Here is a 57,671-nt window from a genome sequence, read left to right as displayed (position 1 = left end):
TCCTTTTTATTCAATATATACTCTTAATCCTTATGAAACGGTTTATGATGCTGATGGAAGCTTTAATCCAACCAGTAATTCAATTAACCCAATAGACCTTAGAAGAAACGAACTTACAACAGACTGGAGAACAAGAATTAATGGCCAAATCTCTGGAACATATGAATTTTTTAAGGGATTGACCTTTAAGTCAACTTTTGGAAATATTTATGACCTTAGAAAAAATAAATATGTTGTAAAGAAAGGTTCTGAAATAGCTGCTGTTTATGGGTATCCTGATGGGAGTATTAGAGATACTAGATCAGACTTTTGGTCATATGTATTCAATAATAGATTAGATTTCAGTAAATCATTTGGCAAACATAAGCTTGGAGCAGTAGCTATGTTCGAATATACTCAAGAAGAGTTTGGTAGCTTATCAGCCACAAAGAGGGTAATGCTTAGTCCAGATGTTACAGATATTGGATCTGCAGCAACTCCATTTGCTATCACAGGAAACACAACCTCTACTAGATATGTAAGTTTATTAGGAATTGTAGATTATAACTATGACAATAGATATTTATTATCTGGGTCAATACGAAGAGATGGTAACTCAAGATTAGGGCGAGATAATAAGTATGGGAATTTTTGGTCCGCTTCAATTGCATGGAATTTGGCTAAGGAATCCTTCTTTGATATTCCATTTTTTAATGATGTTAAATTTAGGTATAGTGTTGGAACAACAGGAAACGTAGCAGCTTTGGCGGATTATCAAAATCTTATTTCAATAGTTTCTGGAGATTATGGTACAGATCCAACAGCAGGACCATCAAATGTTGTAGGAAATAAAGATTTGAAATGGGAATCTAAAACATCTCAAAACTTAGGAGTCGATTTAGTAATGTTTAAAAATAGAATTAAATTGAGTGCTGAAGTGTTTAAAGATGATAGAAAAGATTTCTTATATGCAATTCCTAGTACTCAGTATGAAGGTGGTGGATATCTTTTTTCTAGTATAACTAATGCTGGAAATATTCAAATAAAAGGTCTAGAATCAGAATTGAATATAGATATTATCAAAAATAACAACTTTGATTGGTCAGTAAGGGGAAATATTTCAATGTTGAAATATGCTGTAAAAAGTTTATATGGAAGTAATACTCAACTAAGTTTAGATGGCTACACATTTATGAGTGTTGATATGGAACCAACTATTTTTAAAATGGTAAAAAGCGCTGGTGTAGATTCCCAAACAGGAGAGGCATTATATTATAAACTAGATGGCTCCATCACAAATGTGTATAGCTCAAGTGATGCGCAGTTTTTACATGGAAAATCAACTTTGCCAAGTGCTTATGGGGGATTTGGTACAACATTTAGATATAAAGGATTTGATCTAAATGCAGATTTTTCTTTCCAGACAGGAGGTTACAGTTATAATATTATGGCTCAAAATTTAGTAGATTTTTCAGCGTATAACCAAAACCTAAGTACTGATGCTTTCAACTATTGGAGAAATCCTGGAGATTCTAATGTTTTGCCCGCTCCTACAGTCAATGGCATAGAGACTACCGACGCTTTCTTACAGAAAACTGATTTTGTAAGATTTAGATCTTTGGAGGTTGGCTACACTTTTGATAAAAAACTTCTTGGCAATATTCCGGTAAATAGTGTAAGAATTTATGGTTCTGGACAAAATTTAGCTCTTTGGACTAACTTTACTGGAGATCCTGAAGTTGCCGTTGCTTCTGAAACTCAAGTGAATAACGGAACTTTTGTTCCGGGAGCTATTAATCTTTATAATTATCCAACAACTAGAACATTCCTTTTAGGATTACAAGTTAATTTTTAATTTAAATTTATTATGAAACAAAATATAGTAAAAATAGTATTGTTTGCTTCATTAGCTTTTATAGCTTCTTCTTGTACTGAAGATCTATCAGTTTTACCTAATGATAGGTTAGTTGAAGATACATATTATATAACAGAAAATGACTTTAGAAAAGGCGTCGACTATGCCTATGATGCATTTAAAATGGCAGGATACTATTCTGGAGATAATGCACAAGTTATTATCCCTGATATACTTTCTGATAACTTGATTCAAAACCCACAAGGTAGAAGATCAAATAATTCAGCATATATATTTGATATTGCTGCCAATGTAGGTGCAGTTACTTCTGTATATGGAGGAGGATATGTTGTTGCTGCTAGAGCTAATGCTGTTTTAGATAATATAAATAATCTTCCGGCTGGGAGTTTTAGAAATAATATAGAAGCAGAAGCAAAAGCAATTCGTGCGATTGCACACTTTGATATCGTTAGGAGGTATTGTAAAATTCCTACACAATCTGCAGACGCTGCAGGATCTATGGGTATTGCATACGTTGAAAAGTTTGATCCTTTTTTAGTAACCACTAGAAATTTAAGTGTCTCTCAAGTTTACGATAAAATAATTGCAGATTTAGTATTCGCAGAACAAAACATTACTCAATCTGCTAACGTAGGTAAGCTTACAAAGGCAGCAGTACAAGGTATGCTTTCAAGGGTTTATTTGTATAAAGGCGATTATGATAATGTAATTCTATGGGGACAAAAATCTCTTGCATCAAATTCTAGTGTAGGGTCAATTGCTAACTTCAAAAATATTTGGGCAGATACATCAAATGATGGTGTACTATTTAAAGTTTTGAACTCTAGTATTGAAAACATAAAAACAGGATCTTGTTATAATCAAACTGTAAGTGGACAAATTAAATCTGAGTATGTTGTTGATTATGATTTCTTTACTAAGTTTGCATCTACAGATATTCGTAAAACATCTTATATCCAAACTTCCGTTTTTTCTGGAAAAAACTATAATAATGTAATTAAATATAAACAAGCTACAGGAAAGCCGATAGAAGCTGTGGATATAAAATATTTGAGAAGTGCAGAAGTATTATTAAATATTGCAGAAGCTATGTATAAAAAAGGTAATGAATCTGGTGCTCTTTCATTACTTAATACATTAAGAACTCAAAGATACAGTGGATATGTGCCAGGAACTGAAACTGGACAAAATCTTTGGAATGCAATAATGTTAGAAAGAAGACTAGAACTTGCGTTTGAAACAGATCGATTCTTTACATTAAAAAGATTAGGGCTGCCAATTCAGCGATCTAATTTTGGCCCTGAGGCAGACGGTGCTGGAAATCCAGCAACTGTACTAACTCTTCCTGTTGCATCTCACAAATGGCAATTACCAATTCCTCAAGCTGCAATTGATAATAACAATCAGATTCAACAAAACCCTGGTTACTAATTGAAAAAACAACCATATAACAACCCCGTCACCACGACGGGGTTTTTTATTCCCCATTATTTCTTATTTTTGCTTTTACAAAATTTGATAATGAAACCCTACAGGTTGCATGTGACGTTTTGATTAATATAAATTAACACATGAAGTATATACTTTCAATAATACTCTTTCTCAGCCTTACCGCCAAAGCCCAGGTTGTAAACAAAACAGACTCCAACAAGCTTCCGAAAAAAAAAGAAGACACGTTGGTAATCGATTCCGGGAAGAAAGATTCCTTAAAAATATTTAAGCCAACGATTAATGACTATTTGTATCAGACACAGTTTTCAGAAAAAAAGGTGTTTGATACGGTCATGACTTTTGATAAAACTTACATTTTTTCTCAGTACAATAACAAAGACAATTTTGGGAAAGTTCAGGTTGCTAATATTGGAGCGGGTTTCAATCCGTTATCTTTTGAGGTAAATGCAGAAGGAAATTTATCGTTATTACCCACTAATAAATCTTATGGCATTTTAGGCGTAGACGACATACATTATTATGATGTAAAAACTCCGACAGCGACTTTCGTTTATCATAATGCCATGAAAAATGGAGCGGCTTTGAAGTCCACCTATACCCAAAACATTGGTAAAAGATTCAATTTTGCGCTGGAATATATGGGATTACGTTCGCAGGGGTTGTACAGAAATTCTTTGGCGTCCAACAATAACACGCTATTTTCCGGACATTATGTTTCAAAAAGCGGCAATTATGAATTATTTGCCCATTATCTGCATCAGAACGTAAACAACCAGGAAAATGGAGGAATAGCGGTTGATAGCCTGTTCCAGAATGGGGACAGCAACTCAAGAAACAGGCAGAATATGCAGGTGAATCTCGCGGGATCAAGCTCCCAGTTTTCGTACAGAAGATATTATCTTACCCATCAGTTTGCACCCTTCAATTCAGAAAAAATTCCTTTTAAAATAAGACATACCATTTCTCACCAGGGAAACAAATATTATTATACCGAAAATGCTTTAGAACCTTATTGGTACGATAACCAGACAGAATTGATTAGTAATACACCAATCTCAACAAAAAAATATTCAGATAATTTCAGCAATACCGTAAGTCTGGTTTGGGATAATGAAAAATTTAAGCTTGATGCCGGAGTAAGATATCAGATTCTGAAATTTGGAACCACGGAGATCATCGTACCTAATCTTACCTATCCGGCAGAGATGAAGGAAAACAGAATCGGGGCTGTTGGAAACTTGCAAGTTAAACTTTTCGATAAAATTCAACTAAACTCATTCCTGGAATTTTCCAACGGAAGCCAGTTCGGGACATATTTAAAAACAACAAATAATCTGAAGTTCGAGCCGATAAAGGACTATTTTGTCAATGCAAAAGTAAACTTCCAAAGTGCTTATCCGTCTTTTAATTACCTTCTGAATACCTCTGTTTATAAAAATTTCAACTATTACCTGCAGAATGCACAAAACCAGGCGGTCACAGAAATTGGAGGAAGCATTAATTTAAAATGGTTTAAAACAGAATTATTTGCCAATTATTTCAGGATCGATAATTATACTTATTTTGATGCCACAGCAATGCCACGTCAGAGTGAAAGTTCGGTCAATGTTTCCCAAATTGGGGGTGATGCCACTTTCAGCTACGGAAATTTTCACCTGAATACGAGATTGCAGTTCCAAAATGTTCTTACCAATAAAGAATTGCTGCCTCTTCCAGGTTTTATAGGCCGTGCCAACCTTTTTTATCAGACAAAAGCATTTAAAAAAGCTGCAGAAATCCAGGCAGGAATCAAAGTATATTATTTCTCGAAATTTGCTTCAAGAGAATATTTCCCGATTCTTAACGAATATATATTACCGGGTTCCAATTCATTCTCAATTGGCGGACAGCCGATGGTCGACCTTTATTTTAATATGAAGGTTAAAAAAATGTTCTTCTTCATCGAGGGACAGCAGATCGGGACGGTTCTTTCACATAATAAGGCTTATGCATTTCCAAGTTATCCAACCTATGATTTCAGGCTGAATATCGGGATTGTTTGGTATTTGTTCAACTAAATATTAAACCAAAGCACACACTTTGTCAAAGTTTAAAATCTTTGACAAAGTTTATTCAAAGCAATACCATAAACAAAATAAAAGTTGAAAACAATTAATAAAATTTCATTTCAAGATATAGAAAGTATTCCCCAGTTGATAAAAGATTTTTTAAATCAAAAAATTGAGGGTTTTGAAGAAAATATTTTTTCTTTGGATAACTTTAAAAAGCAGATTCATCTCAAGCAAAATTCTTTTACTTTAAGTCAAAGGAATATTTTATCAGACAATTTAAAAAAGCAGCTTGGTAATCTTAAACTTTCAGGAAAACAGAAAGAAAATCTTGAAAATTTAAGGCTTCCGAATACTTTTACGATTACTACCGGGCACCAGCTGAATTTATTTTCAGGGCCTGTTTTTTTTGTATATAAAATTTTGCAGACGATTAAAACCTGTACTTATTTAAAGGAAAATTTCCCGGATTTTAATTTTGTCCCTGTATATTGGATGGCTTCTGAAGACCATGATTTTGCAGAAATCAACCATTTTAAAACGGAAAATAGTTATTATGAAATCAATGAAAAATCGGGTGGGGCTGTAGGAAGAATCGAGGTCAGCGATACATTTTTCATTTCGGAATTTGAAAATGAATTTAAAGATTTTGTTTTCGGAACCGAACTGATTTTAATGCTGAAAGAAGCTTACAAAATCGGAAATACTTTAACGGAAGCTATTAAAATTTTAGTCAACAGATTATTTTCAGAATTTGGCTTATTGATTTTGGATGGCGATGCTAAAGAGTTTAAAAATGTGATTAAGGAAACTTTCAAAGATGAGCTTCTTAATTTCAGCCTATACAAAAATTCAAAAGAAAAAGTAGATTTCTTAACCGGGAAATACGGAAAAGTTCAGGTTAATCCACGAGAAATCAATCTTTTTTATTTGTCTGAAACAAGAGATCGAATTGATTTTGATGGTCAGAAATATATCATTGTTGATAAAAGTATCCAGTTTACAGAAGAAGAAATTTTAAATGAACTTGAAAATTTTCCCGAAAAATTCAGCCCGAATGCTTTGATGAGGCCGGTTTATCAGGAAACCATTTTACCGAACCTGGCTTATATCGGTGGAAATGCCGAAATTATGTATTGGCTGGAGCTGAAAGACTATTTTACAAAGATCAATATCCCTTTTCCTATTCTTATTCCGAGAAATTCAATGTTATTTTTAAAGGAAAAAACCTTAAATAAAATTGAAAAGCTGAATTTGAACATTGAAGACTTTTTCCAGAATTTTACCACGATTATCAATGCAAAAGTATTGGATAATAACGAAATTCTGAATTTGCTTGAAGAAAAAGAAAATATTTTGATAAATCAGTTTTATGAATTAAAAATAATCGCTGAAACTACTGAAAAATCTTTCGAAAATATGGTGAAGGCAGAAGAAGTACGCCAGCTGAAATCTTTCAAAAGAATGAAAAAACGTCTTCTTCATGCAGAAAAAATAAAACAAAACGAATTACTAGAAAGACTGGAAAATCTGTTTTTAGATGTACATCCTTCTAAAAATTGGCAGGAAAGGATTTATAATTTTAGTGTATTTTTTGCAGATCATGGATATTCGTGGCTCGAAACTTGTTTAGAAGAAATGGAAATTGTGGAGTCAAAACTAATAATTCTTGCCATTTAATTTTAAAGAAGTATTTTTGTAAATATAATTATCGACTATGATAAAGAGGTTTTTTATTCTATCCAGTTTATGTATGGTTTTGGGTGTATCTGCTCAGAAATCACACACCGTTGTAAAAGGGGATAATCCCTATAATATTGCAAAAAAATACGGATTAACTGTTGATGAATTGCTGAAACTTAACCCAAGCGTAAAGGATGGCAAATTAGCAATCGGCGATGTTTTGACAATTAAAAATGACAAAAATTCCGCTGCAACTAAAACTGCTGTTTCTACGAAATCTGCTAATAATGTTCAGGTTGGAAAAATTATTCTTCAGCCGAAACAAACTATTTACGGAATTACTAAACAGTACAGAATTTCGGAATCAGATCTGCGAAAGCTTAATCCTGATCTGGATTCTCACATGAAAATCGGAGATGAGATTGCCTTGCCTCTTGAAAGTATAAAAAAATATGGCGGAGATCAGCAGACAGCTTCTGTATCAGCCCCTGTAACAAAGCCTGTTGAAACAGCAATGCAAACTCCGGCTGCTGTGGCATCGGAAGGTGAATATATTATTCAGCAGAAAGATAATTATTACAGAATTTCAAAACAGTTTGACGTTACCAAAGAAGAGCTTTTTGCCTTAAACCCGGGCTTGGAAGAAAGAGGACTGAAGCCGGGCGAAAAAATTAATGTTAAAAAATCAAATACAAATAAAGTTTCCGAGACTGTCATTACGAAAGAAAAAACGGATTCCGGAAACGAAAAAACTTCTGTACAGGCAAATACTACAGCAGCAGATGATTATGTAACCTACACCGTTCAGCAGGGAGATACAGTTTTCTCTATTGTTAATAAATTCGGGATTACCATTGACGAATTGATCGCATTAAACCCCGATTTATCCCAAGGATTAAAAACAGGAATGGTTTTAAAAATTAAAAAGCTTGATCCTGCCTACGTGAAAAAAAGCGGTGATGCGCTCAGCGTTGTAATAATGCTGCCTTTTGGCTACAATACGGGAGAAACTCAGTACAGAGCGATGGCTATGGATTTCCTCACAGGCGCTAAGCTTGCTATCGAAAGAAATAGCAGAAATGGACAAAAATTAGACGTAAAAATTGTGGATTCCGGGAATGAAGCTTCATTCAGGGGCTCAATGACACAAATAAATCCTGATAATACAGATTTAATTATCGGGCCATTCTTTAAGTCGAATGTGGTTGATATACTTGAGTTTACAAAAAATCAAAAAATTCCTGTTGTGGCGCCTTTCGCAAATTCTCCAGAATTATATAACTACAGCAACCTGGTTATTGTGGAAACAAATGACCAGACGTATGCTGATAAAATTGTTGAAGAGGTAAAAACCGCATTCTCTGATCAGAAGATCTACATTGTGGCAGATTCTAAAAGGGAAAACGCCAATTACATTAAGGCCGGTCTTGAAAAAGAGCTTAAAAGTCCTAATATAACCATCGTAAATTCAGCTACTGATATTCAGCTTGATAAGAATATGATGACAGGGCAGTCTGCTCCGGTGATTGCCATATTGGCCAGCGACAATGATGCAATAGGTGAGGCTTTCGCCAATAGAATAATCGCATTATCTAAGGAAGTTCAGGGAATAAAGTCATTCAGTATGCATTATGTACCTGTTTTTGAAAAAAAAGTGGACGATCTTAGCCAGGCGAATCTTGTTTATTTAATGGACAGAAAAATCAATGCCGAAGGGAGCTTCGAAAAAGAAATCCTTGCGGCTTATAAAAGTAAATACTGTAAAACACCTCCAAAATATGCTATCGTAGGCTTTGATGTTGTAAACGATATGCTAACCAGAGAAAACAAAAAAGGGGAAATCTTTAAGCAAATGAATAAAACTCAGACTCAGCTGGCTACAAAATTTGAGTTTGTGAAATCAAAAGCAAACGGTGCATACGTTAATACAGGTTACCGGGTGATTAGATTAGTTCCCTAAAGATGATTAAATATTGTTAACATTATATTTATATTTACAAAATATTTTAAATTAATACATGAAAGCACTTGTATTTCCAGGGCAGGGTTCTCAATTCGTAGGTATGGGAAAAGAATTGTATGATTCTAGAAAAGACATTAAGGACCTGATGGAATCTGCCAACGAAATTTTAGGGTTCGATATCCTTTCTATTATGTTTAACGGGACGGATGAAGATCTTAAGAAAACAGAAGTTACCCAACCTTCCATTTTTATACATTCAGTGGCTGCTTTAAAAGCAGTGAACGGCCTTGGAGCCGAAATGGTGGCGGGGCACTCTTTGGGAGAATTTTCAGCATTGGTAGCCAATGGGGTTTTGTCTTTTGATGACGGTCTGAAATTAGTTTCCGAAAGAGCAAAAGCAATGCAGGCAGCTTGTGATGCCAATCCAAGTTCTATGGCGGCAATTTTAGGACTGGAAGATGCTAAAGTTGAAGAAATCTGTTCACAAATCAGCGGAATTGTAGTTCCTGCAAATTATAACTGTCCGGGACAATTGGTCATTTCCGGTGAAACGGCGGCTGTTGAGGAAGCTTGCGTAAAATTAAAGGAAGAGGGCGCAAAAAGAGCGTTGTTACTACCTGTAAACGGAGCGTTTCACTCTCCATTGATGCAGCCTGCACAAGAAAGATTGGCAGCAGCTATTGAGCAGACAAAATTCAGAAAGGCAACGATTCCGGTGTATCAGAACATTACTACAACAGCAGTTTCTGATCCTGATCAAATTAAGAAAAACCTGATTGCACAGCTTACAGGCCCTGTAAAATGGACGCAGTCGGTTCAAAATATGATTAAAGACGGTGCAACCAACTTTGTAGAGGTTGGGCCTGGGAAAACGCTACAAGGATTAATCAAAAAAATTGAAAATTCCGTAGAAGTTGCTTCTGCAATTTAAACAATAAAAATTATGGGCGAGATATTTTCACCGGGAAAGCTGATGCTTACTTCAGAATATTTCGCGATAGACGGTGCTCTTGTCTTAGCGGTGCCTACCAGGCTGGGACAAGAATTTTCTTTTGAAGAAAAAGAAGATGAAAAATATCTTATTTTCTGGGAGGCTTATCATCAAAACGAATTATGGTTGAAAGTTGTCATTGATTACAAAAATTGGCAGATTTTAGAAACCAATATTCCAACAAGTGCTGGATTTATTTTAAAAACTTTAAAAAATGTTCAGTCACTTTCTATAATTAAATTCAAAAGCAACCTTACTTATAATTTAAAAACTAACCTTCAGTTTCCTGCAGATTACGGTTTGGGAAGTAGCTCTACATTAATGAATAATCTTGCGGAATGGGCAGAGATTGATGCTTTCTATTTAAATAAGATAAGCCTGGGCGGAAGCGGATACGATATCGCAGTTGCAAAAGAGAAATCTGCCGTGCTTTATCAAAGTGTTCCTGAGATTAAATATGAAAAGGCAGACTTCAGCCCTTCTTTCAAAAATGAACTGATTTTTATTCATTTAAATCAGAAGCAGGATAGCCGGGAAGGAATCAATTTTTACAAGTCAAAAAATAAGTCTCAAAAGCTCGTTGATGAATTTTCGGATCTTACAAGAAATATTTTTTTATGCGATGAATTGGAAAATTTTTCAGACCTAATGTTAATTCATGAGCAAAAAATCTCTGATTTTCTTGAAATTCCTACAGTTAAGACCCGTTTTTTTGCAGATTGCCCTGTTTTTGTTAAAAGCTTGGGTGCCTGGGGTGGAGATTTTGTCATGAGCTCAAAATTTGAAGGCTTTAAGGACTATTTTTGGGGAAAAGGTTTTCACACAATTTTTGATTATTCTGATTTAATTTACTGATAAACAAATTTTTACAAACTTGTTTTTTTATTTGTCATTCTGACTTATATCATTATATTTAAACCACCTTTAACAAATAATTAATATTAATTTTGTTGAACTCAATACAGAAATAGAAAATATAAGTAAAATGAAAAACGCTAAAATCATCCAGGATTTAAAAAAAATGGGGATTAACGGAGACTATGAAGTAATCTACAATCCTTCGTACGAGGAGTTGTATCAGGCTGAAATTTCTCCTGAAAATCAAGGTTTTGAGAAAGCTGAGCTTACAGAATCTGGCGCAGTATCGGTAAAAACGGGAATTTTCACAGGTCGTTCACCTAAAGATAGATACATTGTTCAGGATGATGTTACAAGAGACACAATTTTCTGGGATGGGAAGGTAAATCTGCCTACAAGTCCGGAAATATTTCATTCTTGTAAAAAATTAGTGTTGAACCAGCTTTCAACTTCTAAAAAAATCTATGTTGTTGATGCTTTCTGTGGAACAAATACAGATACGAGATTGAAAGTAAGATTCATTATGGAAGTGGCTTGGCAGGCGCATTTCGTGACGAATATGTTTATCCGTCCTTCACATTATGAATTAGAAAACTTCGGAACACCGGATTTTACGGTGATTAATGGTTCTAAAACAACAAATCCGAACTGGGAAGCTCAGGGATTGAATTCAGAAAATTTCGTCATGTTCAACCTTACTGAAAAACTTCAGATCATCGGAGGAACATGGTACGGTGGAGAAATGAAAAAAGGAATGTTCGCAATGATGAACTATTATCTTCCATTGAAAGGCATGGCTTCTATGCACTGTTCTGCAAACGTAGGTGAGGAAGGAGATGTTGCTCTTTTCTTTGGACTTTCAGGAACGGGGAAGACAACTTTATCCGCAGATCCAAAAAGATATCTTATCGGTGATGACGAGCATGGTTGGGATAGCAATGGGGTTTTCAACTATGAAGGAGGTTGTTATGCAAAAGTAATCGACCTTTCTGAAGAAAAAGAACCAGATATTTTCAGAGCAATTAAAAGAGATGCACTTCTTGAAAATGTGGTCGTAAACAACGGAATTTCTGATTATACAGACGGATCTATCACGGAAAACACGAGAGTTTCTTATCCAATTTATCATATTAACAAAATTGTTTTGCCTTCAAAGGCAGGACACGCGAAGAAAATTGTTTATCTTTCTGCAGACGCTTTCGGTGTATTACCTCCAGTTTCTGTTTTGGATGAAGATCAGGCACAATATCACTTCCTCTGCGGTTATACTTCTAAACTAGCAGGTACTGAAAGAGGAATTACTGAGCCTCAGCCATCTTTCTCTCCCGCATTTGGTGAAGCGTTTCTTACTTTACATCCAACAATGTATTCAAAGACACTGATTGGAAAAATGAAAGAACATGGTGCAAAAGCGTATTTGGTTAACACAGGTTGGAACGGCACAGGAAAAAGAATTTCTTTGAAAGATACAAGAGCAATTATCGATGCGATCATTGACGGTTCTATCGAAGAGGCTCCAAAAACAAGAATTCCAATTATGAATCTGGAAGTTCCTACACTACTGCCAAACGTTTCAGAGGGAATTTTAGATCCAAGAGATACCTACAGCGATGTTGCTGAATGGGAAGAAAAAGCGAAAGATCTTGCCGCAAAATATATCAAAAACTTTGAACAATATTGTAACACGGAAGAAGGTAAAAAGCTGGTAGCTTCAGGACCTCAATTACATGAGCAAATAACAAATTAAAATAGTGGAGGCTGTCTCAAAAGAGGTAGTCTTTTTTTGTACTTTAACCCGTTGTGCTTTTTGAATTTTAATTAAAGGATATTACATCTTCAATTGTTTCACTTAATTCCGAAATACAAAGATTCAAAATGCACAATGGGTTACTTTATTATTTATTTCGATTTTACATTTTTGAAAATCTCGTAAAAAGAACCAAAAATTTCAAAAAATAGCTGAAACAATAGCTTTTTAATTGTTTTCGTTTTTTAGAAATGGAGGCCCATCACTACATTAAAAAGGTGCCAAATACCCTGCTACTTTTATTATCACAGGTGGTATGAATGATCAAAGAGCTATAGTTTGGGAATCTGTAAAATTTGCAGCTAAGTTATACCTAATAATGTTTCTAATAATCCAATACTATGCTAATGTCGGAGAGATGTTCACCTTCGCTCTCTGGCAGCTCGGATTATCAACCAAGAAAACAAAAATAATAAATAAAAAAACGCTACATACCTGCAGCGTTTTTTGTTGATATAAATGTGAAGTTGAGTTCTTTAATTAAGGCATTTTGAAACCTCTCGTATAAATCTGTCCATAACCATCCACAAACTTCACTGATACATTTCCTGAATATTTATCAAGAATTTTCTCGACATCTTTTTGTGAATTTACCGGCTTACCGTTTACTTCTATAACAATGTAATTATCTACAATCCCGATTTTAGCAATTTCGCTTCCTTCAGTTACATTTTTGGCAACGACACCGCTGTTTAATCCGTAATCTGTTTTAAATCTGTCGCTTAAAGGTTCAAATTCCGCTCCGATTTTTTCTGTTATTGAAAGATCTGCTTTTGTTCTTGTAGAAGTTCCTCCTTTTTGGTCTTTTAATGTAACCGTTGTTATAGATTCCTTACCGTTTCTGGAATAGGTTACCTGAACTTTATCACCAGGACGTTTGCTTCCAACTGCCATTGAAAGATCCGCAAAATCTGTAATTGCAACATTATCAATCTGAGTAATGATATCACCTGTCTTTAATCCTGCATCCTGTGCTCCGCTGTTATCTCCAAACCCTGTTATCAATATTCCTGAACCTGCTTTATAGCTGGTCTTTTTCTCTTTGTTGTAATCAGCTACCATTTGATCATTTGATAGATCCAATGATGTTACTCCCAAGAAACCTCGCTGTACAATACCAAACTTCTTAATATCCTCAACAATCTTTCTCGCTAAGTTAGACGGCACAGCAAATCCATATCCCTGATAATATCCTGTTGTAGACTGAATTGCAGAGTTAATACCAATCAAGTCTCCATTCGTATTTACCAATGCGCCTCCCGAATTTCCAGGATTGATGGCTGCATCTGTCTGAATAAAGCTTTCAATCGGGTTGGCTGCTTTCCCTTGAGACTGTAAAATCCCGATTCCTCTTCCTTTTGCAGAAATAATACCAGCCGTTACCGTAGAATTCAATCCAAGTGGATTTCCTACAGCAAGAACCCATTGTCCAACATCAATATTGTCAGAATTAGCAAAATTTAAATAAGGTAATCCCTTTTCTTCAATTTTTAATAATGAAATATCCGTATTCGGGTCTGTTCCTACTAATGTTGCAATATAAGATTTTTTATTGCTTAAAACTACTTCAAGTTTGCTGGCTCCAGCCACCACGTGATTGTTAGAAATAATATAGCCGTCTGGCGAAATAATTACTCCGGAACCCATTCCTGAAGGCATATTATCCGGAGCCTGTTGTCTTTGAGGCTGTTGCCTTTGCCCTCTTCCTCCAAACGGATCGCCGAAGAAGAAATCAAACAAATCCTGTTCAGAAGCTCTGCTTGTAGATCTGCTCTGGTAATTTTTAATGGTAACTACTGCCGGAACCGTAGTTTTGGCTGCTTTTACGAAATCATCACCTACCGCCGCAGTATTCATGCCTGCGAAAGAGACGTTTGATGCTTTTGTAAAGTATGATTGGTCTTCGTTGTTGGAATCATGATTGAAATATTGTAATGCTCCAACGGTAGTAGCTCCTGAAATAACGCCTACTACTGCAAATGGTAATAGTTTTTTTAAAGTACTCTTCATTGTATATCTTCTTTGTTATTTATTATATTAATTTTCGTTTTACAGTGAACAAATTTAATGCTAAATAGGTAGGTGTTTAGTATGTAATGTTTCAACTTTAACTAAAATTTAACAGGAATAACAATAATTTATATATTAAGTCGTAATTTTTAAAAGCTCATTTAACGAATCTTAAAAAATTATTAAATGACAATATGACATATAGTTGGATATGTTGTCATAATAGTTAAAATCCATGATTAAACAATTACTCTTCATAATTATTTTATAATACTTACCTTTGCAAAAATTTTTCTCACTTAAAACGTTTATAGCATGCAACTGTACAACACCTTAAGCGCAGAAGAAAGAGCTCAACTTATTGATGAAGCTGGTAAGGAGCGCCTTACATTGTCTTTCTATGCGTACGCCAAAATTGAAGATCCCAAAAAATTTCGTGATGATTTATTTATAGCCTGGAATGCCCTTGATGCGCTTGGCCGTATTTATGTTGCCCATGAAGGAATTAATGCTCAGATGAGCGTTCCTGCAGATCAGTTTGATGCTTTTCGTGATACGCTGGAGGTATATGATTTTATGAAAGGTATCCGTTTGAATGTAGCGGTAGAACAAGACAATCATTCATTTTTAAAATTAACAATAAAGGTTAGAAACAAAATTGTCGCTGATGGCTTGAATGACGAAACTTTTGATGTTACGAATAAGGGAATTCATTTAAGAGCAAAAGAGTTTAACGAAATGCTTGAGGACCCGAATACGATTGTTGTAGATTTCAGAAACCATTACGAAAGTGAAGTAGGGCACTTTGAGGGAGCAATTACTCCAGATGTTGAAAATTTCAGGGAAAGTTTACCGATTATCAACGAGCAGCTGCAGGGTTTTAAAGAAGATAAAAACCTTTTAATGTACTGTACAGGAGGGATTCGTTGCGAGAAGGCGAGTGCCTATTTTAAGCATCAGGGCTTTAAAAATGTTTTCCAGCTGGAAGGCGGAATCATTGAATATACCCGTCAAATCAAAGAAGAAAATATCGAAAGTAAATTCATCGGTAAAAACTTCGTATTCGACTACCGTTTGGGTGAAAGGATTACAGATGATATTATCGCGCAGTGCCACCAGTGCGGGAAGCCTTGTGATAATCATACCAATTGTGCCAATGACGCGTGCCATTTGCTATTTATCCAATGTGATGAATGTAAGGCCGCGATGGAAAATACCTGTTCTACAGAATGCCAGGAAACCATTCATCTGCCTTGGGAGGAACAGGTGAAATTAAGAAAAGGTCTTCAGGTAGGAAATAAAGTGTTCAGAAAAGGAAAATCTGAAGCTTTGAAATTCAAAAAATCCGGTGACTTACCAAATAAACCTTTGGCAAAGGCAGAAACAAAAGATATCCGCCAGAAAATTAAAGTTAAAAAGACGTTGATTGGAAAAGCGGAACATTACTTTACAAAATCAAAAATTGCTCAGTTTTTAATTGAAAAGAATGGGCTGTCAGCAGGAGATAAAGTTTTGATTTCAGGCCCTACAACCGGTGATCAGGAAGTGACGGTTAACCAGATCTTTGTGAATGGAGGTTTTAGTGATTCAGCAAAAATTGGAGATCAGATCACTTTTGAATTACCTTTCAGAGTTCGTTTGTCGGATAAATTATATAAGATAGAAGCTTAAAAATATAATATTATAATGTTAAAAGCCGAACTTAGAAAAAAATATATGCAAAAAAGAAAAGCCTTGTCAACTGATGAGGCTTTCTTGTTATCTGAAAAAATTTTTGAAAATTTTATCAATTATTTTAAACCTAAAGAAGGAGAAAAAGTACATATTTTCATTCCTATTTTAGAAAGAAAAGAAATCACTACACAGATTTTTATTAATTACTTCTTAGAGCAGAATATTCGTGTTTTTGTACCTAAAATTGTTGCTGATAAGTTGATCAATATTGAAATTTTCAAAAATACAGTTTTCGAGACCAGCAGTTGGGGGATTTCCGAACCTATTTCTAATGAAGATTCCGGGGAAACTATTTTTCATTATGTTATAACTCCACTTTTATATTGTGATCATAAAGGCAACAGAGTGGGTTATGGGAAAGGTTTTTATGATGCCTTCTTTGAAAGTATTTCTAAAGAGGTACAAAAAATAGGAGTTAATTATTTTAACCCCGAAGAAAATATCGATGATGTCTGGGAAAATGATATTCCGCTGGACTATTTGGTAACTCCAGCTGATGTACTGTCTTTTTTTACTAAAGGTTTCGAATAGAAATTAAGGAAGAAAAATTTAAACTCTTTTTTCGTATTTGGAGTAGAAACAAGTATGTATTGCACGTTTTTCTCAAAATTACCCAATGATTTATTCTTACTGTCAAAATATTCGACATTAAATTTCGCGAAATCCAGTGTGTCCTTTTTATGAAAATCTTTATAAACCTCCAGATTATTCACCTTTACACTTTTTACTTTTAAACTATCTAGTTCATGGAATAATTTTTTAAAAGTCAGGCTGTCTGGTTTATGAAAATAACTTTGCATCTGAGAATAGATAACGGTATCAATCTCCGTATTTCTGTGCCCGGAAAGATAGAGTGTGGAGAGATCAAGTAACTCCTGTACCTTTTGTTTTGTAATGAAATTGATCGCCTGTGCGCTATCCATCTGTACAGCTGGGTAGGTTTTGGTATTGCTGCTGTTTCTAAGTTTGTCCAGATCGCTGATTTCCATTTTTTTATTATTACAGGAAATAAATGCAAGAAGTAATATTGCAAAAGCTAAAAAATTATTTATTCTTTTCATCTGTGGTTGCAATTTTAAATTTAATGGAGATAATTTTTCCCTTATTGTCTTTTTTCATTTCAATTACACTTAAATTTTTTAATGATGTTGTTGGAGTGGTTACCAGTGTAATGTATTTTTGTTTGTCGAGTCTTTCAATACCATAGATGTTGTTGTCATAAATCTGGTAAATAATTGCACTGTTGCTTATCAGGCTTTCTAACTGACTTCTTTTTCTCTTAAGCTCTTCAGGGTCACCATTGGCATCTTTTATCGAAAAATAATAAGCAGCCATTTTATAATCATCGGGCTTAAGTTCTATTGTTTCTTCATCAGGAGCGTTTTCCAGGCTTCTATTTACTTCAAGATACTCATAAAAAGGTGCGCTTATCTGCATTTTCAGATTCTTATCTTTAGTGGAATAGTAGAAACATTTTCCCGGTTTTATCTTATAAAGAATAGGAGATTCATTTTCCTTAATTACTTTTATTTCTAAAGTATTGATGACTCCAACACCTCTGTCGGCATCAGTAAAACAATATTTATATGTTTTTGAAAAAATTTCATCCTTAAATCCTAAAAGACCAGTAATGATTACTAGAATAGAAGTAATAATTACCCACGCGTTCTTTTTTAAGATGTTTTTCTGTGATTTTTGAACATCAGAATCTAATGTTTTTAAAGCACTATTATTTTGATTAAGTTCTTGATTTTCATTAATTGATTTTTGTAAATCAGAATTTTCTTCGGGTTTAACCTCAATTTTTTCCTTCGGAATTTCAGTTTTTGGAAGATCAGGCGATGTCTCAACTGTTTTTTCTAGTTCTTTTATATCATCTTCTGTTATTTTTTCATCTTCCGACAATAGTTCTCCTGCAAAAAGGTGTTGCTTCTTGAATTCGTACCATGAGTCGTAACCTGTATAAATACTTAATAAATTAAGCATATCTATTCTGGGTAATTTGGTAACCGGAGAGTTTTTGAAATAAGTGTAAAAAGATTTTTCGCTAATGTTTCCCTTAGCTTTTTTTCGAAGATCTTCCTGGAAATATATAATATCAATACCCTTCCATTTAGAAATATCATCATAGGAAGGGGTGTATTCTTTCAGATATTGAGCCTGTACATCCTTTTTTAGCTGCTCAAAATGTAATAAATCTAAATCTGTCAAATTTTGTAAAAATGATTAGTTTATTGATTTTCAGTATCGTTTAATTGTAAAATTATTTTACAAAGGTATTACAATTATTTTTCCTAAACAAATTTTCTATCTGCTATACCTTTGTCTTGTTCAAATAATAGAACAGAAAAGATTTTATAAAACAATATTAACAAAATTAAATTTAATTTATTATGAAAAAGTCATTATTCGTAGCTGCTATCGCTGCAATCTCTTTAGTTGCTTGTAAAAAAACTGAAGCTACTGCTACTGAAGGAGCTGATTCTGCTGCTGCTACTACTGCTGATTCTGCTGCTGTTGTAGTTGATTCTGCTGCTAAAGTTGTTGATTCTGCTGCTACTACTGCTGTAGATGCAACTAAAGATGCTGCTGCTGCTGCTACTGCTGCTGGAGCTGATGCTGCTAAGGCTGCTACTAAAGGTGCTGCTGACGCTGCTAAAGGTGCTGCTGACGCTGCTAAAGGTGCTGCTGATGCTGCTAAAGATGCAACTAAAGAAGCTGCTAAGAAATAATTTTAGCTTACGCTTAAAAAATAAAAGAACCGCTCACCCAGTGACGCGGTTTTTTTATGCGCTATTACTATTTTTGAGTAATAGATAATGAGTAAAATTACGTCTAAAAACAAACAATGGTCAACCCAGGGACTAACAATGAAATATTATTCTTTTTTCTGTCTCAAAGTTTCATAGCAGGTAATAGCTACTGCATTACTCAAATTCAGGGAATCGATGCTTCCAAACATGGGAATTAATGTATTCTTTCCTTTACCGATCCAGAAATCACTTAATCCCGAATGCTCGGTGCCGAATAAAATTGCAGATTTTTGTTTAAAATTCCTTACATAAAGATCTTCCGCTGTTTCATCCATAATGGTTGTATATATATTGAAATTTTTTTTCTGCAAAAATTCCAACGTTTCTTGATTATCTGCCTGAAATACATTCATTCCGAAAAGACATCCCACACTTGATCTGATGACATTCGGGTTATAAAAATCTGTTTTCCCGTCAGAAACAATCAAAGCATCAATTCCAAAAGCTTCACAACTGCGTAAAATTGCACCTAGATTTCCGGGTTTTTCTACGCCTTCCACAATAATTATAGTAGAATCTTCTTTTGGCTTGAATGAAGACAATTTAGTCTCTTTTGTTTTATAAATTCCGATAATTCCCTCAGAACTTCCTCTGTAAGCTATTTTTTCATAGACTTTATCGCTCACCAGATGAACTTTTCCTTTGGGTAATTCTTTCTGAAAAATATTTTCACAAATATAAAATTCTACAGTCTCAAAACCGTATTCCTGAGCACGGTCATTTTCCTGCCGACCTTCCACCACAAATACATTCGATTTTTTTCTAAATCTATTGTCTGTAAGAAGTTTAGTGATATATTTTATTTTTTCGTTTTGGAAACTTTCTATTAACATTCCGCAAAATTATGTAAAATTTATCTTTAAATCCATTAAATAAAAAACCTCAAATATGATCCGAGGTTCTAAATTTTATTCTTCTGGTGTTTCCAGTGTGATTTGTGAATTATCAATCAGGCTTTGCGGAAGATCTTTTTTATTTTTGATTCCTAATGATTTCAACTTTTGCGTTTGAGTCACTAGATTGTCGTTTCCTGTCGAAAGCTGTTTATAAGCATCGTTATAAACATTTTTTGCCTGATCTAAGTTTTTGCCAACTTTCTCCAGATTTTCTACAAAACCTACGAATTTATCATACAATTTAGCGCCGCGGTCTGCAATTTCCATGGAGTTCCTGTTTTGATATTCTCGTTTCCAGAGATCAGCGATCAATTTTAAGGAGGTAATTAAATTGCTAGGGTTAAGCAATAAAATTCTCCTTTCATATGCAAAGTTCCAGAGATTCTGATCAGCTTGCATGGCGGCGATATAAGCCGGTTCGCTTGGGATAAACATCATTACAAAATCCAGAGATTTTCCGTAATCGTCGTATGCTTTCTGGCTTAGCTGGGTGATGTGGTTTTTAATTGAGCTCAAATGCTGGTTCAGTTTCATCAGATAAACATCCTGCTTCGTCTCATCAACCAGTTCTGTAAATGCTGTAAGAGAAACCTTAGAATCAATGATTACATTTCTTTCGTCAGGATATTTTACTACTGCATCGGGGCGCATTTTTTTTCCGGAAAATTCTGAGAAAAGAGCTTTGTTGTCTTCATCTTTCAGCTCATGTTCAAGGAAATATTCCCTTCCTTTTACCAATCCGGATTTTTCAAGAATGCTTTCAAGGATCATTTCGCCCCAGTTTCCTTGTGTTTTGCTTTCTCCTTTCAGAGCTCGGGTTAATTTTTTTGCGTCTTCCGAAATCTGCTGGTTCAGTTCTGCCAGTTCTTTTACCTTTTCCGCCAGAGAAAAACGTTCTTTATTTTCCTTTTCATAAGCTTCATTCACACGGTTTTTTAATTCAACAATTCTTTCCTGGAAGGGCTCAAGGATTGTTTTTAAATTATTTTGATTAAGCGTGGTGAATTTCTCTGTTTTTTCTTCTAAAATTTTATTGGCCAGATTCTCAAATTGAAGCTTAGACTCTTCCTGTATTTTTACAATTTCTTCTTTCTGCGTTTCCAAAGACTTTTGTAAGCTTTCGTTGATGGCAGAAAGTTCAGAGTTTTTTGCGAAAAAGTTCTGTTTTTCTAGTAAAAGACTCTCAATTTGAGATGTTTGCTTTGCATTGATTTCTTTTTGCTCTAAAAACTGGGCGTTTAAAGAAGAATGTACTGCAGAAATTTTCGCAAACTCGTTTTTCAGATCGTTTAAAAGATCAGTCTGCTGCAGGCTGGCTTGTTTTTCTTTGCTAATGATTTGTGTGAGCTCTTGAATTTTAAGATTAGAATTTTCTAAATCAGAATTGTTTTTAATGTGTAAATTGTTCAGTTTATCATAAGAATTTCTTGAAACCATTGCTGATTTCAGTACTAAATACAAAATAACCGCTCCAAGAATTCCCCCGGCAATAAATCCGATAATTAAATATGTCATCTCCATGTTTCAAAATTACAAAAAGGAAAGTGGATTTCTTTTATGGTAAACTGTAAAATTTTATTGTTTTTGAGATGCTTCGACAAGCTCCTTTAGATTTGCAAAAAGAGGAAATAATAACTTTAAAAAAAGAAAAAAAGCATTTAATTGAACTAAGACTCGCTCGGAATAAAATTCATATGTTGATAAAGAATTAAATGTCCTTTCTTTCATTAAAATTCAAATAGAAATACGGGCTTTAAAAGCTCATTAGTAAGGGGTTGATCCAGAATGAAAGTTCTCTTTTCCTGTTAATTTGCAAATCTAAAGGAGCTTGTCGAAGCATTTTTAAACAAGATTTATTTTAAGCTCAAAACAGCCAATCGATATCCTTCCATCCCAAATCCAGACAAAACCGCATCAGTATTCGCAGCCGTCACAGACTTCTGGCGAAATTCCTCTCTCTTGTAAACATTACTAATATGAATTTCTACTTTTTGCTTCTGAATATTTTTTAAACAATCCGCGATTGCATAAGAGTAATGAGTAAAGGCTCCAGGATTAATTACCAGTGCATCAAAATCATCTGCCTGAAGCCTGTTAATAATCTCACCTTCAATATTTGATTGATAATATTGTATTTCATGAGAAGGAAATTCGAATTTCAAATTCTCCAAATAATCTTCCATTGAAGTTGTTCCGTAAATTTCCGGCTCCCTTGTTCCTAATAGGTTTAGATTAGGTCCATTAATGATTAAAACTTTCATTCTATAAAATTAAATAGTTTTTTGAATTAAGGCTTATAAATTTAGTTTAAACTTAAAATATACCATTACATTTTTATTAATAATATTTCTCATTTTTCTTTAACCTTTTTGTTATCCGATATCATCAAAACGTGGGAAATACAAAAATTCAAAATACATAACGGGTACAGTAAATATTTGATTTAGATTAAATGAAAATCTAACCATTTGATTTGTACTTGAAAAATATTTTCTTTTTTAAATATCAATTGTGTATTCTAAGCAAATGTTCTTTTCGATTAAATCAATACAAAATTGTAAATTAGTAGTCAAATTAATGCAAATATTTCTATCGGGTCATGAAAAAAGACATCGAAAGTAAATTAATGGACAAAAACACCAAGCCTACCAGCATGAGGATTTTGGTGTATGATTTTCTGAGCTCTCAGGAGACAGCATTGTCTTTGTCTGAAATTGAGAATCATTTTGATAATGCTGATAGAACGACCATTTACAGGACTTTAAAAACCTTTGAAGAAAAAGGTATCGTTCACAGCATCCAGGAAAATGCGACGACAAAATATATGCTTTGCTACGATGGTTGCAATGAGCACACACATAAAGACTGGCATCTTCATTTCTACTGCAAAATCTGCAAGCAGACGACCTGCAGAGAAGATATTTCGTTTCCGGAAAATATTCAGACCAATTTCAGGATAGATGAAATAAGGCTATTTGCAAAGGGAATATGCGAAAACTGCCTGGAAGGTTTGCAATAGTGTTGCATTTCGTTTAGACTTAATTTTGATAAAAAAATTAAGTTATGGAAGGATGCTGTAGTACAAAAGAAAAAAAAGAACATAATCACGGCCATGAAGGTCATAACCACGACCATTCTCATGATATAGGATACAAATCTGCATTTAAAATGTTCGTTCCTGCCATTATTTCTTTTGCTTTACTTTTAATAGGGATTGCTTTAGATAAGTTTATAAAAGCTGAGTGGTTTTCCGGCTGGATCCGCCTTACCTGGTATCTGATTGCATATATTCCGGTGGGGTTACCCGTTTTGAAAGAAGCTTTTGAAAGCATCAGAAACGGAGACATATTTTCAGAATTTTTCCTGATGGGGATAGCCACAATCGGTGCTTTGGCTATCGGCGAATTTCCGGAAGGAGTTGCGGTAATGCTTTTCTATTCCGTCGGGGAAGTTTTTCAGGCCTTGGCTGTCACACGGGCAAAAACCAATATCAAATCTCTCCTTGACCAGCGCCCCGATGTGGTTACCATTCTAAAATATGGAAAACCGCAGACTGTAAAGGCCCAAAGCGTAAGCATCGGGGAAATCGTTCAGTTAAAATCCGGTGAAAGGCTTGGCTTAGACGGAGAATTACTCTCTGAAACGGCTTCATTTAATACGTCAGCACTGACGGGCGAAAGTAAGCCCGATACTAAGTCAAAAGGAGAAAAAGTTTTGGCGGGAATGATTAATCTGAATACAGTCAGCCAGATAAAAGTTACCACTGCTTATAAAGACAGCAAGCTGAGTAAAATTTTAGAACTGGTTCAGAATGCAACGGCTCAAAAGGCGCCGACAGAATTATTCATCAGGAAATTCGCAAAAGTGTATACGCCCATTGTTGTATTTTTAGCTATTGGAATTGCCCTTTTACCTTATTTTTTCGTTGAAGATTATATGTTTAAAAGCTGGTTATACAGAGCGCTGATTTTTCTTGTGATTTCATGCCCGTGCGCATTAGTGATTTCCATTCCGCTGGGATATTTTGGAGGGATCGGTGCCGGAAGCCGGAACGGAATTTTATTTAAAGGAAGTAATTTTCTGGATGTTTTGGCCAATGTTCAGGATGTGGTGATGGATAAAACCGGAACCATGACGGAAGGGATATTTAAAGTACAGGAAGTAGTTTTTAATAATGAATTTAACAAAGAAGATATTTTAAAGCTCATTAATGCCTTAGAAAGTAAAAGCTCACATCCGGTCGCAACCGCCATTCATGAATATGCCGGAGAAATTGATCATTCCATTGAGTTGAAAAATATGGAAGAAATTGCCGGCCATGGCCTAAAAGCAGTTGTTAACAGAAAAGAACTCTTGGTTGGGAATTTTAAATTAATGGATAGGTTCGATATCAATTATGATTTTAACCCCGATAATATTGTTTATACTATAATTGCAGTTGCTTATGATAAAAAATTTGCCGGTTATCTTACGATTGCGGATTCTGTAAAAGCCGATGCACAATTAACCATCAAGAAATTAAAATTATTAAACGTAAAAACCACCATGCTTAGCGGCGATAAAACGGCTGTTGTAAAGTATGTCGCTAATATATTAGGAATTCAGAATGCTTATGGTGACCTTCTTCCCGAAGATAAAGTAAACAAGGTAAAAGAAATTAAAGCAAAAAATCAGACTGTAGCTTTTGTAGGTGATGGTGTAAATGATGCACCCGTTGTGGCTTTAAGCGATGTCGGAATTGCAATGGGGGGGCTTGGAAGCGATGCTACAATTGAAACTGCTGATGTTGTTATTCAGGATGATAAACCAAGTAAAATACCAATGGCAATCAATATTGGAAAGCAAACTAAAAAAATAGTATGGCAAAACATTATCCTAGCTTTTGCTGTAAAAGGAGTTGTTTTAATTCTCGGTACCAGCGGTATTGCAACCATGTGGGAAGCTGTTTTTGCAGATGTTGGTGTAGCTTTGTTAGCAATTTTAAATGCCGTGAGAATTCAAAGGATGAAGTTTTGATTACTTTTCCTAAAGATTCATTATCTATTTATGAGATATAAAGTCTGCCTAAAATTACTTTCGTCATAAATGAAATACGATTGAATAGTATATTTGTACTACAAGATTAAAAGTTGAGGTTTTTTTTCCATATTATTATTTTCACGATTGCGATACGTTCGGTTTTGTCATTGGTAAATTATGTACTCAATTATGATTATATTGTAAAAGCCTTTGTGAAAACAGAAACATTTCTCAATCTACTTGTAATGGAAAATCTATATTGAAAAAAAATTTGATAAAACTGAAAAGCAGACCAGTAATAATCAAAATATTAAAATTAGAAGATTGGATGTATTTTCTCTCATAATGGCATTTTCACTTTTTCGGAGAACAATTAATCTGAAGACCAGTTCAATAAAATGAATCAAAAGGTGATAAACTTCCGTACTTCAGAATATATCTCCAGGATTTTTCATCCACCTTTAGCTTAATTCAAGTTAAACTAAATTTTTAATTGAATTTAATATTTTTTCAAAAGCTTAATATCTCAATCCTGAGCCTCAATGTATGCTAACTTTTATAGTTTAGATTTTTGTGAGCTTTGTAAGAAAATTAATATTAAATTTAAATCATTGAATACATCCACCACTATTAATTTTAATTTAAAATGAAATCAAAAATAATTTTAGCGGCATCATTGTCAGTTTCATTATTGGCCTGTGCACAAGGGACGCCAAAAGTAAACCATAAAAAACATACAGTACCTTCAAATTCTAGAGCAAAACCGAAATTTGTGAATGCGGAAGACCCAATCTGCAATATGCCGACAGAACCTTATATGAAGGATACAGCAATTTATAAAAATAAAATGTACGGCTTTTGCAGTACATATTGTAGAGATGTATTCAAAAAAAATCCTGAGAAGTATGCCCAAAAATAAAAAACAGAACAGTAGCAAAACCAAAATTATTATCCCGATTGTGATTTTTGCTTTACTTTTTCTGGGTATAGGTGTAGGGATGGGCTATTTTAAAAAGAATCTGTACACCGTGATGAAAGTTCCGGATTTTCAGCTAATCGATCAAAACAATAAAAAGATCACCAATAAAGATATGTTAGGTAAAGTATATTTGGTAGAATTTTTTTTCAGCCGATGTCCCACAATATGCCCTGTGATGAACTCCAACATGAAGGCCATTGAAGATAAAATCAATAATCCGGATTTTGGAATAATTTCCATAAGCATTGACCCAGAAAACGATACCCCGGAACGATTAAAAGAACATGCAAAAAGAATAGGCGTAAAATCTCCTAATTGGCATTTTCTGACGGGTGATAGAGATTATATTGGAAGTGTGGCTGATCAGTTTAATATTTATATAGGCGACAATGAAGATGACGGCGAAAATCTCAGCCATAGTGGTATGATTGCTCTTGTGGATAAGGATGGAAATATCCGGTGTCGTTATAATAAAGATAATACGCCGATCCTTTATTATTCTGGATTAAACTACGAAGATCAAGAAGGAAAAACACCACTGCTAACAGGAGAGTACCATCCGGACAGAGAAATTTTAATAGAAGATATAGAAAAGTTGTTGAAATAAAATATAAATCATACAAAAACAAAATATTATAAAGGTTTTGAAAATAGCAGTTTTGGGAACAATATTTATGCATGGTTTACCACTGCGCAATTTAAGCAAACCTCTTACTATACGCTTACAATTAATTGGAAAGCCATATTGATGTGCAAGACTATGGAAGTAAATAAAAGATTAACATAAATTTATTAGAGGAGCAAAGTTTGACATTAAACTGTTTGATGAAGTAATCTGGAAAAGCCGACTTCTTAAAATTAATTGTTAACTTGCTTCCTTAATTTTTTAATTAAAATTCTCTTCAAGTAATTCTCTAATTAGAGAATTAAAAAAAAGAGATCCAAAAACTGAATCTCTTTTTAAGTAGCCCGTAGGGGAATCGAACCCCTCTTACCAGAATGAAAATCTGAGGTCCTAACCGATAGACGAACGGGCCTTCTATCTTCCACTAGTTAAAGCGTGCTAATTTTTGTTTTATTATATTAAGTTTACAACTCTTAATAAAATCACTAGGTTAGTTAGTGATTATTTGTAGCCCGTAGGGGAATCGAACCCCTCTTACCAGAATGAAAATCTGAGGTCCTAACCGATAGACGAACGGGCCAACTATACTTATTTAAACTAGTTTATTAACGTGCTTAGTTAATTTGCTTTTTAAGTTAGCTGCTTTGTTTTTATGGATGATATTTTTCTTAGCTAATCTATCCAACAAAGAGATAACTTTTGGCAATTGCTCTGCAGCAGAAGCCTTATCTTCTTCATTTCTTAACACTTTCATTGCTGTTCTAGCAGTCTTGTGGTAGTATCTGTTACGAAGTCTTCTTACCTCGTTTTGTCTGATTCTTTTTAATGCTGATTTATGATTTGCCATATCGTTCAAATGTGAGTGCAAAAGTAAAAACTTTTTTTATATTTACCAAATTTATCTTTAATAAATTTTCAATTTTCTTCGTCTAATAAATATTTTCTCAGTTTATCTATTGCTTGTTCTATTTTAAAGTTCTCTTCTTCTCTTTCTATTTTTTTGATCGTACTTGTAAGCATGATCATTGCGTTGTTCCATTCTCCAGTAGTATTGGTGAAAATAAGTCCGTCAATCGTTACTTCAAAAGCTACCCTTTCTCCTGTCCTGTAAAGTCTGAAACTTATTTTATCATCCCTGCCTGCAATCCCATCTTCATTGATCTCTAAATCGTAACTTTTCGGATTAGAGTGGATTTTCTTAAAAAGCAATTTCGCTTCTTGTATTTTTAAATCCGGCATGATTATAAAATTTTAACCTTTTCCAGAAAATTTATTCCCGGTTAAGGAGGTGCAAAGATAATATTTTTTTCTTTTAAACAAAATAGATAACCTGAATTGCGGATAAGAATAGCAATAAAATTTGTAAAAAATAGCAACAATTTAAGTATTTAAATTTCTGATAATCAAATGTTTAATTGTATTATTGTTGTGGGTTTGAAAGGCCAAATTACAAATATTTTGTAAAGAGTTTGATGATCAAATTAAAAAACTAAAACTAAAACATTAGACCATAACAAGAAAAGAAGAAACAGTACCTCAAAAATATCTGATTCTGAAATCAGAAAACTAAATTCATTGCAAAATCCTATTTAAAAAAAGCAAAAAAGGAAAAACAATCTGTAAATTGCAGAGGGTTATATTTTGATACACTATAATGAAAGCTTTAAAATATATTGACACCCTTGAAATAATTACTAAAAAGACTATATCGACCATCTCCATTTCCTCCTCATCAAGAGGTGTAGCCGCTCCGTTCACGATAACACTGAAATTTCTTCCATCGTTTAAGGAAGAATTATTTATAGCAAACTAGAAAAAGAATAAGCAGAGGAAATAAAACAGGGTAATTTTTCCGAGTGAGCTAATCATAGAGTTCATATCAACTTTATAAGAAAAACGCCGCCGATTGAAATTTGACAGCGTTATATTTATTTTAGGATTTATTCATCTTTTCAGCAATTCTTCTTTTCTTTTTCCGTTCATAAATCACAGCTACAATTTTACCACCAATCCAGGAAAACGGAAAGAAAGTAAGGAAAATTGAAATCTTATAGAAAGTAGGATGATACGGAAAAATAATCACATCCAGCATTGCTATAAAAAGCATGATAAAACCAATAAGAATAGCATAAGCTACTTTAGCATACTTTACAATTATTGCCGTGGCAACTCCGCCTATGGTAGTTCCCAAACCGGAAATAAATAAAAGAAATCCAAAGAATGCATCATCATGCTGCATACCCTGAAGAAATCTTTGCCAGTGCTCAAATGGAGCAAAAGCTTCAAAAGTAATCCATTGCGGAAACGCCCTTATACCAAGAGTAATGATAAGCCCCGCAATACTAAGGCCTACAATAACCGCAATTGTATTTCTTATAAAACTCATTAATCCTAATGTGCAATCATAGAAATTTCGATATCTACATTCTTCGGAAGGCATGAAACCTGTACCGTTTCACGCGCAGGATAGCTTTCTGCATCTAAATAAGAAGCATAAATATCATTCATTACCGCGAAATCATCCATACTCTTCAGAAAAATTGTCGCTTTTACAACATTTTTAAAAGTCATTCCGGCTTCTGTAAGAATTGCTTCTAGGTTTTTCATTACCTGATGAGTTTCCTTTTCAATTCCTTCTACCAATTTACCCGTTGCAGGATCTACAGGAATCTGACCAGAGATATACAAGACACCATTGGCCATGTTTGCCTGTGAATAAGGCCCGATTGCTGCAGGAGCGTTAACAGTGTTGATGATTTTTTTCATTAAAATTTATTTTGGGTGCAAATATAAAATTTATATTCCATTTATGTTATCAAATATCAATTCTGAAATTAGAATGGTGCATTGGGCTGCGTAAAGCTTCTATCTTTATACTTCAGGGCATCACTTAAAATGTTGGCCTTGATACCGATAAAGAAATCATACACCTTATACTGCCCGAAAGGGACCCAGTTGAAATTAATAGTAAAGCTTCGCTGGTCTCTGGCAAAACCAATCCTCGTATATGCCAGTTGCTTTGTCACGAGATCGTAATGGGTACTTCCGTTGATATTCCAGTAAGGGGTCAGCTTCAGGCTGCCATCCAGTCCGATAGAAGCCAGTCTAGTGGGAGTTCTCGAAGCCGAGCTTTTTGTATAGGCATAGTTTGCATTTACATTCAGAGTCCAGGCCTGGTCGAAGTGCGCATAATTATCGTCATCAAAATAATAGTTTTCATTCCTTACCTCTCCTTTCGTCTTATATTTTTTAGCATAATCTGTTTTTTCTCCAAATAATTCGCTGCTTAAAGGATAAGATAACTGAAGGTTGAACCCCTGTACACTGAAATGCCCGAAATCTTCCGTTCTGATCCCACTGTCCTGTCCCGGGAGATAAATAATTTTATACGGATCTAATGATAAACTTGTATTTACACTTAATTTATTATTAAAGAACGAAGACTGGCCGTTTAATGTAATGATAGACCATGGATGGTCTTTCGCAGCAAAATTGTAGCTACCGGAAAGGTTTAAAGATTCAAAGATCTTGATCTTTTTCACACCGGTAGAATCGCTTTTAGATTTCACTTTCATCTCAATATTGTTTCCAATATTGAACCCTAAAGCCCCCACCATTCCGCTGGAAGGGCTACCGATGATTCCACCCTCAAAGATGGAATAAGGCGTCAGCGCTCCATTGGCATCATAATAATTTTTGTAATATCCAAAACCAGAACCTCCAAAATCAGGAGAATAGGTAAACCCGATACTCGGGGTCATCATATGTCTTATGGCTTCAATGGTAGAGCCTTTTTTGAAATTCAGCATTCCGTATAAAGTAGTCTGGATACTTGCAGTGGTGGAGAAAGTAGAATATCCCGTTACGCCTTTATCAGTTTCCGTGACAACTTTATTTTGGATAGGATCATAAAACTTATTGACCGTTTTTGTCGTTAAAGCATTATCAATATTAGCACCTAAACTGAATGTAAAGTATTTTGCAACCGTTGTATTGGTTCCCAAAGCGATATTATTTTTCAGGCCGGTCTGCATTTTGTCCCACATCGCTGCCTTGAAAAGTTCGCCTTCCTTGGTTTGAACGAAATTCGTTATATTAATCCCCGTATTTACCGTAAGATTTTCCAATAAGCCCTGTCTTACCCCTGTTTTGGACTTAAATAAATAAAACTGGTTGATAGCAATGTTCATCTGAGGCAGACGCAGATCAGAAAATCCTGTTGCAAAGTTCTGGGAATAAGATGCAGTTCCGGTAATGGTCACCGGTAATTTCAAAAATCTTTTGGTAACGGTTACTGTAGAGTTTTGCTGGGTATTTAATACATTTTGATTTAAAATATAATTATTGTTCAGTGTATTATTATAAAACTTCGTGCTTACAATATCCACCGATGCAGAGAATGTCAGGAACGGATTAGATTTTGTATCCTGCGTATGTCTCCATGCAATTCTGTAGGTTCCGGTCTTGCTATAGTCGTCCAAACCTTTGATACCACGAACCATCGTTCCGAAATCTGCAGAAAAGTTCCCTGAGTATAGGTATTTTTTCACATAATTCATTTCCGGCCTTAAATTCCAGCTTCCTTTTGTATAGATATCGGAAAGGATTTTAAGGTCAAAATGCTCCCCAATCGGTTGATAATACCCCAATCCGTTCAGGAAAAAACCTACATCCTGCCTTTCCCCGAAGCTCGGGATCAGAATTCCTGCTGCCCTTTTGTCTGAAAAGGGCAAGATGGCAAACGGCATGATCAAAGGGGTCGGAACCTGCTCAATGTACATCTGTATAGGCCCGGAGATAATTGATGATTTATTTTTCGTCTTAATTAATTTAATATGGGAAGCTCTTAAAAAGTAATCGGAAGCCGTATCTTTTTTCTTAATAAAATAATCATCGGTGGTATAGTCTGCCCTCCTCATGGCAAAGACAGAGTCGTTATATTTCTTTGTTTTGTTGGCTACGATTACCCCTCCGTTTTCTTCAGTTCTTGCATTGAAGGCAATTGCCTGCTTGGTTTTTGTATTATACTGAAACTGGTCTGTTTCATACTTCTTTCCGCCCTGGGTAATTATTGCAGGTTCAATGAATTTACCTAAAGAATCCTGTTTTCCGCGTGCAAACATGAGGCTTTTTTCTTCATCGATAGAGATATAATCTGCATCGATCTGTACGTCCTGATACTTTACCTGAGCATTTTTGTTCAAGTAAATCATTTTTTTCTGAAAATCCCTTCTGTTATAATCTGCCTTTGTCTGAAGAATATCCTCAAGAGTTTCCTTTTTTAAAACAATGGTATCATTCTTGGAAATAGTATCATTAACCACATTTTTAGGTAATTTTTCAGGCGTTTCCTGTGCTAAAAAATTGTTAAAAATTAGGATAATTAAAATTTGTAATATATTTTTGAAGACGGTTTTGACCAATTTTTTGTTATATTTATTGTATACAATTAAGGCTCAAAATTAATATAATTTTTAAAACTGTAAGATGCACAAAGTAAATTTTAAAATAATTTTATCATTTCTCTTCATACTCCTTACCAACTTTATTTTTTCACAAAAGAAATTTACCATCGTTTTAGATGCAGGACACGGAGGAAGTGATCACGGAGCCAACAGGACATATTCCGACATCGGAAGAGTTGCTGAAAAAGATGTCACCCTTTCCATTACTTTGAAGGTGGGAGCAATGCTGGAAAAGAACAAAGATTTTAAAGTAATCTATACCAGGAAAGTTGATGAATATCCTTCACTTTCAGACAGGACAAATCTTGCCAATAGAAGTAAGGCAGATCTTTTCATTTCGATCCACTGTAATTCTTCTGTAAGACCATCCGCTTATGGAACAGAAACCTATGTGCAGGGGCCGGATCAGAATGACACCAACCTTGAAGTCGCAAAAAGAGAGAATGATGTGATCTTTTTAGATGAAAAAGATAAGCAGACCTTTGGCTCTTATGATCCCAGCTCTCCGGAATCTTTAATCGCGCTGAAGCTACAACAAAGCAAATATCTTGAGTCAAGCCTTCTTCTGGGGGGATTGGTTGAAGATAATTTTGTAAATAAGGATAAAAGATTTTCAAGAGGTGTCTTTCAGAAAAATTTACACGTTCTGCGTATGAATGCAATGCCTTCAGTACTTATTGAAACAGGATTTATCAATCATCCCGAAGAAAGCCATTATTTAGCTTCGGATAAAGGACAGACTGAAATTGCTGAAAGTATTTATAATGCTGTGATTGATTATAAAAAAGCAATTGACAGAAAGTCCGGGGGTCCGGTAGTAAACAAGAAGCCAGAACCAGATAAGCTGGCGGAAGTAGCCTTGAAAAACGATTTCAGAATCTTATTATTAAGCTCTCCTACAAAATATAATGATGGCGATCCTGCTTTAAAAGGATTAAACTACATTCTGCCTATTAAAGAAAACGGTCAATATAAATATTATTATGGAGTAACAAATCTGGCTTCCGTAAGGGATATTAATATTAAAACCGCTAAAGATGCAGGATTCAGAAATGCGTATGCTGTAGGTTTCATGCCTAACCAAAAGCTGAACACCGGTTACTATACCATAGAACTATATGTAGGTGATAAGCTGAACGGCAATTCGTATATTCTTCAAACCTTAAAGGATGTTGAAAGAAATAAAGAAAATGGAGTCTTTTATTACACCTACGGAAAAGCTTACACCCTCGAGGATGCAGTTAAGCTTCAAAAAGATATTGAGGCTAAAGGAATTAAGAATACCATTATCCAAAAAGTATTTAAATAGCATAAAATAATTTTGAAGTTAGGAAGTTAATTACTACTTTTGCAGCCTCAAAATTTGGCCTATTCGTCTAGTGGTCAGGACTCAAGATTTTCATTCTTGCAACAGGGGTTCGATTCCCCTATAGGCTACTAAATTACGCCACTCAATCCCTGATCAATACAAGGTTCAGGGGTTTTTTGTTCCAAAAGTCAACGAAATCTCTACGAATTTTAAAAGAACTCTCGTACACGCTTTGTACAGGGCAAATTTCCAAAATCTTTTATTTGCTAAAATTTTTCTTCCTTTCTTCAACTTTACATTTCATCCAAGAAAAAATAATAAATGTGAAGGTCTGTTTAGCCAATTTTTCTTTCTACAAGGTGGTTATCAAAAAGTTGACACAAATTCGACTTATTTCAAGACGGGACAAAATAATGTAAAAAGGCTGTCTCAATTGAAACAACTTTTTATTTTTATCAAGGATTTTCCTTAGCAATTTCAGCGTGGTACTTCAAATACATCGGCAAGGCAGCAGAGCCATACCACGGCAAAATTTCATAATTGAAAACGCCAGTTTGTACCGCTGGGTCTGTTTTTACCCATTGCTCGGCTTCTTCTTTTGATTTTGTATTGAAAATAAACATGCCACGATAGTTTTCTTTATTTTTTTCCAAAAATGGCCCTGCGACAACAACTTTTCCTTCGTCTGCTAGTTTACTTATGTTAGCGAGATGCCCTTTCATTAAATCGGCCATCTTTGTTTTATCTTCGATTTTTGCTGTACCCGTTGTAAGCATGACGATAACATAAGGCTTCATGCCATACTTATCCGCACCGAGCTCTGTGGCAAGCTGCGGATTAAATTTCAGTTTTTCTTTTTTCTTTTGGGCGGATGAAAATGCTGCTGCAAAAAGGAATAAGGATAAAATAAATTTTGTTTTCATCTTGTTTAATTTTTTATTCTTAAAAATTCTTTAGCTAGTTCGATCATTTTAGAATCTCCGGTATATTTTCCGTGTTCATCAGAAAGTTTTACGGTAGGGATCCATTCCTGGTTAGGAGCCTGAACGCCGATTAATTTCATGACGATATTCATTGGTTTTAAGCCTACATCATTGGTAAGATTCGTTCCGATACCGAAAGATATTCCTATTTTTCCGTTGCAGTAATTGGTAATTTCCTCTACTTTTTCCAAATTTAAAGCATCGGAAAATATGATGTATTTAAATAATGGATTGATTCCGTGCTTTTGATAATGGGCAATTGTTTTATCTGCAAAATCTAAAGGATCTCCGCTATCGTGACGGACACCGTCAAAAAGCTTGGCGAATTTTTTATCAAATTGCTGAAAGAAGACATCAGTCGTATAAGTATCTGAAAGGGCAACTCCCAAGTCGCCTCTGTACACATCCACCCAATGCTCCAAAGCCAGTTCGTTGGCCATTTTGAACCCGTATTCCGCGGCGTGGAACATGAACCACTCATGGGCGTGGGTTCCAATAGGCTTAACGCTATATTTCATGGCAAAATGTACATTTGAGCTTCCGATAAATGTGGAATCTTTTTTCTGTGTCAAAGCTTCCATTACCAAGTTTTGCACTTTGTAGGAATGTCTTCTCCTGGTCCCGAATTCTGCAAAATTTACACCCAGTTTTGCCAAAGCATTGGCTTTTTCAAGGGTTTTATTCATGACAACTTTATTAGAATCTCTTTCCATATGGTTCATTTCGTAATGTAGCTCACTAATTAATGCCAGCAAAGGTACTTCCCAAAGGATCGTCCTGTACCAGAGCCCTTCCACTGCTACAGAAAGCTCGGTCCCTTCTTGATGGATTTTTACTTCTGACGGATCATAGTGGTAACCTTCAAGGAAATCTAGGTAAGGGAGATCAATATATGGGCATGTTCTGGCCATGAATTTTTTTTCTTCTTTAGTAAGCTTAAGTTCTGCCATTTTGTTTACTGCTTCTCTTAAAGCCACATCAAAACCTTCCGGGAACTGGTGTTTTCCTCTGTTGATAAATTCATACTTTACTATTGAACTTGGGAACAATTTTACCACCGCGTTCTGCATGGTAATTTTATAGAAATCGTTATCTAAGATAGAATTTAGTCGTATGTCATGCATTATTGTGTAGTTTGTACGCAAATATAATTAATAAAAATAAAATCGCCTAAATGTAAGACGATTTTTTAATATTTTCAGATGAAATTTTGTTAGAAGCTGGAGGAGGGGAGGGTAAAGTTTGTTAAAGCCATAAAATTGATCTTTTCTCTTTTAATGAAGATTTAATCTGACATCCTGAAAAAGAATACTTTGTAATAATACCCTGCTTCCAACTTCTATCTTCCAGGCTATTTTTGAATTACTTACCCAGGTAAGAGTTGTACATCCAGACTTCTTTTTCCTGTTCTGTGATGTAGTCGCTCATTTGTGAGTTTGTACCTTCATCTCCGGCCTGGTCTGTAATCTCAAGAATTTCTCTTTGTAAGTCAATCACCACTTTAAAGGAATTCAGGATGTTTTCAACACTTTTTGTTGCGTCGGTTACTTCCTGGCTTTCTTTGATGGTTGCGGCCTTCAGGTAATCAGAATAATTATGTACAGGTGTTGCACCTAATGTCAGGATTCGCTCGGCAATTTCATCGATTTTTAAAACAAGGCTGTTGTACAATTCTTCAAATTTTGGATGAAGCGTAAAGAACTGATTTCCCTTGATATTCCAGTGGAAGCCTCTTGTGTTTTGGTAAAACACAGAATAATTGGCGAGAAGAATATTAAGCTTTTCTGCAATCTTTTTGCAATCAGCTTCCTTTAAGCCAATGATGTTTGCATTTTTCATATTATATAGCAGTTTATTTTATATAGCAAATTTAGTAAATATTGTGTATGGAAATATGGTTTCGTGATTGATGATACTTATCTTTGACATTTTTATAATATATGTAAAATATGAGCTCTACTTTCAATCTTAATATAAAGAGTTTTTGGATATCGTTTTTAATATTCTCTACGGTATGTGTTGGATATTATATTAATGCGCTTCAAAAAACCGATGGACATTATATTTATCTTATTGATGATGCTTATATACATTTGGCAATGGCAAAGAACTTTGCTTTATATAATGTATGGGGAATTACAAAATATAAATTCTCTTCCACATCTTCTTCACCCTTCTTTACTTATTTTTTAAGTGTTTTAATTAAAATTTTTGGGAATAATGATCAGCTGCCGCTTTATTTTAATATGATTTCCGGGCTGGGTTTAATTTATTTCTTAAATAAATATTTTTCTAAAATTTTTAATTCAGTTAAAAGTATTGTGTATTCTGTTATTTTTACTTTATTTTTTTCCATTTTGCATTTGCAGTTATTGTCAGGGATGGAGCACGTACTCCATGTGTTTTTATTTGTAGTAAATATTTTCTGCTTTTCTAATTTTAAAAATAAACTTTCCGTTTTCGGATTTTACTTTTCTTTATTATTAATGGGACTCGTGCGCTTTGAAAGCATGTTTTATTTTGTAATCATGGCTTTCATTTTTACAATAATTAAGAAATGGAAAGAAGCGGTTTTAGTTTTATTAATTGGCTTTCTACCGATTGTGGTCTTTTGTTATTTTAATTATCTGCATGAGGGTTACTTTTTTCCAAACTCTGTGGTGGTAAAAGGAACAAAATTTACTTTAAACTCAAACTTTCCCCAACAGCTTAAATTAATTTTTTTAGATAATTTTTTATTGAACATAAGCTTCTATAAGATTGGGCTTTTTCCTGCCATTATGGGTTTGGTTTTTATTATAAGAGACTTTAAAAGAAAAAATCTTAATCAAATCATTAAAGATAATTTTCTTTTAATTGTCATTTCATTATTAATGATCTGTCATTCCATGTTTGCGGATTTGAAAGGTAATTTTAGATATGAAGCTTATATTCTGGTGGGGTTTTCTATGGTTTTGATTCCAAGGCTAAAAGAGGTTTTTGAAAATTTTAAGACAAATATTAAAAAAGAAAAATTGATTTTTGTTCTTATCGGAATGAATGTATTTTTGTTGATCTATAAGCTTTCATTTGCCCACAAAATGCTAGATAATGGAGGAAAGAATGTTTACGAACAACAAATCCAGTCAGCAAAATTTCTGCATACTTATTATAATGATGCGAGGGTTGTTGCCAATGATATAGGCGCGATTACCTATTTCACAGATATTCATTTATTAGATATTGTCGGTTTAGGTTCTAAAGAAATGATTCCGTTTAATGAAAATAAAAAACCGGTTGATATTCATTTTGAAAATTTTCTTACCCAATATGCTATTACTAATAAATATGATGTCGCAGTCATTTATGATGAATGGTTTCATGGGCATGTTCCAAAAACATGGAAAAAGGCAGCGGTTTTAAAAATAAATGATGTAATTACAGTTTCAAAAGGTGAAGTTTCCATCTATTCAATTCGTCTCAATGGTCTTGAATCGTTAAAAAAGAATATTAAAGGATTTAGCTGGAATAAAAATGTACAAGTCACAATTATTAACTAAACGTAAGTGTCTGTTAATTTAATTTTTAAATAAAGATATTAATTATACCTAACTGCTTGTTATTTTAAAAAAAATTACTAAATTTGCACCCTAAAATAAAAAGCAATTAAATGCCTACTATTCAACAATTAGTAAGAAAAGGAAGAGCCACGCTTGCCAAGAAGAGCAAATCGGCTGCCCTAGATTCTTGTCCACAAAGACGTGGTGTATGTACGAGAGTATATACTACTACACCTAAGAAACCTAACTCTGCACTTAGAAAAGTAGCAAGGGTAAGGCTTTCTAACGGTAAAGAAGTTAATGCCTATATCCCGGGCGAAGGACACAATCTACAGGAGCACTCGATAGTATTGGTTAGAGGCGGAAGGGTGAAAGACCTACCGGGAGTACGTTACCACATCGTAAGAGGTGCATTAGACACCGCAGGTGTAAATGGAAGAACACAGAGAAGATCGAAGTATGGAGCTAAGAGACCAAAACCAGGTCAGGCACCAGCTGCACCAGCAAAAGGTAAGAAAAAATAATCATTAAATAAGGTACAAAAGCAATGAGAAAGACGAAAGCGAAAAAAAGACCGTTGTTACCAGATCCAAAGTTTAATGATCAATTGGTAACGAGATTCGTAAACAATTTAATGCTTGACGGTAAGAAGTCAATCGCATTCAAAATTTTCTATGATGCATTAGATATTGTAGAAACTAAAAAAGGAGAAACTGAAAAAACTGCACTAGAAATCTGGAAAGATGCATTAACAAACGTTATGCCTCACGTAGAAGTACGTTCTAGAAGAGTAGGTGGGGCTAACTTTCAGATTCCTATGCCAATCAGAGCCGACAGAAAAATTTCTATGGCAATGAAATGGTTAATCAAATATTCTAAAGCCAGAAATGATAAGTCTATGGCTTTGAAATTAGCTAACGAAGTTGTAGCTGCTTCTAGAGAAGAAGGTGCAGCTTTCAAAAAGAAAACTGATACTCACAAAATGGCGGAAGCTAACAAAGCTTTCTCACACTTCAAATTCTAATCTGAAATGGGAAGAGATCTTAAATTTACAAGAAATATTGGTATCGCTGCTCACATCGATGCAGGCAAGACTACCACTACAGAAAGGATTTTATTCTATACAGGTGTAAACCACAAAATTGGTGAGGTGCACGATGGTGCTTCTACAATGGACTGGATGGAACAAGAAGCAGAAAGAGGTATTACTATTACTTCTGCTGCAACTACTTGTAACTGGAATTTCCCAACAGATCAAGGTAAGAAATTACCTGAAACAAAACCTTACCACTTCAACATTATCGATACACCGGGACACGTTGACTTTACAGTGGAAGTTAACAGATCTTTGAGAGTATTGGACGGTTTGGTATTCCTTTTCTCTGCAGTAGATGGAGTAGAGCCTCAGTCTGAAACAAACTGGAGACTTGCTGACAACTACAAAGTTGCTAGAATGGGATTCGTAAACAAAATGGACAGACAAGGTGCTGATTTCTTGAACGTTGTAAAACAAGTGAAAGAAATGTTAGGATCTAATGCAGTTCCAATCGTTTTACCAATCGGTGCTGAAGAAGATTTCAAAGGGGTTGTAGACTTGATTAAAAACAGAGCAATCATCTGGGATGAAGCAGGACAAGGTGCTACTTTCGAGGTAGTTCCAATTCCTGAAGACATGAAAGATGAAGTTCTTGAATATAGAGAGAAATTAGTAGAAGCTGTAGCTGATTATGATGAGACTTTGATGGAGAAATTCTTCGAAGATCCGGATTCAATTTCTGAAGAAGAAATCAACGAAGCTCTAAGAAAAGCTACTATTGATCTTTCTATCATTCCTATGACTTGTGGTTCTTCTTTCAAAAACAAAGGTGTACAGTTCATGCTTGACGCTGTTTGTAAATATCTTCCTTCTCCACTAGATAAAGATAATATCAAAGGAACAGACCCGAGAACTGATGCTGATATAGAAAGAAAACCATCTGTTGAAGAGCCTTTCTCTGCATTAGCTTTCAAAATTGCTACTGACCCGTTCGTAGGTAGATTAGCATTCTTCAGAGCTTACTCAGGAAGACTTGATGCCGGTTCTTATGTTCTTAACACAAGATCAGGAAACAAAGAAAGAATTTCTAGAATCTATCAGATGCACGCTAACAAGCAAAATCCAGTTGAGTTTATCGAAGCTGGAGATATCGGTGCAGCTGTAGGATTTAAAGATATTAAAACTGGTGATACTTTATCTGATGAAAAGAACCCTATCGTTCTTGAATCTATGATCTTCCCAGATCCGGTAATTGGTATCGCTGTTGAGCCTAAAACTAAAGCTGATCAGGATAAAATGGGTAACGCTCTAGCTAAATTAGCTGAAGAAGATCCAACTTTCCAAGTTAAAACTGATGAAGCTTCAGGACAAACTATCATCTCTGGTATGGGTGAGCTTCACTTGGATATCATCGTAGACCGTATGAGAAGAGAGTTCAAAGTAGAGGTTAACCAAGGTCAACCGCAAGTAGAATACAAAGAAGCTCTTACACAAAAAGCTAACCACAGAGAGGTTTACAAAAAGCAATCTGGAGGTAGAGGTAAGTTCGCCGACATCGTATTCGAAATTGGTCCTGCAGACGAGGGTAAAACTGGTCTTGAATTCGTAAATGAAATTAAAGGAGGTAACATTCCTAAAGAATTTATCCCTTCAGTTGAAAAAGGATTCAAAGAAGCTATGAAGAACGGTCCTTTAGCTGGATTCGAGGTTGAAGCGATGAAAATTACATTGAAAGATGGATCTTATCACCAAGTTGACTCAGATCAGTTATCTTTCGAACTTGCTGCAAAGTTAGGTTTCAAAGAATCTGGTAGAGCTGCTAAAGCAGTTATCATGGAACCAATCATGAAACTGGAAGTAGTAACTCCTGAAGAATACATGGGTGATATCGTAGGTGATCTTAACAGAAGAAGAGGTACAGTAAACGGTATGGACGACAGAAATAATGCTAAAGTTATCAAAGCTTTCGTTCCGCTTTCTGAAATGTTTGGTTATGTAACTTCTCTTAGAACGTTATCTTCAGGTAGAGCAACATCTTCTATGGAATTCGAGAAATACGAAGCTGCTCCTACAAACGTTGCTGAAGAAGTAATCGCTAAGGCTAAAGGTTAATATTAAATTAGATTAAAATGTCACAAAGAATCAGAATAAAACTTAAATCTTACGATTACAACTTGGTAGATAAGTCTGCTGAAAAAATCGTAAAAACGGTAAAGGCTACTGGTGCTGTAGTAAACGGGCCAATTCCATTACCAACAAATAAGAGAATCTTCACTGTGTTGAGATCTCCGCACGTAAACAAGAAAGCAAGAGAGCAGTTTCAGTTATCAGCTCACAAGAGACTGATGGATATCTACTCTTCTTCTTCTAAAACTGTGGATGCTCTAATGAAGCTAGAACTTCCTTCAGGTGTAGATGTAGAAATTAAAGTGTGATAATTGTATACTTTGCAATGATTATAAAGAAATCCGTTCCTTTTGGAACGGATTTTATTTTTTATGTGTGAATAAACTATTTACTTACATACTCTCCTTCTACATAACCGCCGTTTACATAGCGGGTTGTGTCGGCGGTATGCCATTTATATACTCCTGCTATCATTATTCCCAGATCCTGAACGTAATCTGATACAAGATTCTGGAAATCACCAAAAAAAGGGAGGTTCTTTTGCAGAATTAAAAACTCATCCAGATATTGATCATGAAGTTCAATAGACTTCATATAAGCATCTCGCAGAGATAGTTTATAGTCATGCTGCATGACTTTTACAATATTCATTGTATCACCTTCTCGGTGAAGTTCCTTAGGCAGAGAGATGATATCATTATGTATCCCGATCATGATGGCACATAACGTCTGAATCCTTAGAATATGGGGATGATCGAAAAATTCATCTGGAATCTTACGATATTCCTTTTGCACAGCAGCATAAATACAATAGGGAAGAACACCACTTGTATCGGTACGGATTATTGTATAAACAGGCAGCGGTGCAGTAGTATTGGCCCTGTAGTAAGTCTTTTCTTCGGCATAAGCATCAAATACGGCATGCATAGATTTTACAAACCTCTTATATAATGTTTCTGGAATCTCAGATTCCAAAGCATACTGACGCAGTTGCCAGTAGAAATGGAAAATACCTTTTTCCTTTGGTACTTCAGGCCTTCTACCGGTTAAAATGTCATCTATTTGGGCGCTTATTTTATACATTTCTTCCAGTGTACACCGGTCAAAATAATCATCCATCATAGCTCCGTTTGCAGTATATACAGATAGAGGACGAATTTCTTCGATCGATTTTAAAAAAGGCATTCCACGGGTTACAATATCTACAAAGTGATGCTTTTTATGTTTTTCGCGAGCTTCCAGGCTATGAAAACTGTATTCATCATCAATCCAGGCGTAATATTCTTCACGAGCCTTTTGATAGTCAGGATGAATTTTGTCTTGAAAAGGGTACTTAATCTGCGGAAGGCTTTTCAGCCCGGAATAGAATTCCTCATCGGTAATTGTTTTTTTCATAGTAATTTGATTTAATGGTTATTTGCAGTTCAAATTTAAATAAATTTCACTTTAAAATGATTTTTTTAGTATATAATGATTGTAATATTAATTTATTATCAAAATTATCTACTACTAGTTAATTTTTTTAATATATAATAATCGAACTAAATACAAAGGCTAAAGTGTTTTCAAAAACTTTGATACTATAAGAGATTTATGATCAAAAAGTTTTTTCTTTATATGCAATTCCGCTATCATATAATTTTTTGATTTTAATTAATAATATAAATCATTTTATGGGTTTTTAACTTCCATTAAAAGTTGGTTAAAATATTGATAGACTGTTTTTTAACTTTTTCAATATCTCTACATTTGTCTCATAATTAAATATTAATTACAAATACAAATGAGAAAAAATGAAAATTTGGCATTGTGGGTAAAATCCAATGTAAAAAAAGCTGTTCTTACTCTGGGAATAGCTCCGATTTTATTAATCAATTCATGTCAAAGCGACAATGATGGTATCCATGAGCTAAACTCATATCCTTCAGATATTATCAGTACTCCAATTGTTACCTCAAATATTCCTGCTGCAGTTGCAGAATCTCAAACTCCGATCAATATTGAGCCTTCTAAAGCTATTCTCTTTCGAAGCAGTGATCCCAACATTCATTATGGTGCAGTTACTTTGAACTCTGTTCAGAATAATGCAGGTGAAAATCTTAGGGTAAATGTAAGTGGGACTGATAAATTAAATAATTATATTACGGTAGGAGGGAAGAAATATAATCTTGTAAACTTCCATTTCCACTATAGCAGTGAGCATACGGTTGACGGGAAATATAGTACAATGGAAATTCATTTTGTAAATGTAGCAGATGATAATTCTTATGCCGTTTTAGGAGTTTTGGTTGATCTTGGAAGCGGAAATTCTTCTTTACAAAACCTGTTTGCACAATCTCCCACAACAAGTAATGGTACAAATTCACCGAATACTGCATTTGACCTTACAAGTATTTTACCAACCAACACCCGTGAATACTTCACCTACAGCGGTTCTCTTACGACACCAAATTTTGGTGCCAACTCTTCGACTCCAAACGGCGGCCCTGTTACATGGTTTGTATTTAAAAATAAGCAACAATTATCTAATGACCAGCTTAGCTCTTATAAGACAATTTATACTGAACCAAATTTCAGAGCAATTCAGCCTTTAAATGGAAGAAAAGTCTATATGAATGCAGGTTATTAAAATATAAAATTAAGTCAGAAAAAGAGGCTGTCTCAAAAGTGAGACAGCCTCTTTTTTTATTTCTCATAATATAGACTGATAAAATTAATGCACAAACCAACCGGTTTATATATGAGCTGCAATTTAAAAGAGACTCTACTCAGGCAAATTTTGATAAGCTAAACTTTGTACAGGATTTCAATCCTAAAGATGTAAAGTTTTACGAGAGTTATTATTTGGAATGGGATCCTGTTAATAAAGCAAAAGGAAACTATGAAAAGCTTCAGGACATGCTCCGGAAAATAAATAATCCTATAGAAATCAATAAAGCTGTAAAATATTAAAAAATTATATCAATTATTTACCTTTAAACTCTGCTGTTTCGGCGGAGTTTTTGATGTTGAATAGTATAAAATTATTACATATGGCTAACTTACATAAAAGTATTTTCGAAAAATTCTCTGATTGGGCAACGAAGTTCACGGGAAGTCCTCACGCCTTTATAGGTGCAACTGCTATTGTTGTCATATGGGCGGTTTCGGGGCCTGTTTTTAATTATTCCGAGACGTGGCAGCTGGTAATTAATACAGGAACCACTATCATTACCTTTTTAATGGTTTTCCTTATCCAGAAGGCTCAGAACAAAGATTCAAAAGCTATTCAGATAAAACTGAACGAATTGATCGCGGCCAACGATAAAGCCAGCAACAGAATTGTCGATATAGAAGATCTGACAGAAAAAGAGCTTGACCAGCTTCATTGTTACTACGAAAAACTCGCCGATTTTGCAGAGGAAGACGATGATATTCATTCATCACACTCCATCGATGCAGCGCATAGAAATCAGGACAGTAAGCACGCATCCTTCAGAAAGAAACATGAAGAATGGCTCAGATCACAAGAAAAGGAATCGAATTGATTCCTTTTGCTATATTTAAGTAATATTATTTCATAAAATAACCAAAATAAGAACAGCTTCCCATCAGTTTTTTTGATATTTCGGTATCAGCGTACTGTGTTTTCAGCAAGGCAAAATAGGTTCTGTACTTTTGATTTTTGATTTGATTCAGCTGTTTTTGATGGGCATCTGTTTTTTCGCTCCATTTCGGGTCAGAATAATCAATATTGGCTTGGTTTTTAGCTTCATACTGATAATATTTTCCCTGTTCTGCACTTGCCATCTGGAAAAGAATTCTTGCTTTTCGCTCTTTATCGGAAGAAAGGTCTAATGCTTTTTTATAATAATTAATACTAAGATCAAAATTGTCCGGCTCAATATAAGATCGGTCTAAAAAGTTTTTATAGTAATATTGATAAGGATTTTTACGTTCTGTAGCCCAAAAATCATATTTCCCACCATTGGAATTATCAATGTCCATTACAAACAGCTCTCTGTAGTATCCCAAAATTGAAGTATTATACAGCAGATTTCCTATCAGCTGATTTGCCGCTGCGGATTTTTCGTCTCTGCCTGATCCTGTTTTTTTAAGTTGCAGTAAAACATCTGCCAATTCAAGCTTATTCATAACAGGCTTAATAAAAGGAAATTGCGAATAATCTTCTTTTATCATGCTTTCGTTTTCAGCACTTTGGAAACTTTCCCAGACATTATGCCCGAAAACAAGATATGAAATATTGTTGAAACCGTTGTAAACATTTGGCGTATATTGCATTGTTGTAGCTTTTTTCTCATCATGATTCCATTCTGTTCTCGGAATTCCGGAGAAATCCCGGGCTTTTGCATAATAAGATTTAGCTTTTTCAAAATCAGCCTGTCTCATGGCCCTGTCACCATAGATGACTGCAAAAAATGCATCAATATTTCCTACATCATTAATGTTTTTAGCAATAATCTGCTGTTCAAATTGCGTTTTGTTTGGTTTTCGGTAAAAATCTTCCACACTTTTTACCAGGCTGGAGTTCGGGTTATACTGAAGGTCTGAAAGTTTATTATTCATCAGGAAAGATTTTCCGTCTTCACCCTGTAGGAAATAGCGGTTGGCCAGTACATCTTTTAGAAAATCCTTTGTTGATGGTACTTCACCGTAGTAATCATAATCGGTTGTTTCGATGCTGTCTTTTTTTACTTCCTCTTTTTCTGTAAAATATTCCGCATAATCTTTCATTAAATGATCCTCATACTCAGCATCGATTTTGGGCTGGGAGACAATATCATTCAGCACTTTCATCCTTTTAATTTCTTCAAGATATTCGGGATTCGTTGTTTGAATATCGTTTAAAACTTCAGTACTTGCTTTATAATCTTTTTTAAGAAATTTTAGGTAAGCATCAGCAATCTGCCAGTATTCATCCCTGGATTTCTCTTTGGTTTTATCAGTAAATTTTTCCAGTTCATCCAGAAAATCTTTTGATTTTTCATCGTACCAATAATTATTTTTTGTGAAAACAGGGATTCTATTGGGGTTTTCCAGCAATTCATCATCGCTTTGATCAGCTTTACTTTCGGTAGAATTTTTATCTTTTTTACTGCTGAATAAATTTTTAAAGAATCTTACGATTTTTTGCCAGAAAGAAAGCTCTTCTTTTTTAGGTTCGGCCTTTTTTGTTTGATCAAAAGCTTTATTTGAGGCTGTTTGCACGGTAGAATTATCACCGTTATTGCTGTAATAATAAATCGGGAGATAATTTCTTTCCAGCTCATTAATGCTTCTCACTGTCATTACTTTCAAAATTTCCGAATCAGGATTGATCTCGAACATTTTTTCCATAATAGGAATTGGGTTGTTGAAATCTTCATATCCCAAAAGAAAATACGCCATATTTTTTTCGTCATTGTTGTCGGCTCGTTTTAAAATATTATTAAAAGAAGCGGTATCCGAAAGCTTCATCGAAACAAAGGCAGATTCTTTACGGCTTCGGCTGTCTTTAAAAACCTGGAAAAAATTCCAGTTGGCTTCACTATTCATTCCCAGTCCCCGCTGTGCGCCGGCAAGCTGATCAAGAGCCATGATATAAGGAGCCCCTTTCAGTTTTATAGGAGCAACATAAGTTTTAAAAGCTTGTACAGCAGCAGCATAATTTCTCGTATAATGGTTAAAGCGCACGATCTGGTAGCCATAACGCTGTTTGATTTCTGGAATTTTTGCGGCGTTGTATAAAGAGATTAATGCTGAAATTGTTTTGTTATAATCGAGATGAGTGGCATTTTTTTCACCCTGGGTTTCGTTGTAATAGAATGAATTTGGGCTTTCTACATAATTGATCCTCATGTAAGGCTCCAGATATTTTGCTTCAATCAGATAGTCAATCGCTTCGTGAAATTTAGAATAAAAACCTGAACTTAATTTTGTTAATAATTGATTTGTAGGCGCTCCTTTTTTTAATGCATTAAGGTCATTAAGGCTTATTTTATTCACTAGATAGTCCGTTTCTGCATAGTTTAGCTGGTTGTTGAAAAACTTTTTCCATGCATCGATGTTTTCATCAGGGATTTGATTAGGTTTAAAATCCGTATAAAATCTCGTGGAATAGCTGTGAAGAAACGGCAGGTAAGATTTATCTTTAATGATAGTTTGTGTAAACAGGTTAAAGTATTCATAATCTGGGTCAGACCAGGCACAGGCTTCCGATTTCGTATAAAAAAGCGATAAAACGGTGAGTGAAAGGATGCATTTTTTCATATTCTTCTATGGTGTTTTTGAGTTTTGGTTTTAAAAATTAAATTTTTGGTCTTTAACAAATTTACTATCTAATTGATAATAAATAATAGAAAAATCAGGTATTTTTTTCTTCAGGAAATCAACTACTTCTTCCAGTTGCTGATCTGAAATTTCTTCCACTTTTATTCTGAATCCTTTATTTAAATAATTCTCGAAATAAAAGCCGTCCTTCATTATTTCAATTTCGTTTTCTGAAAGTTTTTTGAAATTGGGATGCCGGAGGTCGTTTTTATTTAAAGTATTAATTAATTTATGTTTTCCAAGATAATTTGTAACGATTCCCCAAGAGTAAATCGGTAAGGCAACTTCAATTTTCTTAATAGGATATTCATCAATTTTTGAAAGATAGTTTTTCAGTATATTCACATCGAGAATAGAGTTTTTATCAGAATTTTCCAACGGCGAAGAAGTGGAGTAGCACATCAGATATACTTTTTCCACGGGCGGAATGCCCGTTTGTTCTTTATCTTTTACCTGATGAAGACGAAGTGTGCAGGTAATCTCTTTTCCAGAAATTTTTTTTAGTTCTTTTAAAAATGTGAAGTAATCATCGCGGGTTCCGGTGGTCCAATCGCAGTCGATCTGTATTTCCTGATTAACTTTTAAATTGTATTCCGAGATTTTTTTTTGGATTAAAATATTAATGCTTTTTGCCAGAAAAGAGATTTCATTTTTGCTGATATAAAGAAAGGTACGGTTGGTAATAAAAACTGTTGGTACAATTTGTTTATCGGTTTCAAAGCTTTTATCTTTTATAATTGCTCCTACCGGTTGAAATTTACCATCAATTTTATCAACATCAAAAAACCGGGCGTATAAATAAGGAACAGTTGTTTGATCCAAAGCTTTTTTTTCCTCCTTGTCTAAGTATAGTTTGGTTTTCCAGTAATAAAATGTATACTGATGAGCCTCTTTTTCAGAGCAGGAAACAGCTAATAAAAAAAGAAGCAGAATTGGGAAAGCTTTCATAAATAGCGAATACTTTAGGATTGGTTTTAAATGCAATATAAGAAAAACCACCCTAAAAAGGATGGTTTCAAAGATTTATTAAAAAAGATAATTAAAATACGGTAGCTGCAAGCTGGACTCGCGCATATTTGTGTGCCGGGTTCCACATGGCAGTCATAGAAACCGGTAAATTGTAATGGTCTGTTATTTTTACAGTTTTGCTGGCTTTCAATCCGATATTCACCACCTGAAATCCTTTTTTTCCGTTTCCGTATAAAGCTACCGTGTCATTCAATGCGAATCCTGCTCCTACAAAAGCATCCAGATTTACTTTTTTGTGCGCAATTATGGGATACGAAGCTTGAATATAAGTGGAAAACTTATTCTTTTTATAACTCCCGTCTTCTTTCAGAACGACTTCACCGGCATTGGCTCCTCCATAGAGCATTACATCTGCCTCAACGTTGATTGGGAATGATGGACCGAATGTGTAGTTTGTCCTCAGATCAATAATGTGATTAGTCCTTCTGTTGGAATAATTGAAAATATCCTCGGAAGCAATTTCCGGATTGATATTTCTCGAATTGAACAGATCCCAAAGCCCGATATAAAAACGACCATCGGAATATTGTACATAATAATCAATTTCTTTATAATGAGTAGCGTCTTTGTCATCTGCCAGTGAGGAAGCTCCCCAAACGCCGATTTTCCATTTTTTATCTTTATCCAAAGCATACGAAAGATTTCCCATTACTACCGGTTTATCAGTAATAATTAAACCTCTCCAAAGATGGTTGTTTTGAATATTTGCTGTGAAATCCAGCCTGTTATCTTCCTGATTTTCTGTGTTTTCCTGGGCAAAAAGATTCCCTATGCCTAGTGAAACCAGGCAGATTATTAATATTTTTTTCATTCGTGTATTGCTTTTAACTTAACATTCCATATAATAATGCTGCAATCACAGCTCCCAAAACAGGCCCCACAACCGGGATCCATGCGTAGCCCCAATCGCTGCTTCCTTTTACGGGAAGAATAGCATGCATAATTCTTGGTCCCAGATCTCGAGCTGGATTAATGGCATACCCTGTTGTACCTCCAAGAGATAAACCAATTGCCCAAACTAAGAACGTCACGGGCAATGCGCCCACTGACCCAAGGCCTACTTTGGCGGTTGCATCATTCTGAAGAGAAATGCTGGGATCTGCAAAATAGAAAATCACAAATACAAGCACGAATGTTCCGATGGTTTCACTGATAATGTTTGAAAATGTATTTCGGATGGCAGGGCCTGTACTGAAACAGGCTAATTTTGCCCCTTCGTCTTCAGTAATGGCAAAATGGTCTTTATTAAACAGCCATACTAAAAAGGCGCCGATCATCGCACCGATCATCTGAGCGGCAATATACGGAGGCACCAGATCCCAGGAAAATTTTCCTGCAATGGCAAGACCAATAGTCACTGCCGGATTCAGGTGAGCACCACTTACGGGTCCTGCTACGGTAACGCCTACGAAAACCGCCAACGCCCAAGCTGTGGTAATGACAATCCACCCGGAATTGTTACCTTTTGTGTCTTTCAAAACAACGTTGGCTACCACGCCGTTTCCTAATAAAATAAGAAGCATTGTACCAATTACTTCTGCAATAAATGGAGTCATATCTGATGATGTTTTTACGTTAAATTAATCTTCGATCCAGTTTTGAGAACGTTGTACAGCTTTATTCCATGTATTAACCATTTTCTCAACCTTCTCTTTCTCCATTTTCGGGTGGAAATCTTTATCTATAATCCATTGAGATTGAATTTCATCAATGTTTTTCCAATATCCAACGGCTAGTCCGGCAAGATATGCTGCTCCTAATGCTGTTGTTTCCAATGTTTTTGGCCTTGTAATTTTAAATCCGAAAAGATCAGACTGAATCTGCATTAAAAGATCGCTTGCAGAAGCTCCGCCGTCCACCCTTAGCTCCGGGCTCTTCTTTCCTGAGTCTGCCTCCATCGCCTTTACAATATCATACACCTGGAATGCAATCCCTTCCAAAGTGGCTCTTGCAATGTGTCCATTGGTTGTTCCCCGGGTAACACCTACAATTGTTCCTCTTGCGTATTGATCCCAATAGGGTGCGCCTAAGCCGGTTAGTGCCGGAACGAAATAAACGCCGCCATTATCTTCCACAGTCCGGGCTAAAGCATTAATTTCTTCTGCTGAATTAATTAATTTCAAACCATCTCTCAACCACTGGATTGCTGCTCCACCCACGAAAACACTTCCTTCCAGGGCATAATTTACCTCGCCGTTGATTTTCCAGGCTACGGTTGTCAATAAATTATTTTTTGAAGAAACCGCTTCTTTTCCAGTATTCATTAAAAGGAAACATCCTGTTCCATACGTATTTTTTACCATTCCCGGAGTCGTACACATCTGTCCGAATAAAGCTGCCTGCTGATCTCCCGCAATTCCGGAAATAGGAATTTTTGTTGAGAAAAGAGTAGTGGAAGTCTCTCCATAGATTTCACTGCTTTGCTTTACTTCAGGTAAAATAGTTTTTGGGATGTTGAATAATTTTAATAATTCTTCGTCCCATTCTAATGTATGAATGTTTAAAAGCATGGTTCGGCTGGCATTGGAAACATCTGTAATAAACATTTTCCCTCTCGTAAGCTTCCATACAAGCCATGTATCCACTGTTCCAAAGCAAAGTTTTCCAGCTTCAGCTTTTTCTCTTGTGCCGTCTACATTATCGAGAATCCATTTCAATTTTGTTGCTGAGAAATAAGCATCTAATACAAGACCTGTTTTCTCCTTAATCGTTTCGGCGTGGCCTTGTTCTTTTAGCTCGTCACAGTATTTTGAGGTTCTTCTGTCCTGCCATACAATAGCGTTATAAATGGGTTCTCCGGTTTCTCTGTCCCAGACTATGGTAGTTTCGCGTTGATTAGTAATGCCGATGGCAGCGATTTCTCTTCCAGAAATTCCTGCTTTGGCAATTACTTCTGCGGCTACGGAAATCTGTGATGACCATATTTCGTTAGGATCATGCTCTACCCACCCTGGAGTAGGGAAGATCTGTTCGAAAGGTTTTTGGGAGACAAATTCAATTTCTCCGCTATGGTTGAATAAAATGGCTCTTGAGGATGTTGTACCCTGATCCAGAGCGAGTATTAGCTTTTCACTCATTGTGCAATATTATTAAGATTGATTATTTTTTGGAGAATATGGAGTTAATAAATATCCATTTGCTAATTCAATGAATTCTTTTTCTTGAGTCCTTGCCCATTCTTCAGAATAACCTTTTTCTTTAGCAATAATAGAAGCTATTTTGTAAGCGCTGTCTATGGCGGCTCTTGCATCTAAAAACAAAAGACGGACTCTTCTTGCCAGGATATCTTCTATGGTTTCTGCCATTTCGTTTCGAACTGCCCAAATCGCTTCTGCAACTGTAAAGGGATGGTCAGGATGAATTTTTTCAGAATATTCAGGATTATTGTAATAGAAAGCCTTGATTTTCGGAATATCCGAGCCGTAAACGTACAGATGATTGCTTCTGTCAACGGTTTCTGCTTTTACATTTCCATGGATAGACATATTTTGTGTTTTAGAAGAAGTATTTCCGAGGCGATGAACTCTCATGGCTTCATCGATCGTGTCTTCCGCCATTTTTCGGTAGGTGGTCCATTTTCCGCCGATGATTGATATTAATCCGGTTTCTGAGGTTACTACTTTATGGCTTCTGGAAACCTCTTTTGTGCTTTTACTGCCGTCTTTAGGCGCAGCCAAAGGGCGAAGTCCTGCAAAAACGGATTTTACATCCTCGCGTGTCGGTTTTTTAGATAAATATTGTCTTGCAGTATTTAAGACGAAACTAATTTCTTCTTCCAAAGCTCTGGGTTCAAAACTTTCAGTTTCCAATAAAGTATCGGTTGTTCCCACCAAAGCTCTGTCATGCCAAGGAACTACAAACAAAACCCTCCCATCCGAAGTTTTCGGAATCATAATCGCATCTTCGCTTTTTAAGAAAGATTTATCCAAAACCAAATGGATTCCCTGGCTTGGAACAACGAATTTTCCGTGTTTGGGATTATTCATATTTAAGATATCATTCGTGAAAACTCCTGTTGCGTTTATGACAACTTTCGCTTTGATTTCGAATTGCTGTTTTGTGAATTGATCTTCAGCAATAACGCCGGTGATTTTATTTGAATTATTTTTAATTAAATTAATTACCTTAATATAATTAATAACACTTCCGCCTTTTTCAGTAATCGTCTGAGCAAGATTAATCGCTAGTCGTGCATCATCAAACTGCCCGTCCTGGTAAATAACTCCGCTTGCCAGTCCGTTTTGCTCAATCGTAGGAAGTTTTTCAATTGTTTTTGACTTGTTAATGTATTTTGTTTTACCTAGACTCAATTTACCTGCAAGAAAATCATAAACGGATAATCCTATTTTATAATAAATTCCGCCCCACCAAGTATAGTTTGGAATAATAAAAGACTGGTTTTTTACCACATGAGCGGCATTTTTGGCCAATAAACCTCTTTCCTTTAAGGCTTCTTTTACTAATCCTATATCGCCCTGCGCCAGATATCTTACGCCTCCGTGAACCAATTTTGTGCTTCTGCTGGAAGTTGCCTTTGCAAAATCATGAGATTCCAACAGTAATGTCTTAAATCCTCTGCTTACTGCATCCAATGCCGAACCTAAACCGCTCGCACCGCCCCCAATGACAATAAAGTCCCATTCTTGGACGCTGGTTAATTTGCTGAGTTCTTCATCTCGTTTCATAATATTTCGTTATGTTTCGTTTTCAAATGTAAAAATTAAAAATGAAACTAAAAAGAAAATAAATGAAATTTTTCGAATCAAAATAAAAACCTTATTTTTGATGAAACGAAACGAAATGGAAAAATTACTGCCACGACATAATGATATAATGAAGGAACTGGATGAAAAAGATCATGTGCTTGTGCAGGATTTGTGTGAGAAGTTTAATGTTTCGTCGGTTACAATTCGAAAGGATCTGAATTATCTTGAAAGTTTGGGATTGCTTTTCCGAAATCACGGTGGTGCAAGTAAGCATTTAAGATATGCTTATGAAAAAAATGTTGATGAAAAGGAAAACATCAATGTGGAAGCTAAACAAAGTATTGCAAAAGCGGCTTTATCTTTAATTCAGGAAAATGACTGTATTATTCTGGCTTCCGGAACTACGATGCATTATCTTGCGAGGATGCTTGTCAATTTTGGTCCGCTGACTGTACTCACGTCTTCTTTACGTGTTGCGATTGAGCTTTGTAATAATCCTAATATTAATATTATACAATTGGGCGGGGAAGTAAGGAAAAGCTCGACTTCTATTGTTGGCTCAATTTCTGAAACGATTCTGAAGCAATTTTCATGTAATAAATTATTTCTCGGAGTCGATGGTATTGATATGGATTTCGGGATAAGTACTTCCAATGCTGCAGAAGCCCATCTGAACCAGCTGATGATCGAATGTTCAGATAAGGTGGTCATCCTGGCAGATTCTTCCAAATTAAATAAAAAAGGTTTCGGTAAAATTGCAGATCTTGATAAAATCGATTGTCTTATCACGGATAACGATATTTTGGATGAGGATAAGAACCGGCTGGAAGAAATAGGTATAAGTGTAATCGTTAAATAAAAGTCAATTCATTTTTTTAATCTTCACAAATCAAAATTTTTCTGAGAAAATTATATCCGAATTCTCTCAAATTCTCTAAATGATTAAAAATCAAAATATTTTGCTATAAATATTTGTCAGTTGTAAAATTATTCATAAATTTGCACACTCATTTTAGGGGCGTAGTATGCCTATATCAAAAGTAGAAATCACTTCAGACCTCTTTAAAATGACGATAAATAAAGGATAAATTTTATTATAATATAAACAATGTCAGGTATTATTGGTAAAAAAATCGGTATGACATCTTTGTTTAACGAAGAAGGGAAAAATATTCCTTGTACAGTTATTCAAGCTGGTCCGTGCTCGGTTTTACAGGTCAGAACCATTGAAAAAGACGGTTATAAGTCAGTTCAATTAGGTTTCGATGACAAGAGTGAGAAGAACGTTGGTAAAGCGTTAGCTGGCCATTTCAAAAAGGCTGGTTCTGCTCCTAAAGCTAAATTGGTAGAATTCTACAGAGAATTCGTAGATGAGGTAAAAGTAGGAGAAGAGGTAACTGTAAACTTATTTGCTGAAGGTGAATTTGTTGACGTAACAGGAACTTCTAAAGGTAAAGGTTTCCAAGGTGTTGTTAAAAGACACGGATTTGGAGGTGTAATGCAGGCAACTCATGGTCAGCACAACAGGCTTAGAGCTCCAGGTTCTATCGGTGCTGGATCTGACCCTTCAAGAGTATTCAAAGGGATGAGAATGGCTGGAAGAATGGGAGGTAAGCAGGTAACTGTTCAAAACCTTCAAGTATTAAAAGTGGATCAAGAACAAAATCTTTTAGTAGTAAAAGGTGCTGTTCCGGGAGCTAAAAATTCTTATGTAATTATCAGAAAATGGAACTAGTAGTATTAAATACATCAGGAAAAGAGACCGGAAGAAAAGTAACTCTAGACGAAACAGTATTCGGAATTGAGCCAAATCAGCACGCGGTTTACTTAGAAGTTAAACAGTACCTTGCTGCACAAAGACAAGGGACTCATAAAGCAAAAGAAAGAAGCGAAATTACTGCTTCTACTAAAAAGCTTAAGAAGCAAAAAGGATCTGGTTCTGCTAGATATGGTGATATCAAGTCTCCAACTTTCAGAGGTGGTGGTAGAGTATTCGGACCAAAACCAAGAGATTACAGATTCAAATTGAACAAAGCTCTTAAGAGATTAGCTAAAAAATCTGTTTTATCTCAAAAAATGAGAGACAACAGCATCAGAGTTTTAGAAGATATGAGCCTTAACGCTCCTAAGACTAAAGATTTCATTACTTTATTAGATGCATTAACATTGAACGGTAAAAAATCTTTGTTCATTCTTCCTGAAGCTAACAAGAATGTGTATTTATCTTCAAGAAACTTACCTAAAACTAAAGTAATGAACTTCAACGAAGTTAGCTCTTACGATTTAGTAAATGCAGGTGAGATCGTATTCTTCGAAGGTGCAGTTGAAAAATTCCAGGAAAATTTAAAGAAATAAATCATGTCTATTATCATTAAACCAGTTATCTCAGAAAAGGCTAATTACCTTACAGATTTAAGAGGTTCTTATTCTTTCTTGGTAGATACTAAGGCGAATAAAATCCAGATTAAAAAAGCTGTTGAAGCAGCTTATGGTGTAAAAGTAGCAGACGTTAACACAATGATTTATGCTCCGAAGGTTTCTTCGAAATACACTAAAAAAGGTCTTCAAGTAGGAAAGACAAACAAATTGAAAAAAGCGGTAATCAAACTTGCTGAAGGTGAGGTTATCGATATTTTTGCTGTAAATTAATTATTAATTATAAATAATAGTAATGTCTGTTAGAAAATTAAAACCTATCACCCCGGGACAGAGATTCAGAATTGTAAACAATTTTGAGGAAATTACTACCAACAAACCAGAGAAATCTCTTACAGTTGGTATTAAAAAGTCAGGTGGACGTAACCAAACAGGTAAAATGACCATGCGTTACACCGGAGGTGGACACAAAAAGAAATACAGAATTATTGACTTCAAAAGAAACAAAGCAAACGTTGAAGCAACTGTAAAGTCTGTAGAATACGATCCAAACAGAACTGCATTTATCGCTTTATTAGAGTATGCTGACGGAGAGAAGAGATATATCATCGCTCCGAACGGTATCAAAGTAGATCAGAAAGTAGTTTCAGGTGAAAGCGTAGAACCAAACGTAGGGAACGCAATGAAATTGAAAAATATTCCATTGGGTACTGTAATTTCTTGTGTTGAAATGAAGCCTGGTCAAGGTGCTATTTTAGCAAGAAGTGCTGGTTCTTCAGCTCAATTAACTTCAAGAGACGGAAAATATGCAATCATCAAATTGCCTTCAGGAGAATCTAGGATGATCCTTACTGAATGTATGGCAATGATTGGTTCAGTTTCTAACTCTGATCACCAATTAACTGTATCAGGTAAAGCTGGTAGAAGCAGATGGTTAGGTAGAAGACCAAGAACAAGAGCGGTAGTAATGAACCCAGTAGATCACCCGATGGGTGGTGGTGAAGGACGTTCTTCTGGAGGTCACCCAAGATCTAGAAACGGTAAACCGGCTAAAGGTTATAAAACTAGAAAGAAAAATAAAGTGTCTAACCGTTACATCGTATCTAAAAGAAAATAATTATGGCAAGATCACTTAAAAAAGGACCGTTCATTCATCATACTTTAGATAAGAAGGTTCAGGCAAATATAGAGTCTGGTAAGAAGACAGTTATCAAAACTTGGTCTAGAGCATCTATGATCTCTCCGGACTTCGTAGGACAAACTATTGCTGTACACAACGGGAAATCTTTTATCCCGGTTTACGTTACAGAAAACATGGTGGGTCACAAGTTAGGCGAATTTTCTCCAACAAGATCTTTCAGAGGTCATGGTGGTAACAAAAACAAAGGAAGCAGATAATCATGGGATCTAGAAAACAAGATAGTTCAATCGCAAGAAAAGAAGCTAACAAGGACGTTGTTAAAGCTTCATTAAATAATTGCCCGTCTTCTCCAAGAAAAATGAGATTAGTTGCTGATATCATTAGAGGAGAGCAGGTAGATAAAGCTCTTTATATCCTTAAATATTCTAAGAAGGACGCTTCTAACAAGTTAGAAAAATTACTTCTTTCTGCTATGGCAAACTGGCAGACTAAGAATGAAGGTGCGGATATTGAAGAAGCTAACCTTATCATTAAAGAAATCTTCGTGGATAGCGCAAGACAATTGAAGAGACTAAGACCAGCTCCACAAGGTAGAGGGTACAGAATCAGAAAAAGATCTAACCACGTTACATTAATCTTAGGTAATAAAGAAAATTAATCAAGGTATGGGACAGAAGACAAATCCAATTGGTAATAGATTAGGTATCATCAGAGGATGGGATTCTAACTGGTTTGGTGGAAACGATTATGGAGACAGAATCGCGGAAGACTACAAAATCAGAAGATACCTTGAGGCTAGATTATCTAAAGGTGGGATTTCAAGAATTTATATTGAAAGAACATTAAAATTAGTAACAGTTACTATCACTACTGCTAGACCGGGATTGATCATCGGTAAAGGAGGTCAGGAAGTTGATA

At 35.1% G+C, this 57,671-nt stretch carries 51 protein-coding genes, 3 tRNA genes and 1 pseudogene (2 of these 55 cut by a window edge); 32 read left to right on the top strand and 23 right to left on the bottom strand.

Annotation, left to right across the window (positions count from 1 at the left end):
* From BW926_RS03255 to pckA, 8 genes are all read left to right on the top strand, one after another.
* A protein-coding gene (locus BW926_RS03255; RefSeq protein WP_076444122.1) for a SusC/RagA family TonB-linked outer membrane protein crosses the window boundary here: on the top strand, positions 1–1,834 show its 3' portion. Its footprint begins 962 nt before the window's first position; 1,834 of the gene's 2,796 nt are visible here — the last part of the coding sequence; the start codon falls outside the window, past its left edge; its stop codon occupies positions 1,832–1,834.
* Between the two features lie 12 nt (positions 1,835–1,846).
* Positions 1,847–3,286: a RagB/SusD family nutrient uptake outer membrane protein gene (locus BW926_RS03250; protein WP_076444120.1), complete on the top strand. Its 1,440-nt coding sequence runs from the start codon at positions 1,847–1,849 to the stop codon at positions 3,284–3,286.
* Positions 3,287–3,426: 140 nt separating this feature from the next.
* On the top strand, positions 3,427–5,364 hold the full coding sequence (locus tag BW926_RS03245) for a putative porin (RefSeq protein WP_076444118.1): 1,938 nt from the start codon (positions 3,427–3,429) through the stop codon (positions 5,362–5,364).
* Between the two features lie 84 nt (positions 5,365–5,448).
* Positions 5,449–7,035 carry a bacillithiol biosynthesis cysteine-adding enzyme BshC gene (bshC, locus tag BW926_RS03240; protein WP_076444116.1) on the top strand — a complete coding sequence of 529 codons (1,587 nt, stop codon included), beginning with the start codon at positions 5,449–5,451 and terminating at the stop codon, positions 7,033–7,035.
* 37 nt (positions 7,036–7,072) lie between these two features.
* Complete coding sequence (locus BW926_RS03235; RefSeq protein ID WP_076444114.1) at positions 7,073–8,998, top strand: LysM peptidoglycan-binding domain-containing protein; 1,926 nt, start codon at positions 7,073–7,075, stop codon at positions 8,996–8,998.
* A 58-nt stretch (positions 8,999–9,056) separates the two neighbouring features.
* Positions 9,057–9,932 carry an ACP S-malonyltransferase gene (gene fabD, locus BW926_RS03230; protein ID WP_076444112.1) on the top strand — a complete coding sequence of 292 codons (876 nt, stop codon included), beginning with the start codon at positions 9,057–9,059 and terminating at the stop codon, positions 9,930–9,932.
* 12 nt (positions 9,933–9,944) lie between these two features.
* On the top strand, positions 9,945–10,847 hold the full coding sequence (locus BW926_RS03225) for a GYDIA family GHMP kinase (protein WP_076444110.1): 903 nt from the start codon (positions 9,945–9,947) through the stop codon (positions 10,845–10,847).
* 130 nt (positions 10,848–10,977) lie between these two features.
* On the top strand, positions 10,978–12,597 hold the full coding sequence (gene pckA, locus BW926_RS03220; protein ID WP_076444108.1) for a phosphoenolpyruvate carboxykinase (ATP): 1,620 nt from the start codon (positions 10,978–10,980) through the stop codon (positions 12,595–12,597).
* 540 nt (positions 12,598–13,137) lie between these two features.
* Here pckA and BW926_RS03210 read toward each other — a convergent pair.
* Positions 13,138–14,667: a trypsin-like peptidase domain-containing protein gene (locus BW926_RS03210; RefSeq protein WP_076444104.1), complete on the bottom strand. Its 1,530-nt coding sequence runs from the start codon at positions 14,665–14,667 to the stop codon at positions 13,138–13,140.
* 315 nt (positions 14,668–14,982) lie between these two features.
* On the opposite strand from BW926_RS03210, the gene BW926_RS03205 reads away from it, so the two are divergent.
* Positions 14,983–16,338, top strand: a complete 1,356-nt coding sequence (locus tag BW926_RS03205) for an oxygen-dependent tRNA uridine(34) hydroxylase TrhO (RefSeq protein ID WP_076444102.1) — start codon at positions 14,983–14,985, stop codon at positions 16,336–16,338.
* Between the two features lie 15 nt (positions 16,339–16,353).
* On the top strand, positions 16,354–16,932 hold the full coding sequence (locus BW926_RS03200) for a 5-formyltetrahydrofolate cyclo-ligase (RefSeq protein ID WP_076444100.1): 579 nt from the start codon (positions 16,354–16,356) through the stop codon (positions 16,930–16,932).
* Here BW926_RS03200 and BW926_RS03195 read toward each other — a convergent pair.
* A complete protein-coding gene (locus tag BW926_RS03195) occupies positions 16,878–17,462 on the bottom strand; it encodes a hypothetical protein (RefSeq protein ID WP_076444098.1) in 585 nt (194 codons plus the stop codon). The two genes, BW926_RS03200 and BW926_RS03195, sit on opposite strands and share 55 nt — an antisense overlap.
* Positions 17,446–18,612, bottom strand: coding sequence for a hypothetical protein (locus BW926_RS03190; protein WP_076444096.1), 1,167 nt, complete (start codon positions 18,610–18,612; stop codon positions 17,446–17,448). Before BW926_RS03190 ends, BW926_RS03195 begins: the two co-directional genes overlap by 17 nt.
* 182 nt (positions 18,613–18,794) lie before the next feature.
* On the opposite strand from BW926_RS03190, the gene BW926_RS03185 reads away from it, so the two are divergent.
* Positions 18,795–19,133, top strand: a complete 339-nt coding sequence (locus BW926_RS03185; protein WP_076444094.1) for a hypothetical protein — start codon at positions 18,795–18,797, stop codon at positions 19,131–19,133.
* A gap of 146 nt (positions 19,134–19,279) precedes the next feature.
* On the opposite strand, the gene BW926_RS03180 is transcribed toward BW926_RS03185, so the two are convergent.
* The 3 genes from BW926_RS03180 to BW926_RS03170 all read right to left on the bottom strand — a co-directional run bounded on the left by BW926_RS03180 (position 19,280) and on the right by BW926_RS03170 (position 22,371).
* Complete coding sequence (locus BW926_RS03180; protein ID WP_076444092.1) at positions 19,280–20,047, bottom strand: TrmH family RNA methyltransferase; 768 nt, start codon at positions 20,045–20,047, stop codon at positions 19,280–19,282.
* Between the two features lie 75 nt (positions 20,048–20,122).
* Positions 20,123–21,631: a DNA recombination protein RmuC gene (rmuC, locus tag BW926_RS03175; RefSeq protein ID WP_410493240.1), complete on the bottom strand. Its 1,509-nt coding sequence runs from the start codon at positions 21,629–21,631 to the stop codon at positions 20,123–20,125.
* Between the two features lie 332 nt (positions 21,632–21,963).
* Positions 21,964–22,371: a type II 3-dehydroquinate dehydratase gene (locus tag BW926_RS03170; protein WP_076444090.1), complete on the bottom strand. Its 408-nt coding sequence runs from the start codon at positions 22,369–22,371 to the stop codon at positions 21,964–21,966.
* A 338-nt stretch (positions 22,372–22,709) separates the two neighbouring features.
* Here BW926_RS03170 and BW926_RS03165 point away from each other — a divergent pair, with 338 nt between their 5' ends.
* The 4 genes from BW926_RS03165 (at position 22,710) to BW926_RS03150 (ending at position 26,715) form a co-directional block, all read left to right on the top strand.
* Positions 22,710–23,129, top strand: a complete 420-nt coding sequence (locus tag BW926_RS03165; RefSeq protein ID WP_076444088.1) for a Fur family transcriptional regulator — start codon at positions 22,710–22,712, stop codon at positions 23,127–23,129.
* Positions 23,130–23,173: 44 nt separating this feature from the next.
* Positions 23,174–25,126 carry a heavy metal translocating P-type ATPase gene (locus BW926_RS03160; RefSeq protein ID WP_076444086.1) on the top strand — a complete coding sequence of 651 codons (1,953 nt, stop codon included), beginning with the start codon at positions 23,174–23,176 and terminating at the stop codon, positions 25,124–25,126.
* A gap of 649 nt (positions 25,127–25,775) precedes the next feature.
* Positions 25,776–26,048, top strand: a complete 273-nt coding sequence (locus tag BW926_RS03155; protein ID WP_076444084.1) for a YHS domain-containing protein — start codon at positions 25,776–25,778, stop codon at positions 26,046–26,048.
* A complete protein-coding gene (locus BW926_RS03150; RefSeq protein WP_179077974.1) occupies positions 26,035–26,715 on the top strand; it encodes an SCO family protein in 681 nt (226 codons plus the stop codon). Before BW926_RS03155 ends, BW926_RS03150 begins: the two co-directional genes overlap by 14 nt.
* Positions 26,716–27,073: 358 nt before the next feature.
* On the opposite strand, the gene BW926_RS03145 is transcribed toward BW926_RS03150, so the two are convergent.
* The 7 genes from BW926_RS03145 to BW926_RS03115 all read right to left on the bottom strand — a co-directional run bounded on the left by BW926_RS03145 (position 27,074) and on the right by BW926_RS03115 (position 32,156).
* Positions 27,074–27,145 (bottom strand) — tRNA-Glu (locus BW926_RS03145).
* A 96-nt stretch (positions 27,146–27,241) separates the two neighbouring features.
* A tRNA-Glu gene (locus tag BW926_RS03140) sits at positions 27,242–27,313 on the bottom strand.
* Between the two features lie 12 nt (positions 27,314–27,325).
* The gene (gene rpsT / locus BW926_RS03135) at positions 27,326–27,580 is read right to left on the bottom strand and encodes a 30S ribosomal protein S20 (RefSeq protein WP_076444082.1); all 255 of its coding nucleotides are present in this window, start codon (positions 27,578–27,580) and stop codon (positions 27,326–27,328) included.
* A 68-nt stretch (positions 27,581–27,648) separates the two neighbouring features.
* On the bottom strand, positions 27,649–27,972 hold the full coding sequence (locus tag BW926_RS03130) for a hypothetical protein (protein WP_076444080.1): 324 nt from the start codon (positions 27,970–27,972) through the stop codon (positions 27,649–27,651).
* 694 nt (positions 27,973–28,666) lie between these two features.
* The gene (locus BW926_RS03125; protein ID WP_076444078.1) at positions 28,667–29,119 is read right to left on the bottom strand and encodes a hypothetical protein; all 453 of its coding nucleotides are present in this window, start codon (positions 29,117–29,119) and stop codon (positions 28,667–28,669) included.
* A gap of 5 nt (positions 29,120–29,124) precedes the next feature.
* On the bottom strand, positions 29,125–29,499 hold the full coding sequence (locus BW926_RS03120; RefSeq protein ID WP_076444076.1) for a RidA family protein: 375 nt from the start codon (positions 29,497–29,499) through the stop codon (positions 29,125–29,127).
* A 68-nt stretch (positions 29,500–29,567) separates the two neighbouring features.
* Positions 29,568–32,156: a putative LPS assembly protein LptD gene (locus BW926_RS03115; RefSeq protein ID WP_076444074.1), complete on the bottom strand. Its 2,589-nt coding sequence runs from the start codon at positions 32,154–32,156 to the stop codon at positions 29,568–29,570.
* 64 nt (positions 32,157–32,220) lie between these two features.
* Between BW926_RS03115 and BW926_RS03110 the strand changes: the two genes are divergently transcribed.
* Positions 32,221–33,507 carry an N-acetylmuramoyl-L-alanine amidase family protein gene (locus tag BW926_RS03110; RefSeq protein WP_076444072.1) on the top strand — a complete coding sequence of 429 codons (1,287 nt, stop codon included), beginning with the start codon at positions 32,221–32,223 and terminating at the stop codon, positions 33,505–33,507.
* A 56-nt stretch (positions 33,508–33,563) separates the two neighbouring features.
* Positions 33,564–33,635 (top strand) — tRNA-Glu (locus tag BW926_RS03105).
* Between the two features lie 327 nt (positions 33,636–33,962).
* On the opposite strand, the gene BW926_RS03095 is transcribed toward BW926_RS03105, so the two are convergent.
* The 3 genes from BW926_RS03095 to BW926_RS03085 form a co-directional block, all read right to left on the bottom strand.
* Entirely contained in the window at positions 33,963–34,430 is a 468-nt protein-coding gene (locus tag BW926_RS03095; RefSeq protein WP_076444068.1) for a YciI family protein, read from the bottom strand.
* A 5-nt stretch (positions 34,431–34,435) separates the two neighbouring features.
* Positions 34,436–35,614, bottom strand: a complete 1,179-nt coding sequence (gene pncB / locus BW926_RS03090) for a nicotinate phosphoribosyltransferase (RefSeq protein ID WP_076444066.1) — start codon at positions 35,612–35,614, stop codon at positions 34,436–34,438.
* Positions 35,615–35,852: 238 nt separating this feature from the next.
* Positions 35,853–36,329, bottom strand: a complete 477-nt coding sequence (locus tag BW926_RS03085) for a Dps family protein (RefSeq protein ID WP_076444064.1) — start codon at positions 36,327–36,329, stop codon at positions 35,853–35,855.
* A gap of 110 nt (positions 36,330–36,439) precedes the next feature.
* On the opposite strand from BW926_RS03085, the gene BW926_RS03080 reads away from it, so the two are divergent.
* The 5 genes from BW926_RS03080 (at position 36,440) to rpsJ (ending at position 41,500) form a co-directional block, all read left to right on the top strand.
* Complete coding sequence (locus BW926_RS03080) at positions 36,440–38,029, top strand: hypothetical protein (RefSeq protein WP_076444062.1); 1,590 nt, start codon at positions 36,440–36,442, stop codon at positions 38,027–38,029.
* 110 nt (positions 38,030–38,139) lie between these two features.
* Positions 38,140–38,553, top strand: a complete 414-nt coding sequence (rpsL, locus tag BW926_RS03075; protein WP_027381287.1) for a 30S ribosomal protein S12 — start codon at positions 38,140–38,142, stop codon at positions 38,551–38,553.
* Positions 38,554–38,576: 23 nt separating this feature from the next.
* The gene (gene rpsG, locus BW926_RS03070) at positions 38,577–39,053 is read left to right on the top strand and encodes a 30S ribosomal protein S7 (RefSeq protein WP_027381288.1); all 477 of its coding nucleotides are present in this window, start codon (positions 38,577–38,579) and stop codon (positions 39,051–39,053) included.
* 6 nt (positions 39,054–39,059) lie between these two features.
* Positions 39,060–41,177, top strand: coding sequence for an elongation factor G (fusA, locus tag BW926_RS03065; protein WP_076444060.1), 2,118 nt, complete (start codon positions 39,060–39,062; stop codon positions 41,175–41,177).
* Positions 41,178–41,194: 17 nt separating this feature from the next.
* Entirely contained in the window at positions 41,195–41,500 is a 306-nt protein-coding gene (gene rpsJ / locus BW926_RS03060) for a 30S ribosomal protein S10 (RefSeq protein WP_002661363.1), read from the top strand.
* Between the two features lie 76 nt (positions 41,501–41,576).
* Here the strand turns inward: rpsJ and BW926_RS03055 are convergent, their stop codons facing one another.
* A complete protein-coding gene (locus BW926_RS03055) occupies positions 41,577–42,587 on the bottom strand; it encodes a terpene synthase family protein (protein WP_076444058.1) in 1,011 nt (336 codons plus the stop codon).
* A 388-nt stretch (positions 42,588–42,975) separates the two neighbouring features.
* Between BW926_RS03055 and BW926_RS03050 the strand changes: the two genes are divergently transcribed.
* Together BW926_RS03050 and BW926_RS03045 are read left to right on the top strand one after the other, a co-directional pair.
* Entirely contained in the window at positions 42,976–43,821 is an 846-nt protein-coding gene (locus BW926_RS03050) for a carbonic anhydrase family protein (protein ID WP_076444056.1), read from the top strand.
* A 403-nt stretch (positions 43,822–44,224) separates the two neighbouring features.
* A complete protein-coding gene (locus BW926_RS03045) occupies positions 44,225–44,719 on the top strand; it encodes a low affinity iron permease family protein (protein WP_076444054.1) in 495 nt (164 codons plus the stop codon).
* A 25-nt stretch (positions 44,720–44,744) separates the two neighbouring features.
* Here BW926_RS03045 and BW926_RS03040 read toward each other — a convergent pair whose 3' ends face one another.
* The 6 genes and pseudogenes from BW926_RS03040 to BW926_RS03015 all read right to left on the bottom strand — a co-directional run bounded on the left by BW926_RS03040 (position 44,745) and on the right by BW926_RS03015 (position 53,215).
* Complete coding sequence (locus tag BW926_RS03040; protein WP_076444052.1) at positions 44,745–47,441, bottom strand: hypothetical protein; 2,697 nt, start codon at positions 47,439–47,441, stop codon at positions 44,745–44,747.
* A gap of 30 nt (positions 47,442–47,471) precedes the next feature.
* Positions 47,472–48,449: a hypothetical protein gene (locus tag BW926_RS03035; protein ID WP_076444050.1), complete on the bottom strand. Its 978-nt coding sequence runs from the start codon at positions 48,447–48,449 to the stop codon at positions 47,472–47,474.
* A gap of 91 nt (positions 48,450–48,540) precedes the next feature.
* Positions 48,541–49,341, bottom strand: a complete 801-nt coding sequence (locus tag BW926_RS03030; RefSeq protein ID WP_076444048.1) for a hypothetical protein — start codon at positions 49,339–49,341, stop codon at positions 48,541–48,543.
* Between the two features lie 13 nt (positions 49,342–49,354).
* A pseudogene (locus BW926_RS03025) lies at positions 49,355–50,089 on the bottom strand (MIP/aquaporin family protein); the annotation flags it as partial.
* 21 nt (positions 50,090–50,110) lie between these two features.
* Positions 50,111–51,607 carry a glycerol kinase GlpK gene (gene glpK / locus BW926_RS03020; protein ID WP_076444044.1) on the bottom strand — a complete coding sequence of 499 codons (1,497 nt, stop codon included), beginning with the start codon at positions 51,605–51,607 and terminating at the stop codon, positions 50,111–50,113.
* Between the two features lie 12 nt (positions 51,608–51,619).
* Complete coding sequence (locus BW926_RS03015; RefSeq protein WP_076444042.1) at positions 51,620–53,215, bottom strand: glycerol-3-phosphate dehydrogenase/oxidase; 1,596 nt, start codon at positions 53,213–53,215, stop codon at positions 51,620–51,622.
* A gap of 115 nt (positions 53,216–53,330) precedes the next feature.
* Here BW926_RS03015 and BW926_RS03010 point away from each other — a divergent pair, with 115 nt between their 5' ends.
* The 8 genes from BW926_RS03010 to rpsC form a co-directional block, all read left to right on the top strand.
* Positions 53,331–54,095, top strand: coding sequence for a DeoR/GlpR family DNA-binding transcription regulator (locus tag BW926_RS03010; RefSeq protein WP_076444186.1), 765 nt, complete (start codon positions 53,331–53,333; stop codon positions 54,093–54,095).
* A gap of 249 nt (positions 54,096–54,344) precedes the next feature.
* Positions 54,345–54,971: a 50S ribosomal protein L3 gene (gene rplC / locus BW926_RS03005; RefSeq protein WP_029297788.1), complete on the top strand. Its 627-nt coding sequence runs from the start codon at positions 54,345–54,347 to the stop codon at positions 54,969–54,971.
* On the top strand, positions 54,962–55,591 hold the full coding sequence (gene rplD, locus BW926_RS03000; RefSeq protein WP_076444040.1) for a 50S ribosomal protein L4: 630 nt from the start codon (positions 54,962–54,964) through the stop codon (positions 55,589–55,591). The genes rplC and rplD overlap by 10 nt, the downstream gene beginning before the upstream one ends.
* A 3-nt stretch (positions 55,592–55,594) precedes the next feature.
* A complete protein-coding gene (gene rplW, locus BW926_RS02995) occupies positions 55,595–55,885 on the top strand; it encodes a 50S ribosomal protein L23 (protein WP_042720941.1) in 291 nt (96 codons plus the stop codon).
* 22 nt (positions 55,886–55,907) lie between these two features.
* Positions 55,908–56,729, top strand: a complete 822-nt coding sequence (rplB, locus tag BW926_RS02990) for a 50S ribosomal protein L2 (RefSeq protein WP_027381305.1) — start codon at positions 55,908–55,910, stop codon at positions 56,727–56,729.
* A 2-nt stretch (positions 56,730–56,731) separates the two neighbouring features.
* Positions 56,732–57,010, top strand: a complete 279-nt coding sequence (gene rpsS / locus BW926_RS02985) for a 30S ribosomal protein S19 (RefSeq protein WP_002983209.1) — start codon at positions 56,732–56,734, stop codon at positions 57,008–57,010.
* A 2-nt stretch (positions 57,011–57,012) separates the two neighbouring features.
* Positions 57,013–57,411 (top strand): 50S ribosomal protein L22, encoded by a 399-nt coding sequence (gene rplV / locus BW926_RS02980; RefSeq protein WP_076444038.1) that lies wholly within the window; start codon positions 57,013–57,015, stop codon positions 57,409–57,411.
* 7 nt (positions 57,412–57,418) lie between these two features.
* Positions 57,419–57,671 carry the 5' end (the start) of a 30S ribosomal protein S3 gene (rpsC, locus tag BW926_RS02975; RefSeq protein ID WP_076444036.1) on the top strand. The gene runs 503 nt beyond the window's last position, so 253 of the gene's 756 nt are visible here — the first part of the coding sequence; the start codon lies at positions 57,419–57,421; its stop codon lies off the right edge, out of view.

This window comes from Chryseobacterium sp. RU37D (genome assembly GCF_900156075.1).
GTDB lineage: Bacteria > Bacteroidota > Bacteroidia > Flavobacteriales > Weeksellaceae > Chryseobacterium.
This window is presented reverse-complemented; position numbering and strand designations above follow the sequence as displayed.

Bases quoted from the DNA above. Each gene is read 5' to 3' on its own strand.
- BW926_RS03250 (WP_076444120.1), top strand. From the start codon at position 1,847: ATGAAACAAAATATAGTAAAAATAGTATTGTTTGCTTCATTAGCTTTT.
- BW926_RS03245 (WP_076444118.1), top strand. From the start codon at position 3,427: ATGAAGTATATACTTTCAATAATACTCTTTCTCAGCCTTACCGCCAAA.
- BW926_RS03235 (WP_076444114.1), top strand. From the start codon at position 7,073: ATGATAAAGAGGTTTTTTATTCTATCCAGTTTATGTATGGTTTTGGGT.
- fabD (WP_076444112.1), top strand. From the start codon at position 9,057: ATGAAAGCACTTGTATTTCCAGGGCAGGGTTCTCAATTCGTAGGTATG.
- BW926_RS03225 (WP_076444110.1), top strand. From the start codon at position 9,945: ATGGGCGAGATATTTTCACCGGGAAAGCTGATGCTTACTTCAGAATAT.
- pckA (WP_076444108.1), top strand. From the start codon at position 10,978: ATGAAAAACGCTAAAATCATCCAGGATTTAAAAAAAATGGGGATTAAC.
- BW926_RS03210 (WP_076444104.1), bottom strand. From the start codon at position 14,667: ATGAAGAGTACTTTAAAAAAACTATTACCATTTGCAGTAGTAGGCGTT.
- BW926_RS03205 (WP_076444102.1), top strand. From the start codon at position 14,983: ATGCAACTGTACAACACCTTAAGCGCAGAAGAAAGAGCTCAACTTATT.
- BW926_RS03200 (WP_076444100.1), top strand. From the start codon at position 16,354: ATGTTAAAAGCCGAACTTAGAAAAAAATATATGCAAAAAAGAAAAGCC.
- BW926_RS03195 (WP_076444098.1), bottom strand. From the start codon at position 17,462: ATGAAAAGAATAAATAATTTTTTAGCTTTTGCAATATTACTTCTTGCA.
- BW926_RS03185 (WP_076444094.1), top strand. From the start codon at position 18,795: ATGAAAAAGTCATTATTCGTAGCTGCTATCGCTGCAATCTCTTTAGTT.
- BW926_RS03180 (WP_076444092.1), bottom strand. From the start codon at position 20,047: ATGTTAATAGAAAGTTTCCAAAACGAAAAAATAAAATATATCACTAAA.
- rmuC (WP_410493240.1), bottom strand. From the start codon at position 21,631: ATGGAGATGACATATTTAATTATCGGATTTATTGCCGGGGGAATTCTT.
- BW926_RS03170 (WP_076444090.1), bottom strand. From the start codon at position 22,371: ATGAAAGTTTTAATCATTAATGGACCTAATCTAAACCTATTAGGAACA.
- BW926_RS03165 (WP_076444088.1), top strand. From the start codon at position 22,710: ATGAAAAAAGACATCGAAAGTAAATTAATGGACAAAAACACCAAGCCT.
- BW926_RS03160 (WP_076444086.1), top strand. From the start codon at position 23,174: ATGGAAGGATGCTGTAGTACAAAAGAAAAAAAAGAACATAATCACGGC.
- BW926_RS03155 (WP_076444084.1), top strand. From the start codon at position 25,776: ATGAAATCAAAAATAATTTTAGCGGCATCATTGTCAGTTTCATTATTG.
- BW926_RS03150 (WP_179077974.1), top strand. From the start codon at position 26,035: ATGCCCAAAAATAAAAAACAGAACAGTAGCAAAACCAAAATTATTATC.
- rpsT (WP_076444082.1), bottom strand. From the start codon at position 27,580: ATGGCAAATCATAAATCAGCATTAAAAAGAATCAGACAAAACGAGGTA.
- BW926_RS03130 (WP_076444080.1), bottom strand. From the start codon at position 27,972: ATGCCGGATTTAAAAATACAAGAAGCGAAATTGCTTTTTAAGAAAATC.
- BW926_RS03125 (WP_076444078.1), bottom strand. From the start codon at position 29,119: ATGAGTTTTATAAGAAATACAATTGCGGTTATTGTAGGCCTTAGTATT.
- BW926_RS03120 (WP_076444076.1), bottom strand. From the start codon at position 29,499: ATGAAAAAAATCATCAACACTGTTAACGCTCCTGCAGCAATCGGGCCT.
- BW926_RS03110 (WP_076444072.1), top strand. From the start codon at position 32,221: ATGCACAAAGTAAATTTTAAAATAATTTTATCATTTCTCTTCATACTC.
- BW926_RS03095 (WP_076444068.1), bottom strand. From the start codon at position 34,430: ATGAAAACAAAATTTATTTTATCCTTATTCCTTTTTGCAGCAGCATTT.
- pncB (WP_076444066.1), bottom strand. From the start codon at position 35,614: ATGCATGACATACGACTAAATTCTATCTTAGATAACGATTTCTATAAA.
- BW926_RS03085 (WP_076444064.1), bottom strand. From the start codon at position 36,329: ATGAAAAATGCAAACATCATTGGCTTAAAGGAAGCTGATTGCAAAAAG.
- BW926_RS03080 (WP_076444062.1), top strand. From the start codon at position 36,440: ATGAGCTCTACTTTCAATCTTAATATAAAGAGTTTTTGGATATCGTTT.
- rpsL (WP_027381287.1), top strand. From the start codon at position 38,140: ATGCCTACTATTCAACAATTAGTAAGAAAAGGAAGAGCCACGCTTGCC.
- rpsG (WP_027381288.1), top strand. From the start codon at position 38,577: ATGAGAAAGACGAAAGCGAAAAAAAGACCGTTGTTACCAGATCCAAAG.
- fusA (WP_076444060.1), top strand. From the start codon at position 39,060: ATGGGAAGAGATCTTAAATTTACAAGAAATATTGGTATCGCTGCTCAC.
- rpsJ (WP_002661363.1), top strand. From the start codon at position 41,195: ATGTCACAAAGAATCAGAATAAAACTTAAATCTTACGATTACAACTTG.
- BW926_RS03055 (WP_076444058.1), bottom strand. From the start codon at position 42,587: ATGAAAAAAACAATTACCGATGAGGAATTCTATTCCGGGCTGAAAAGC.
- BW926_RS03050 (WP_076444056.1), top strand. From the start codon at position 42,976: ATGAGAAAAAATGAAAATTTGGCATTGTGGGTAAAATCCAATGTAAAA.
- BW926_RS03045 (WP_076444054.1), top strand. From the start codon at position 44,225: ATGGCTAACTTACATAAAAGTATTTTCGAAAAATTCTCTGATTGGGCA.
- BW926_RS03040 (WP_076444052.1), bottom strand. From the start codon at position 47,441: ATGAAAAAATGCATCCTTTCACTCACCGTTTTATCGCTTTTTTATACG.
- BW926_RS03035 (WP_076444050.1), bottom strand. From the start codon at position 48,449: ATGAAAGCTTTCCCAATTCTGCTTCTTTTTTTATTAGCTGTTTCCTGC.
- BW926_RS03030 (WP_076444048.1), bottom strand. From the start codon at position 49,341: ATGAAAAAAATATTAATAATCTGCCTGGTTTCACTAGGCATAGGGAAT.
- glpK (WP_076444044.1), bottom strand. From the start codon at position 51,607: ATGAGTGAAAAGCTAATACTCGCTCTGGATCAGGGTACAACATCCTCA.
- BW926_RS03015 (WP_076444042.1), bottom strand. From the start codon at position 53,215: ATGAAACGAGATGAAGAACTCAGCAAATTAACCAGCGTCCAAGAATGG.
- BW926_RS03010 (WP_076444186.1), top strand. From the start codon at position 53,331: ATGGAAAAATTACTGCCACGACATAATGATATAATGAAGGAACTGGAT.
- rplC (WP_029297788.1), top strand. From the start codon at position 54,345: ATGTCAGGTATTATTGGTAAAAAAATCGGTATGACATCTTTGTTTAAC.
- rplD (WP_076444040.1), top strand. From the start codon at position 54,962: ATGGAACTAGTAGTATTAAATACATCAGGAAAAGAGACCGGAAGAAAA.
- rplW (WP_042720941.1), top strand. From the start codon at position 55,595: ATGTCTATTATCATTAAACCAGTTATCTCAGAAAAGGCTAATTACCTT.
- rplB (WP_027381305.1), top strand. From the start codon at position 55,908: ATGTCTGTTAGAAAATTAAAACCTATCACCCCGGGACAGAGATTCAGA.
- rpsS (WP_002983209.1), top strand. From the start codon at position 56,732: ATGGCAAGATCACTTAAAAAAGGACCGTTCATTCATCATACTTTAGAT.
- rplV (WP_076444038.1), top strand. From the start codon at position 57,013: ATGGGATCTAGAAAACAAGATAGTTCAATCGCAAGAAAAGAAGCTAAC.